Consider the following 57,671-nt stretch of genomic DNA (forward strand, 5'->3'; position numbering starts at 1 on the left):
CGCCGAAAGCATCTAACAGGGAGATACCACGACCCAGAACTTTCAACAGCTTATCGTTCGGGATAGTGATCAGGGAGTCCACGTGCTTGGACAGTTCAGCGATACCCTGCTCTGCAAACGCCATGCGCTTTTTGCCTTCAAAGTTGAAAGGCTTAGTCACCACGGCAACAGTCAGAATACCTAAATCTTTGGCTACTTCAGCCACAACTGGCGCAGCACCCGTACCCGTACCACCGCCCATACCGGCCGCGATGAATACCATGTCAGCGCCTTCCAATGCAGCGCGCAGACCTTCACGGTCTTCTTCTGCAGAGTTACGGCCGACTTCTGGGTTTGCACCCGCCCCCAAACCTTTAGTGATACCACTACCGATCTGAATGGTTTGGCCGACAGCTGTTTTACGCAACGCCTGAGCATCCGTGTTAACGGCGAAGAACTCTACGCCCTCGATACGCTCACGCACCATGTGCTCTACGGCATTGCCACCGCCGCCGCCGACGCCGATGACTTTAATCACCGCGTCATTGGTTAATTCCATTGGTTCAAACATAGTTTCTCTCCGTTTTGTGCCTGTCGCTTCGAGATCATAACGCGTAAGGATGATCTCTTTTTTTAAACATTAAAACTCTTTTCTCAGCCAGCCGTTGATTTTCTTGAACCAATTGCCCACTGAAGCTCTTTTTTCTACTTCAGCCTCACCGCTAAGGTGCGACTCTTTTCCGTAATGCAGCAACCCAATCGCCGTTGAGTAGTAAGGTTCCTGCGCATAATCTGTCAGGCCAGTGATATTCAGAGGCTGTCCAATACGCACTTGCGTATGGAAAACCTGTTGCGCACACGCTGCCAATCCGTCGATCTGCGCGGCACCACCGGTCAACACGATCCCTGCTGCCAGATGATGTTTGACACCCTGCTGGCGAAGCTGTTCCTGCAACTGCAGAATTTCATCATTCACCAGATTTAACAGTTCGGTATAACGAGGCTCGATAACCTCAGCCAGCGTCTGACGCTGCAAGCTGCGTGGCGGACGTCCACCTACGCTAGGAACTTCAACGCTTTCGTCTTTGCTGACCAACGTCCCCATCGCGCAGCCGTAACGAACTTTAATCGCTTCGGCGTCGGTAGGAGGTGTGCCAAATGCATAGGCGATATCGCTCGTTACCACGTTACCTGCATACGGGATAACCTTGGTATGACGCAGTGCTCCACCGGTATAGACTGCCATATCCATGGTGCCACCGCCGATATCTACCACACAAACGCCCAGTTCACGCTCATCTTCGGTCAATACAGCATAACTCGCTGCAAGTCCTGCAAAGATCAGTTGATCAACCTTAAGCCCACAGCGCTCTACTGCTTTGACAATATTCTTTGCCATATCATTATGGCAGGTAATCAGATGAACCTTAGCTTGCATACGCACGCCAGATAGGCCAACCGGATTTTTGATGCCTTCTTGATAGTCGATGGCATATTCCTGCGGGATAACATGCAGAACACGGTGCTCATCACGCACACGAACAGACTTCGCGGTATGAACCACATTCTCTACATCTTCCAGTGTCACTTCTTCTTCGGAAATAGGAACCATCCCTATTTCGTTCTGGCAACTGATATGTTTGCCAGAAAGCGCCAAATAGACTGAAGAAATTTGGCAATCTGCCATCAGCTCGGCTTGATCAATAGCGCGTTGGACGCATTTAACGACGGATTCCAGATCGTTAACACCGCCCTTATCCATGCCACGGGATGGGCAACTGCCCACACCGATGATATTGACCATGCCATCGGGCAGAACTTCCCCTACCAGAGCGGCTACTTTCGCCGTTCCGATCTCCAGTCCAACTACCAGTTTTCTGTCCGTCGACTTGATCATTGTTGTTTAACCTGTGCCTGATTCTGTTGCTGATTAGCGTTTTGCTGTGTCTGCTGGTCAAGCGGCGCTGGAGCCCATCCAACGGCTGCGCCGGTGTCATAGCGCAGATCAACGTAGCTAATACGCTGATTGGTTGCCTGCGCTTGCTGCTGTAACGCGGGATAAAGTTCCTCAAACCGCGCCAGTCGTCCAGAAGGATCATCACGTCCCAGCTCAAGACGAATGTCGTTATCCAGACCTAGCTGCCATGAGTGACGTGCACTCATTGACACCATTTTCAGCTTAAAATTATTCTTCGCCAGTTCCTGACTCATCGAGTGGTAACCTTCCAGCACATCATTTTCGCTGCCTTCTGGGCCATACAGCAACGGCATTTTCTGCTGCACTGTACGCTCTGCTGGCACGCTGAACGATTTGCCTTCGGCATCGACCAAACGTAAGTCATTCCAACGCGCGACCGGAACGTACTCAACTAAATGGATCTTGAGTTCGTTAGGCCACTGCTTACGCACGCTGGCCTGCTTAATCCACGGTAAACGCTCAATCTGTTGCTGGATAACATCAACGTTTTGCGTCATAAACGTGCCCGGCGCACCCAGCGACAAAATCGCCTGACGAATATCGTCATTCTTCGTGAAATGACGCTCACCGGTCACTACCAGCTTGGAAAGCGGCATTCGGCTGGCATCTTTCATCCAGCTCACCACCATCCAACCACTAACCACTATTGAACCCAGTATGATCAGTAAAAAGATCATACCAAACAAACGAATACCATTACTGCGACGCAGACCTGCACCACTACGGCGTTGGCCAGAACCAGTTGGTTCACGGTCGCGAGTGTTCAGGGCTGCCTGCGACATATCAGTTAGCCAGCTCCAAGATGCGGGCAACTAGCTGAGAGAAGCTCAACCCATACTGGCGCGCCGCCATTGGAACCAGACTATGGCTGGTCATTCCCGGCGCCGTATTCACTTCCAGCAAATAGAACTCTCCGTCGGCATCCATCATAACGTCTACACGTCCCCAGCCACTGCAATCCAGCGATTTATAGGCTTTACGTGCCAGCTCGGCTAGTTCACGTTCGCGCTCTTCGCTCAAACCGCTTGGGCAGAAGTATTCAGTCTTATCCGACAAGTACTTAGCTTCATAATCATAGAAGACTCCCGGCGCTTGTATACGAATTGATGGTAAAATCTCTTCGCCCAAGAAAGCCACGGTGTATTCAGGACCGCTTAACCACTTCTCAACCAGCACGTCATCGTCATGGCGGAAAGCCTCAACCAGCGCATCGTCAAACTCGCTGGCATCGCTCACTTTACTCATACCGACGCTTGAACCTTCACGGCTGGGCTTAACGATCAGCGGTAAACCGAGCGCGTTCAGCTCAACCAACATTTCTTGAGTTAAGCCTTCATCAAACTGGTCGCGGCTGATTGCCACAAAAGGCGACACCGGTAAGCCAGACGCTTGCCAAACCAGCTTGGTACGCAGTTTGTCCATAGTCAGCGCCGAAGCCATTACGCCGCTGCCGGTATAAGGCAGCTGCAGGAACTCCAGAACCCCTTGCAACGTGCCATCTTCGCCACCACGGCCATGCAGAGCGATAAAGACTTTATCAAAGCCCGCGTCTTTTAATTGTGTCGCAGGGAAGTCTTTTATATCCACCGGATGTGCGTCAATCCCCGCCTCTTTCAGACCATTCAGAACCGCTTGGCCTGACTGTAAAGAGACTTCACGCTCTGCGGAGGTACCACCCAGTAATACAGCAACTTTCTCAGCCATGATGTTTTTCATCCGTACTTGTTCTGTCAACGTTAATCGGCTGCAATTTCTGCTCAGCCAAAGTCCGCGCCACTTTGCCAATATTTCCGGCGCCCTGAGTCAAAATCAGGTCGTCATTTTCTAAAAACTGAGCCAGCGTCGCTGGCAATGTTGCAGCGTCAGACACCAGTACCGGATCTAACTTGCCGCGGCCACGAATGGTGCGGCACAGAGAGCGGCTATCGGCTCCTGGAATTGGCGTTTCACCGGCGGAGTACACATCCAGCATCAATAAAACGTCAACCTGACACAGCACATTCGCAAAATCATCATACAGGTCGCGGGTACGCGTGAAACGATGCGGTTGGAATACCATCACTAGACGACGATCTGGCCATCCCGCACGAGCCGCTTTAATCGTGGCGTCCACTTCCGTCGGGTGATGACCATAGTCATCTACCAGCATGGCTTTACCTTCTTTGCCGTTCACATTCTCCAGCGAGTACTCGCCAAGGAAATCAAAGCGACGTCCGGTGCCTTGGAAGCCTTCTAGCGCACGTAGAATGTCTTCATCCGCAATCCCCTCTTCGGTGGCAACCGAAACGGCTGCTGCCGCGTTCAGGGCGTTGTGGCGGCCTGGCGCATTTAACGTTACCGCTAAACGAGGCTTATCCTGACGACAGATGAAGAAAGTGCCCTGTGCGCCATTTTGCTGATAGGACTCGATACGCACATCCGCATCTTCGCTAAAACCGTAAGTAGTGATATGACGTCCTACGCGCGGTAATAACTCACGCACCACAGGATCATCAATGCACATCACCGCGCGGCCATAGAACGGCAGGTTGTGCAGAAAATTAATAAACGTCTGCTTTAGATTCTCGAAGTCGCCATGATAGGTATCCATATGATCGGCTTCGATATTAGTGACCACGGCAACCATCGGCTGTAAGTGGAGGAAAGAGGCATCACTTTCGTCTGCTTCAGCAATCAGATAGCGGCTTGAGCCTAAACGCGCATGCGTGCCTGCGGCTTTCACCAAACCACCGTTAACAAACGTTGGATCCAGACCGGCTTCCGCATAAATACTGGAAACCATTGCCGTTGTCGTTGTTTTTCCGTGGGTGCCCGCAATCGCAATGCCATGACGAAAACGCATCAGTTCAGCCAGCATTTCAGCACGGCGTATCACGGGAATACGGGCTTCACGTGCAGCAACAATCTCTGGGTTATCCGCAGAAATCGCCGTCGACACCACAACCACGCTCGCGTCTTTGACGTTTTCAGGGCGATGGTTGAAATAAATCTGCGCACCCAGTTCGGTTAACTGCTGCGTAACGGGGTTCGGCGCTAAATCAGAACCGCTAATTTGATAGCCTTCATTAGCCAACACTTCGGCAATACCGCCCATGCCAGCACCGCCGATGCCGACAAAGTGAATGTGCCGGACGCGACGCATCTCAGGCACCATGGTACGCAGTTTCGCGAGTTGTTGAGTATTTACGTTCTTATTCACTGTTTCTCAGTTCTGTCATTTTGGCCGGTGCTAACAATTAGCGACCCGCTCAGCGGTAAATTATTTCGCAACTTCACAAATCACGGCGGCGACACGTTCAGTCGCATCGGGAATTGCAGCAGCGCGAGCTTTCTCTGCCATTTCTAATAGGGTTTGGCGATCCCATCCTGCTAACGTCGCCGTCACTGACTCCACGGTCAACTGTGGTTGTTCAATGATTTTTGCAGCGCCTGCTTTTTCTAGCGGCAACGCATTCCAATACTGTTGGCGATCTTTATGCATGAACGGTACGAACAATGCAGGCAGCCCAGCGGCCGCGATTTCGCTCACCGTCAGAGCACCTGAGCGACATACTACGACGTCTGCCCAGTCATAGGCCGCCGCCATGTCATCGATAAACTCGGTCACTTTGTGCTGCGTCTGTCCGACTTTTTCATAGTCGGCTAATACCGTTGGCAAAGCGCCCTTCCCTACCTGATGCCACAGCGTAATTCTGCTACCTAGTTGTTCAGCAACTTTTGGCATGGTTTGGTTCAGGATGCGAGCGCCTTGGCTTCCGCCAACCACCAGCACGCGAATCGGCCCCATACGGCCAGCTAAACGCTGTTGTGGGGCCGGTAGCGCCAGAACGTCTCCACGCACCGGGTTACCCACCACGGGCGCATTCGGGAATGCGCCCGGAAAAGCCTGCAATACGCGCTTAGCAATCTTAGACAGCCAGCGGTTGGTTAAACCGGCAATCCCATTCTGTTCATGCAGCACAACCGGAACACCACACAGCCACGCAGCCAAACCACCAGGGCCAGAAACATATCCGCCCATGCCTAAAACAGCGTCTGGCTTATAGGCTTTCATAATGGCTTTAGCTTGGCGAACCGCGCGGAAAATGCGGATTGGCGCACCTAACTGGGCCTTCAATCCTTTACCACGCAGGCCAGAAATCTGAATAAAATCAATTTCTATGCCGTGCTGTGGAACCAACTGGGCTTCCATTCGATCGGCGGTGCCTAACCAACGCACCTGCCATCCTTGAGCCTGCAAATAATGCGCAACGGCTAAACCAGGGAACACATGCCCACCGGTGCCACCCGCCATTACCATCAGGCGTTTATTCTGTTGATGATCAGCGTTGCTACTCATCGGGAACCCCTTACTACCGCCTGTGCTTTTTCCAGACGAGTTTCATAATCAATGCGTAACAGTAATACCAATGCGGTCGACATAATCAGCAAGCTGGAACCACCGTAACTAATTAGCGGCAACGTCAGACCTTTCGTCGGTAACATCCCTGCGGCAGCCCCAACGTTAACCAGTGCCTGAAAACTAAACCAAATACCGATGGCGCAGGCTAAAAAACCGGAAAAGCGCTGATCTGCCTCTAACGCGCGACGTCCGATGGACATAGCACGAAAAGCGACGAAGAATACCATTAACAAAGCAAGAACCACACCGAAATACCCAAGTTCCTCGCCTAAAATTGAGAAAATAAAGTCGGTGTGCGCTTCAGGTAAATACTCCAGTTTTTGCACCGAGTTACCCAAGCCCTGTCCCCAGAATTCACCGCGGCCAAAGGCCATCAGCGATTGCGTCAGCTGGTAACCACTGCCGAAAGGATCGGCCCATGGATTCCAGAACGACGTCACGCGGCGCATACGATACGGTTCTGCAATAATCAGTAACACAACGGCAAAAATACCGGAGCCGATAATGGCTAAGAATTGCCACATTTTGGCACCCGCCAAGAACAGCAAACCGAGCGTGGTAACGAACAACACCACCACGGTACCTAAGTCAGGCTGAGCCAGCAGCAGCACCGCTAATACCACCATCACGCCCATCGGTTTACAGAAGCCCCAGAAGTTAGAGCGAACCTCTTCAACTTTGCGCACCAGATAGCTGGAGAGATAGCAAAACAGCGCCAGCTTAGAGATCTCTGCGGGCTGAATACGTAGCGGACCAAACGCAATCCAACGCGAAGCACCGTTCACCGAGCTACCGACCACGAGAACAATCAGCAGCATAGCAACGGCCATTAGCAATAATGCGTTGCTATAGCGCTGCCAGATTTCCATCGGCACACGCAGCGTCACCATCGCCAATCCAAACGCCAATGCCAGATACAGCGCATCACGTTTCGCAAACAGGAAAGGATCGTCTGCCAAACGTTGACCAATTGGCATGGATGCTGATGTCACCATCACAAAGCCAATTGCCGCCAAACCAAAGGTCAGCCAGAGCAAGGTGCGATCGTATAGCACCACCATCGCAGCATCGCTCTCGCCCGCCCCCATCACCCACTCACGCAAACGCGTGATTAAGCCAAAATGTGGCAACGAGAATTTAGGGCGCGGTAACCGCGGGAGTCGCAGACGCATCAGCCAAGCTCCTTGGCTAAACGGCTGAATTCGTCGCCGCGTTGTTCAAAGTTTTTAAACTGGTCAAGGCTCGCGCAGGCCGGAGATAACAGAACCATATCGCCGGTTTTCACTTTGGCAGCAATCATTCGCATCGCTTGTTCCATGGTCTCTGTCTGCTCGGCAATCTCAGGACGCAAAGCAGCCAGCTGCGCGCCATCGCGACCAAAGCAGTACAAACGGACGTTATCGCCCTGCAGGTATGGCGCCAATGCGCTGAAGTCTGCTGATTTACCATCGCCGCCGAGCAACAGATGCAAAGTGCCATCAACGTGTAAACCATTGAGCGCAGCTTCAGTGCTGCCAACGTTGGTAGCTTTGGAATCATTAATCCAACGCACGCCGTTATGTTCCAATGACAGCTGGAAGCGATGTGCCAAACCGGTGAAGGTCGTTAGTGCTTTTAAGCTTGAAGCTCGTGGAATACCAACAGCATCCGCCAGCGCTAACGCAGCCAATGCGTTAGTGAAGTTATGTTTGCCGGTGACTTTCATTTCACGCGTATTGAGAACTTTTTCACCACGCACGCGCAGCCAAATCTCACCCTGCTGGCGATTCAAATGATAATCGCCCACGTCAGCACCAAAACTCACGCAGCGGGAATCTGCACCGCGAATCGGCATCGTGAGTGCGTCGTCGGAGTTAACCACGCAAACTTTGGCATTCTCATACACGCGCAGCTTGGCAGCGCGATATTGCTGCAATCCAAGCGGGTAGCGATCCATGTGATCTTCGGTAACATTCAGGATCGTGGCCGCAGCCGCTCGCAGGCTATTGGTGGTTTCTAACTGGAAGCTAGAGAGTTCAAGCACGTAAAGATCGCACTCTTGCTTAAGCAGCATTAACGCAGGCAAACCGATATTGCCGCCCACGCCAACGTTCCAGCCCGCAGATTTAGCCATTTCGCCCACTAACGTTGTCACGGTACTTTTACCGTTAGACCCCGTAATGGCCACAATGGGTGCCTGCGCTTCGCGACAAAACAGCTCGATATCCCCCACGATCTCAACACCCGCCTCTGCCGCCACGCTGAGCGCAGGAGAGGCAAGTGCAATTCCGGGACTTGCAACGATGAGGTCGGCATCCAGCAGCCACTCTTGGTTCATATCACCCAAGTGACGCTCAACGTTTTCCGGCAGCTTATCCAGCCCCGGTGGAGAAATACGGGTATCGATAACACGCGGCGTTACGCCACGTGCCAAGAAGAAATCAACGCATGACAGGCCCGTAAGCCCGAGGCCAATGATGACGACTTTCTTACCCTGATAGTCCACCATATTAACGCACCTTCAAGGTTGCCAGGCCAATCAGCACCAGCATCAGAGAGATAATCCAGAAGCGCACGATAACGCGAGGTTCTGGCCAGCCTTTCAGTTCATAGTGGTGATGGATTGGCGCCATACGGAAAATTCGCTGACCGCGTAGTTTGAAGCTGCCCACCTGCAAAATAACCGAGAGGGTTTCCATCACAAATACGCCGCCCATAATTACCAGTAGGAATTCCTGACGCAGCAGCACAGCAATCGTACCCAGCGCACCACCCAAAGCCAGCGAGCCGACATCGCCCATAAAGACCTGAGCCGGATAAGTGTTAAACCATAAGAATCCAAGCCCTGCACCGACAATGGCCGTGCAGACAATCACCAGTTCACCTGCGTGACGCAAATAAGGAATATGCAGGTAAGCAGCAAAGTTCACGTTACCGGTCGCCCAAGCCACCAGCCCCATCCCTGCCGCTACGAAAACGGTAGGCATAATAGCCAATCCGTCTAAACCATCGGTGAGGTTAACGGCGTTACTAGTACCCACAATCACAAAGTAGCTCAGCAGGATATACAGCAGACCCAGCTGCGGCATGACATCCTTGAAGAAGGGAACCACCAGCTCGGTTGCCGGAGTCCCTTTACCGATAGAGTACATGGCAAAAGAAACTACCAGCGCGATCACCGACTGCCAGAAGTACTTCCAGCGCGCAATCAGGCCCTTGGTATTTTTACGTACCACTTTGCGATAATCATCAACAAAACCAACAACGCCGTAGCCGAGCAATACAAACAGCACGCACCAGACGTAAGGGTTAGACGGGTATGCCCACATCAAGACAGAAATGGTGATGGAGGTCAGGATCATCAGACCGCCCATCGTTGGCGTACCGCGTTTGCTGAAATGTGACTCAGGACCGTCGTTACGAACAACTTGACCGAAAGACATCTTTTGCAGGCGAGCAATCATTCGCGGCCCAATCCACAGCGACAGGAACAGCGCCGTCAACAAACTGACAATGGCGCGGAACGTCAGATAGGAAAAGACGTTGAAGCCGGAATAGTATTTGACCAAGTGTTCGGCCAGCCAGACTAACATGATTGATTCTCCTGCATTTCCTGCACAGATAAGCCTCGTACTACCTGCTCCATAGCGGCACTACGTGAACCTTTAACTAAAATGGTGATCGCCGCATGTTCGCATAACAGGTTTTTTAGGCGCTCAATCAGAGCCGTTTTGTCCGTGAAATGTTCACCACAACCACTGGTCTCGCTGATGAGATGGCTTAAACGCCCAACGCTCAGCACTTTATCAATCCCCGCCTCGCGAGCCGCAATGCCCACCTGACGATGACAATCTTCTTCTTCAGCACCCAACTCGCCCATATCACCCACTACCATGACGCGATAGCCAGGCATTGAGCCCAACACCTGCGCTGCCGCGGTCATAGAGCCCACGTTGGCGTTATAGGTATCATCGAGAATCAGCTGTTCTGAATTCAAACGGATCGGGAATAAACGCCCGGGAACCGCTTTGAGTTCGCTTAACCCGTTGCGCACATTCTCAAGCGTTGCACCTACCGACATCGTCAGCGCAGCCGCCGCAAGCGCATTCGCGATATTGTGGCGGCCCGGCAAAGGCAGAACCACCGGCGCAGTACCAAACGGCGTGTGCAGATTAAATTCGGTGCCTTGATGTGTCACGCGGACATCGCTGGCAAAGAAATCCACTGACTCGGCGGCCTGCGGAGAAAAACGCCATACACGCTGGTTGGCGATCTTTTCCTGCCAATGCGGCCAGTCGTTATTATCGGCATTGATAATGGCAGTGCCGTTTGCGGCCAAACCATCAAAAATCTCACCTTTAGCTTTGGCAACACCGGCTAAGGAGCCGAAACCTTCCAAATGCGCCGCCGCCAGATTATTGACTAAGGCGCTTTCAGGCTTAACTAAATTTACCGTGTAGGCAATTTCGCCCACGTGGTTGGCGCCCAGCTCGATCACCGCATATTCATGCTGTGGCTCAAGGCGTAATAACGTCAGCGGCACGCCGATGTCATTATTAAAATTGCCGGAGGTATACAGCACGTTGCCACATTGGCGCAGAATCTCCGCGCTCATCTCTTTCACCGACGTTTTACCCGATGAACCGGTAAGCGCGATAACGCGAGCGGGCATTTGCTGACGAATCCATGCGCCAAGTAACCCCAGCGCAATACGCGTATCGGCAACCACAATCTGCGGAGCATCAATCGGTAAGTGTTTACTTACTAGTAAAGCACCAGCGCCCTGACTCACAGCATCGGCCGCAAAATCATGAGCATCAAACTTTTCGCCTTTCAACGCGATAAATAAGCAGCCGTCGGTTAACTTGCGCGTATCGGTCACAACATCAGTAATTTGTGTATCAGCACCAATCAACTGACCGTTAACTGCCTCGGCGATGGCCTGCAAAGAAACAGGGATCATGCTATCACCCCCAGCAGACGTGCTACGGTCACGCGATCTGAATAATCTAAACGGCGATTGCCGACCAGTTGATAATCTTCATGGCCTTTGCCTGCCACGAGAATCACATCATCAGGCTTAGCCTGCATGATGGCTCCGGTAACGGCTTCAGCACGGCCAGAAACGGCCTGTGCGCGGCCTGCATCAAGCATACCGTTCAGAATATCGGCCATGATGGCACGAGGCTCTTCACTACGCGGGTTGTCGTCCGTGACAACAACGCGATCGGCATATTGTTCGGCAATCGCACCCATAAGTGGGCGCTTACCTTTATCGCGATCGCCGCCGCAGCCAAATACGCACCACAGCTGGCCTTTGCAGTGCAAACGCGCTGCTTCAAGCGCTTTCTCTAGTGCATCCGGCGTGTGCGCATAGTCAACAACAACGGTTGGCTTGTCAGGAGCTGCGAACACTTCCATGCGGCCACATACGGGTTGCAGCTGAGCGGAGCTTTTGCACAGTGCTTCTAATGGATAACCAATAGCTAACATAGTAGCGGCAGCAACCAGCAAATTGCTGACGTTAAAGGCTCCCATCAAGCGGCTTTCCAGCAAGCCTTTACCCCATGAAGAGTCAAAGCTGATACTTGCGCCACCATCGTGGTAATCAACGTCGGTCGCTGAAACCCAGCGCCCAGACCAATTTTCTGGCAAGCGCTGTTCCATGGTTACGGCAACGGCATCTGGAGACTTAGCCAACCAGCGCTGACCGACTTCGTCGTCAGCGTTAATAATTTTTTCACCGCTGTGGTGAGTGGAGAACAGCAGCCATTTGGCCTGTTCGTAATGCGCCATATCACCATGGTAATCCAGATGATCGCGGCTCAGGTTGGTGAATACCGATGCGGCAAACGGCAGAGCGGCAACGCGGTCTTGCACCAAACCATGGGAAGAGACTTCCATCGCAGCCAGCGTGGCGCCTTGAGACACCAAGCTGCGCAGTAAATGCTGCACATCAACCGCTGAACCAGTGGTGTTTTCACTTGGATGAACTTGCCCCAACAGGCCGTTGCCGACCGTTCCCATTACCGCACTGGTTTCGCCTAATAGCTGGCCCCACTGTGCCAACAATTGGGTAATGGTCGTTTTGCCGTTGGTTCCTGTTACGCCGATTAAGCGCAAATCAGCACCCGGCTGATGGTAAAAGCGTCCTGCCAACGCGGATAAGCGCTGGTTTAACTGACTCAGGTAGATAACGGGAACGCCGTGGCTCTCGCGAACGGTGCCATCTTCTGCTTCCCCATCTGCCTCAGCGATGACTGCAGCAACGCCTTGCGCTATCGCTTGCGGAATATAACGGCGACCATCTGCCGCGTGGCCAACGATCGCCACAAACAGATCACCCGCAGCCGCAACGCGGCTGTCTAATGTCATCTCTCGCAAAACGCGCTCCGGAGCATCTGCTACCCAAGGAGCCAAAAGCGCGCGCAAATTACGATCTGCCACCTGAACCCTCTTTTTTATTGTTCACTAATTCGTTTTTATCACCCGTGGGCAACGCATCCGGCTCAACGTTCATGGTGCGCAGAACGCCGCCCATGATAGCGCCAAAGATCGGAGCGGATACCGCACCACCGTAATACTTCCCTGCCTGCGGATCGTTAATGACCACAACCAGAGCAAATCGAGGATTACTTGCTGGCGCAACGCCAGCGGTATAAGCAATGTATTTGTCTACATAACGGCCATCTGGACCGACTTTTTTCGCGGTCCCGGTTTTAATCGCGATGCGATAGCCTTTGATTGCTGCTTTCGTCCCACCGCCGCCCGGCAGCGCAACGCTTTCCATCATGTGCACAACCGTACGAACGATAGGCTCAGGGAATACGCGTTCACCCGGAACGGGGGGATCGACTTTAGTAATCGACAGCGGACGATAAATCCCGAGGCTGCCAATCGTTGCATAGACACGTGCTAGCTGTAACGGCGTTACCATTAGCCCATATCCGAAAGAAAAGGTGGCCCTCTCTATGTCAGACCACCGTTGTTTTTTTGGGTACATGCCACTGCTTTCTCCGACCAGCCCCAAATTGGTCGCCTTACCCAATCCAAAGTGCGAGTAGGTTTCTACCAGCGCAGAGGACGGCATCGCTAACGCCAGCTTTGACACACCGACGTTACTCGACTTCTGTAGAATCCCCGTAATGGAGAGTTCTGAGTAACGGGCCACGTCTTTAATCTGGTGGCCGTTAACAAAATAAGGGAGCGTATTCAGTACGCTATTCTCTTTCACCACGTTGTGCTGTAACGCGGTCATCACCACCATCGGCTTCACCGTGGAACCCGGTTCGAAGATGTCGGTAATAGCGCGGTTACGCATGGTTTCTTTTGGCGTATCGGTCAAGTTATTTGGGTTATACGACGGGCTATTGGCCATCGCCAACACTTCACCGGTATTCACATCGACCAGCACAGCAGTACCGGATTCCGCTTTGTTAAATGCCACCGCGTTATTCAACTCACGGTAAACCAGCGCCTGTAGGCGTTCATCGATGCTAAGCGCCAAGTTATGTGCGGCTTGGCTATCCACTGAGGAAATATCTTCAATCACGCGGCCAAAACGGTCTTTACGCACGGTACGTTCACCCGGCTGGCCGGTTAGCCAGCGGTCAAAGCTCTTTTCAACGCCTTCAATCCCCTGACCGTCAATGTTGGTCACCCCAATGATGTGAGCGGTTACTTGCCCTGCAGGATAATAACGGCGGGACTCTTGCTTGAGGAAAATACCCGGCAGCTTCAGCTTATGGATGTAATCAGCCATCGCCGGATTCACCTGACGAGCGAGGTAGACAAATCGCCCTTTCGGGTTGGCATTGATACGCGCGGCCATTTTATCCAGCGGCATTTCTAATGCATCGGCCAACGCTTTCCAACGCGAGTCCAACGTGATGCCACCACGCTCATTCACTTCCTTCGGATCGGCCCAGATGGCATTAACAGGCACGCTCACCGCCAACGGGCGGCCAGCGCGATCGCTAATCATCCCGCGCGAAGTCAGAATAGGCTGCGTACGCAAAGAGCGTGCATCGCCTTCACGCACTAAGCGGTCGGGATTAATCACCTGCAAATAAGCCACGCGGCCTAACAAACCCATCAAGGCAATAAATATGCACCCACAGAGCAACGCAAAACGCCAGCTGACAAAGCTGGCCTGATCTTCCTGACGCTTTAACTTTCCGGGTCGCACTGCTTTCATTGATTACACATTTACCTACGTCGGAGGTGGTCTGTTGAAAACATCGTTAAATCATTGCTTAACAACAATGTTTTCTTGAGATGGATCTACGTGCTGCATCTGCAGCTTCTCGGTGGCGATACGCTCGACACGGCTGTGATCACCTAACGCATTCTCTTCCAAAATCAGGTTGCGCCACTCGATATCCAGAGCATCGCGTTCGAGTACCAACTGCTCACGCTGCGCGGTTAGCAAGCGTGTTTTGTGCGTGGTCGTCACCACAAGCACTGCCGATACCAAAACACCGATAAACAGAATCAGAGGCAGTTTACCGTGGCGGAGAATATCTCCGCCGATAACGGCAACTAGCGTATGGCGCTCATTGCCGATCATTCTGTCGTCCTTTCCGCAAAGCGCAGCACCGAGCTACGAGCACGTGGGTTAGCATTAACTTCCTCACCGCTCGGTTTCATTTTGCCCAACGCTTTCAGCTTACGTCCGCCCTGACTGCGCAGCTGCGCCTCTGTCAGAGGAATACCCGCAGGAACCTGTGGTCCACGGCTATGATGACGAATAAACTGTTTTACGATACGGTCTTCCAGCGAATGGAAACTGATAATCGACAGGCGACCTTCCGGAGCGAGAATCTCCAGCGCACCGTTGAGCGCGCGCTCGATCTCTTCCAGTTCGCTATTGATATAAATACGAATCGCTTGGAAGCTGCGCGTTGCCGGATGCTTGTGTTTTTCACGGAATGGGCTGGCATTTGCAATCAGCGTAGCCAGTTCATGCGTGCGGGTCATTGGCTCCAGGCGATTACGTTCCACGATAGCGCGCGCAATACGCTTGGCAAAGCGCTCTTCGCCAAAGGTCTTCAACACCCAAGCAATATCTTCTTCTTCCGCTTTCATCAGCCATTCAGCCGCGGATAAACCACGCGTTGGGTCCATACGCATGTCCAACGGCCCATCTCGCATGAAAGAGAAGCCGCGTTCAGCATCATCGAGCTGCGGGGAGGAAACGCCCAAATCGAGAAGAACGCCGTTGATTTGGCCTTCTAGGCCGAGTTCGCGTACATAGCTCGCCATATCGGAAAACGGGCCATGAACAATAGAGAAACGTGGATCGGTGATTTCTGCTGCGGCGGCAATAGCCTGCGGGTCACGATCGATAGCCACTAAGCGTCCTTCTGGCCCAAGCTGGGACAAAATAAGACGTGAGTGACCACCGCGACCAAAAGTGCCATCAATGTAAATGCCGTTACTGCGCAGATTAAGGCCGTTCACAGCCTCATCCAGCAACACGGTCTTGTGTTGGTAATTTTCTTCTGACATGACTATAACGACAAATCCTGTAGCCGCTCGGATAAAGGCTCCGTTGCGGTCTGTTGTGCGTCAATATCTTCCTTGACTTGTTGATACCAGTTTTCTTCATCCCACAGTTCAAACTTATTGAACTGCCCAACTAGCATCACTTGTTTTGTAAGCCCAGCATGCTGACGCAACGTACTTGCAATCAGCAATCGACCGGCGCTATCCATCTGGCATTCGCTGGCATGACCTAGCAGCAGACGCTGAATGCGACGCTCGACAGGATTCATACTCGAAAGACGCGATAGTTTTTGTTCAATCACTTCCCACTGCGGAAGTGTGTAGAGCAACAGGCATGGCTGGTGGAGATCGATGGTGCAAACCATTTGACCTTGCGATTCCTCAAGCAGTAATTCGCGATAGCGCATTGGAACCGCTAAGCGTCCTTTACCGTCAAGGTTGATGGTTGTTGCGCCACGAAACATACCTAAATTACCCCTCGTTGCCCCATCTCACCACTTTACACCACAAATTCCCACATAAGGAAGTTTACGGAGGGTAGGAAAACCTTGTCAAGCCAGAGCGGATGCGGTTTGGGATTATTTTTACCTGAAGTGAAATTAAAACCATTCACTACGAAAACTCTGAAAGAGAAATAATAAAATTAACATCATGATAAATTAAGGGAAATTCTTGGAAGGGAGTGTTACTAACGAGAAACACAAAATTTTTACCAAAAATTAAAATTTAACCAGACTTTGCAATATAGCTCTCATTTTGAACATGTCTTGTATAATTTACATACGCTTTACAGTAGTAAATAGAAAGCTAATTCGACCTAAGCTAATCGCCGTCAGGAAATTAAAAATACCTTTAAAAATCAATAAAATAATTTAATTACAATTCAATATAGTTTTTCTGATAACCATTTTATCTCACTTTATCCCGAGATAATAATCGGTTTGAAGATTAATTATCTAACGGCCTTTTTTCAAAAGTAATTAAGTGTTTCGTTCTCTCAATCCTTTCCACCTCAGATAGTTCTCAAATATTCATTTTTATTTTATTCAGGCCATTATTAGAACAACACAAACCATTCATTATCCTTCCCTGTACAATTTCCATCCAACAAATTGAATAAGAACATAAAAATTAACAGCATGGTGAGAAATCATGCATTTTGCCCATTCTTGTCATTTGCGCAGATTTTTGTAGCAAATCCGCCTTTAAATAATAATTTTTCACTAGTTAAAAAACACACAGCAAACATGTATGCTATTCATACAAAAATAAGCAGTTCATAAAACCATTAAGAACGATAAACCACAGTATTAATGACTAGTTTCAACATGGAGTTAGCCGTTATGTTTTCATCCGATTCCCGTGCTCGTAGTGCAGCCGCCGATATTTTTTCACTGGTGGTTTATTCTTTCATTGTCGGTATGGCGATTGAAGTCTTTCTCTCTGGAATGAGCTTTAGCCAATCACTGTCATCTCGCCTACTTTCCATTCCGGTCAACATTCTTATCGCTTGGCCGTATGGCATATATCGTGATTGGTTTATTCGTCAGTCACAGCGTTGCAGCCCAACTGGTACGGCAAAAATCGTGGCCGATCTGCTTGCCTATGTCTCTTTTCAGTCGCCGGTATACGCCATTATTTTGTGGTCTGTGGGTGCCGACAGTGCGCAAATTATCGCGGCGGTCACCAGTAACGCCGTGGTATCGATGGCAATGGGCGTCGCCTACGGCTATTTTTTAGATTATTGCCGCAGGTTGTTTAAAGTGTCTGCCCATGCCAATAAAGTTCAGGTCAATAAAGTACAGGCGTAAAAAAAGCGCCGGTTGCCACCGGCGCCTTCTCACTTCATCGTTTTACTTAATTCTTTCGACATTACATCCGGTTAAGGCGACCACGCTTGAGCAGTACACGGCGCATTCGGCTTAAACCCGCTTTCGGCTTCTTCGGCTCATCTAAACTCGCCAACACTAATTCCAGCACGCGTTCGGCAATATCACGATGACGCTGCCCTACCGATAAAACAGGGCAATCGAGGAAATCCAATAGCTCATTGTCGCCAAAGGTTGCGATCGCAAGATCGGTTGGCAAATGACCATGATGCTTCAGCGTAACATCCAGCACCCCCTGCAAAAGCGGGAATGACGTGGTGAACAAAGCCTGCGGCATTTCATTATCTTTAAGCCAATTAGAGAACGCCACGCCTGCAGCATCGCGTTCGTAGCTATTGGTGTAAAGATATTGTACTTCTCGCGGATCGTCACGCCATGCGTCTCTGAATCCCTGCTCGCGTAAGAAGCTCACCGATAGCTCAGGCAAAGCGCCGAGATACAGAACCGATTTAGCAGGGAATTTGCGTAATTCCTCCGCCAACATCTCGGAATCCTCACGATCGGCCCCCACAACGCTAATAAAGTTTTCAGGATCTAACGCGCGATCCAGCGCAATGATCGGCAAAGGATCGTTGACCCAACGCTGATAGAACGGGTGTTCTGGCGGCAGTGCGGTAGAAACAATGATCGCATCAACCTGACGCTGTAACAGGTGCTCAATGCACCGCATTTCGTTGTCTGGCTGATCTTCTGAACAGGCAATCAATAGCTGATAGCCTCTTTGGCGTGCCTGACGCTCCAGATAGTTTGCAATGCGGGTGTAGCTGGTGTTTTCCAAATCAGGAATCACCAGCCCAATAGAACGGGTGCGGCCAGCACGTAAACCTGCAGCCACGGCGTTTGGATGATAGTTATGCTCACGTACCACAGCCATCACTTTTTCAACCGTTTTATCACTCACACGGTACTGTTTGGCCTTACCGTTAATGACATAACTGGCCGTCGTCCGCGAAACTCCAGCAAGACGCGCGATTTCATCCAACTTCACGTTATCCCCTTACGCATCAAATTAATTAAGAAGACCGAATGGTCGTCAATACAAATGATCTAACCGCATAAAGAAGAAAGGAGCAACCGCTTTTGCTGAATGGCATCAGCAAATAAGAAAAAGTAAGAGGCCCAGCACAAAGCTGAGCCTCTAAATAGCACTATTACACAGAAAATTGACCTGTGTTAACGCATTATTTTGTCACCACGAGATACCCCGACAACACCTGAACGAGCTACTTCAACAATTTCAGCAACCTCTCGTACGGCGCTTAGGAAGGCATCGAGCTTGTCACTGGTGCCAACTAGCTGAACTGTGTAAAGCGCCGCGGTGACATCCACGATCTGCCCACGGAAAATATCGGTGCTACGCTTTACTTCTTCACGCCCATAACCTGTTGCTTGCAGCTTCACTAACATAATCTCACGCTCAACGTGCGAGCCCTGCACCAACTCGCTCACGCGTAGGACATCTACCAGTTTGTGGAGCTGTTTTTCAATTTGCTCAAGCACTTTCGCATCACCAACGGTTTGGATCGTCATACGCGAAAGCGTGGGATCGTCCGTTGGAGCAACGGTCAGGCTTTCAATGTTATAGCCACGCTGAGAGAACAGGCCGACCACGCGGGACAGTGCGCCTGATTCGTTTTCCAGTAGTACAGATAAAATCCGGCGCATTATTAAGTCCTCTCCGTTTTGCTTAACCACATTTCGTCCATTGATCCGCCGCGGATTTGCATCGGATAAACGTGCTCAGTTTCATCAATGGTAACGTCGACAAACACTAAACGATTCTTCACCGCCAGCGCCTGCTCCAGCTTGCTTTCTAGCTCATCAGGCGTGCGGATTGAGATCCCAACATGCCCGTAAGCCTCAGCCAGCTTCACAAAATCCGGCAATGACTCCATGTAAGACTGTGAATGACGACCTGCATAGATCATGTCTTGCCACTGCTTCACCATGCCAAGGAACCGGTTGTTCAGATTCACCACCACCACAGGCAAATCATATTGCAGTGCCGTAGACAGCTCTTGAATATTCATCTGAATACTGCCGTCACCGGTGACACAAATCACGGTTTCTTCCGGCAATGCTAATTTGATCCCCAGTGCCGCAGGTAAGCCAAAGCCCATGGTGCCGAGGCCTCCCGAATTCACCCAGCGGCGCGGTTTATCAAAACCGTAGTACAAGGCGGCAAACATCTGATGTTGACCCACGTCCGAAGCAACGTACGCCTCACCGTGGGTTAATCGGTGGAGAGTTTCAATAACCTGCTGCGGTTTAATGCGACCGCTGTTCGTGTCATAGCTCAGGCATTTACGGGCACGCCATTGAGCGATGTTTTGCCACCAATCACGCAGGCCATCAAAATCTTGCTTGGCTTCTTTCTGCCCCAGCAGCTCCAAGAAAGTCGCTAATGCCTCTTTAGCATCACCAACGATCGGAATATCGGCATCAACGGTTTTGGAGATTGAGGTAGGATCGATATCGATATGTAGCACTGTCGCATTGGGACAGTACTTTGCCAGATTGTTGGTGGTACGATCGTCGAAACGCACACCGACGGCAAAAATAACGTCGGCGTTGTGCATCGCCATATTGGCTTCGTAAGTACCGTGCATACCTAACATGCCTAGGCTTTGAGCGTGAGATGCGGGGAAGCCTCCCAAGCCCATCAGCGACGTTGTCACTGGAATATTCAAGCGTTCGGCTAACTGACGCAGTTCCTCGTGACAACCAGAGCTAATCACGCCGCCACCGGCATAAATAATCGGCTGTTTTGCCGCCAGCAGCGTTTGCAGCGCGCGCTTAATCTGGCCACGATGCCCTTGTAAAGTTGGGCTATACGAACGCATTTTGACGTTTTCAGGATAGGAATACGGCAGCTTAATCGCCGGATTCATGATGTCTTTAGGCAAATCAACGACCACGGGCCCCGGCCGTCCTGTAGAAGCCAAATAGAATGCTTTTTTGATAATGGTTGGAATATCTTCAGTGTGCTTCACTAAAAAGCTGTGCTTCACCACGGGTCGTGAAATCCCGACCATATCGCACTCCTGAAAGGCATCATTACCAATCAGAGACGTGGCGACCTGACCTGAAATAACCACCATCGGAACCGAGTCCATATAAGCGGTCGCAATACCGGTAATGGCATTTGTTGCTCCTGGGCCTGAAGTCACCAGCACCACGCCCACTTCTCCGGTTGCACGCGCAAAACCGTCGGCCATGTGCACTGCGCCTTGCTCGTGGCGTACGAGGACGTGTTCAATTCCTCCAACCGTGTGCAGGGCGTCGTAAATATCAAGAACGGCCCCGCCCGGATAACCGAATACATGCTTCACGCCCTGATCGATTAACGATCGAACGACCATCTCGGCTCCTGACAACATCTCCATGGGTTTGCCTCCAGGCTGACTTTGCGTAGGTATCATATTCAGGGTGGATCCCTGTTTTTTTGTGTGTTGTGTTTGATTCATTACCTTAACGTGGGAATAACAAGTGCGCAAACGGCAAACGGATGGAGAAAAGAGAGGAAGTTACAACCTTACTGCATTCAGCCATTTTTTAGGAATAAAACGCTGAAGGTCACGGAATTAGCTCCGCGCTTATCGCTGCGGTCAGCCAAATTACAGAACTAAATCATTCTCTCACGACAAAATATGCGAGTGCCGTTTGAGAAAAGAAAACGGCCAGTAAAACTACTGGCCGTTGAGCAAAATCCGTTTACCGCTATCGTTCCAAATACATGGATTCAATTTCCAGCTGGTAACGAGAGTTAATGATCTTGCGACGCAGCTTGAGCGTTGGTGTTAGCTCGCCCTGCTCCATGGAGAAGGCCTCTGGCAGCAGAGTAAACCGTTTAACCTGCTCAAACTTGGCTAAGCCTTTCTGCATTTCACGCAGGCGTAAATCAAACATCTCAACGATATGACTATGACGCAGCAGATCTAAGCGATCGTGATATTTCAGGTTGATCGACTTAGCGTACTCTTCCAAAGATTCAAAACACGGAACGATCAGCGCAGACACAAATTTACGCGCATCGGCGATAACCGCAACCTGCTCGATAAAACGATCCTGCGCTAAGGTGCCTTCAACCATCTGTGGCGCAATGTATTTACCGTTAGAGGTCTTCATCAAGTCTTTCAGACGCTCGGTAATAAACAAATTGCCGTTCTCATCTAATGCCCCTGCATCACCGGTTTTTAACCAGCCATCTTCAGTAAAGGTCGCGGCGGTTTCCAATGGTTTATTAAAGTAGCCGCACATGACGATAGGACCCCGTACCTGAATTTCATTTTCATGACCGATACGGACTTCAACGTCAGGTAATGGTTTACCAATAGAACCAAAGCGAAAATCGTTCTCTTCCCAACAAGACACCGTGGCGCAGGTTTCTGTCATGCCATAACCGTATTTAATGTTGGCACCCAGCGCTTGGAAAAACAGGATGACATTATCATCCAGCTTTGCACCAGCGGCTGGCAGAAAACGCACTCGCCCACCTAAAATTCCACGCAGTTTGCTGAGAACGAGCTTGTCGGCCAGCTTATGCATTGCGGCTAGCGCAGGGCTTGGTTTGCGGCCAGTACGCTCGGTCAGGAAACATTTTTCCCCCACCCAAATAGCCCACTTAAACATGGCACGCTTATGCCACTTCGCCTGAGCCACTTTTTCATGGATGGCACTGAAGATTTTCTCGTAAAAACGCGGAACGGCACACATAACGGTAGGCTTCACCGATTGCATCGCCTCGCGCACCTGATTGGTATCGCCAAGGTAAACATTCTGTGCGCCAGAGTGCATCACATAGAAGCTCCACGCACGTTCAAATACGTGAGAAAGTGGCAGGAAGCAGAGAGAAACATCATCGGCAGTAACGGTTAAACGCTCATCATGCAGGCGGAGTTGCGCCCCCATATTGGTGTAATTCAGCATCACACCTTTTGGCTCGCCGGTGGTACCGGAGGTATAAATTAGCGTGAACAAATCGCTCATATCAGCCTGAGCAATACGTTCGGCCAACTGCGGCAAATAAGATTCTTGCGCGCTAGCGGCAAAATCGTCCAGCGTGCAGGCGATTTCACAGCCCTGCATGTCAATGTTGTCCGACATAACAATAATGCGTTCTAGCTGCGGGCAAACACCGCGCAGCGCTAGTGCCGCATTATATTGAGATTGACCGTCAACAAATAGGATGCGCACGTCAGCATCATTAAGCACAAAGGCGGTCTGTCCGGCGGTATTTGTGGAGTACACCGGAACGGTGATCGCGCGCAGATGTAAAATAGCCAGATCGACCAAGGTCCAAGAAACTGAGTTGTGAGCAAAGATAGCCACACGATCCTGCACATCAACGCCTAAAGCGCACAATGCTAGCGCGAGTTTCTCAACCCGACGCCCTACTTGTTGCCAAGTAAATGAAGTTTCGCCTTGAGCAGACCACTCACGTAGCGCAACACGCTGCGGTATGGTTTTGATCTGCTGCTGAATTCGTTCAACTAGATGGTATTTATTTAACTCATTGATCATAGAAGAAGTTCATTGAATTTATCGGAATGGATGTCGCAGTAAGATATGAGTGAAAAATCTTATTCAGCTTACAGCTGTGCGCTCTTTTCGCCGAAGTCTACCTGTTCTAGCTGAAGGGTCAACGATTATTAAACGCAAAAATGTGAGTAAAGATGGTTTTTTTGAATAATTTCCCATCAAGCTATGGCGAAGGATAATGTAAATATTGAGCTCCTTCGCCACGAATGAAAAGAATTTAAAATAATATAAAAAACCAATAAAACAGCCGATAGCCTCTATAAAACACTAATACAGCAACTAATCCCAGATAACCCTAGATATAAAAAAGAGAGCTTAATGCTCTCTCTTTATTAACTTAGTTTTTTAAGCGTGCAGTTTAAAACTTACTGCCGAAATCGCTCAGTACAGCTTTCATCCATTGATGACCGCTATCACGCTCTGCGGCATGGTGCCAGCTTAGGTAACAGGTACGTTCTCTTTCCAAATCACTGAGTAACACAACAGAAAGGTTTAAGTGTTCTGCATAGTCCTCAACCAGCCAGCGCGGGGCAATAGCCACCATTTCAGTTTTAGATACCACGCTTAATACGCTGTTCATATCAGTACCTTGATATGCAACACAACGGGCTAACTCGCTCGCTTCATAATAACTACGGCTCAGCGATGAGAATAAATTCAAACCAACAACAGCATGTTGCTCAACCAAGAGTTGCTGATAGCTGACCATATTATTAATTCTTGGATGGTCCTTGGATACGGCTAAAACGAATTCATCTTTAAATAGAGGTTCGCAAGAGTATTCTTCACTTTCAAAATGACTGTAGCTGATCAAGAAATCTTTTTCTTGGTAGCGTAATTTGCGCTCAATATTTTCATTTACTGATGAGTTTAAATGTAACTGAACGTGAGATGCGCTCTCTTTAATTTGATTAAACAGTTTTGCTGTTAGTCGAATATCTAATGGGCTACAAATCGCCACATTAAATACGCGCTCACTTACCAGCGGGTTAAAGCCAGCGCCAGGGAGTTCATTCTGAACAATCTGCAATGCTTGACGGATCGAACCAAACAACTGATATGCCCGATGCGTTGGCTGGATACCACGGCCATAGCGCATGAAGAGTTCGTCGTTAAACATAATTTTCAGTCGAGCAACGGCATTACTTACCGCAGGCTGAGACATACCTAAAGCATGGGCCGCACGCGTGATATTTTGCACTTGCATAACCGCATCAAAGACAGTCAGCAAATTAAGGTCAACGTTTCTGAGTTGAACCAGTTCTGTACTTCCATTTTCGGCCAAAGACATAACCTCGTTTTGTACTGACATACATCACCTAATATAATTTATATTTCAGCATCGCGATTAGAAAATATAAGCGCGAATTAATTAAGATATGAACACAGCCGAAAATTTAAATACCAATCAGCCGTCCAGTCTGGGAGTTTTTAAACGCTATCCCTAGCTATAGAAATAAATTCAGTAATAAATAAACGATAAAAATAAATTGTTTTATTTAGAATTAGAATGACACAGAAGGCTGCCAATCACTCATTAACCTGTCATTCATTCAACACCAATGCATTCTAGTGATTAATGATTTAGTTGTACTTAAAATTCAAGGAAGCAATAGTTAACTAACAAAGAATAATAAGTATGTATATTTTAAAAAATAAGCTTCCTATCCAATTAGTTACCGTCAAAACAAACCAAGTTATAGAACAACCCCATCGTAATTAGCGCGCTAATGTTTGATTAAAATTTCAGAGACACTTCACAATCCTGTTTTACTTGATAAGCAGAACATTTATCACTACGTCCATCTGATATGAGTTTTTTTCACCTACTGAAATTCCCGTTGACAAGACTTTGGCTATCCAGTATCACTTTAAGCATTGAAATTATTCATCCAGATTAAGAGCGGAATCACATGATCCAGACTACTCGTCTCCTCAGCCTCCTCCTTCTCGCATCCAGCATGCGCGGTGAGCCTGTGGGCGGTAATCAAAACTGATTCCAACCAAACACAAGAAAGCCCGCGCAAATGCGCGGGCTTTTTTTTACACCAAAAGCAGCGCAACGCGACAAATAAGAACGATTGAGGAGCAACCTGCATGAGCCAACAAGTGATTATTTTCGACACCACGCTGCGCGATGGTGAACAAGCATTACAGGCCAGTCTGAGCGTCAAAGAAAAAATGCAAATCGCCATGGCATTAGAGCGCATGGGCGTTGACGTAATGGAAGTTGGCTTCCCAGTCTCTTCCCCTGGTGATTTTGAATCAGTTCAAACCATTGCGCGTAATATCAAAAACAGCCGAGTCTGTGGTTTGGCACGCTGTGTAGATAAAGATATCGACGTCGCCGCTGAAGCACTGCGTGTCGCTGAAGCTTTCCGTATTCATGTCTTTTTAGCCACTTCAACGCTGCATGTGGAATCAAAGTTGAAAAAATCCTTTGAGGATGTCGTGGCAATGGCGGTGCATTCCGTGAAACGTGCACGTAACTATACGGATGACGTTGAGTTTTCCTGTGAAGATGCGGGCCGTACCCCGTTAGACAATCTGTGCCGCATCGTTGAAGCCGCCATCAAGGCCGGTGCCACCACCATTAATATTCCCGACACCGTCGGTTACACCACGCCTTATCAATTTGGTGGCATCATCACCAATCTGTACGAACGCGTGCCTAACATCGATAAAGCCATTATTTCCGTGCACTGTCATGACGATTTGGGCATGTCGGTCGCCAACTCCATTACCGCGGTGCAGGCCGGTGCACGTCAGGTCGAAGGAACCATCAACGGCATTGGCGAACGAGCGGGCAACTGCGCATTGGAAGAAGTGATCATGGCCATCCGTACGCGTTCCGAAATGCTGGGTGTGCATACCAATATTCGCCACCAAGAAATTTACCGTACCAGCCAGTTCATCAGCCAAATGTGCAATATGCCAATCCCAAGTAATAAAGCCATTGTCGGCTCCAATGCTTTTGCGCACTCTTCTGGCATCCACCAAGACGGCGTGCTGAAAAATCGCGAAAACTACGAAATCATGACCCCTGAATCGATTGGTTTGAATCAGATACAGTTGAATCTGACCTCTCGCTCTGGCCGCGCTGCCGTGAAGCATCACATGGAAGAGATGGGTTATCAGGAAGGTACCGACTTTAATCTGGACACCTTATACGATGCCTTCCTGAAGCTGGCTGACAAAAAAGGACAGGTATTCGACTACGACTTAGAAGCGCTGGCGTTTATTAATAAACAACAGGAAGAGCCTGAACACTTCAGTTTGGATTACTTCAGCGTGCAGTCGGGTACCAGCGTGATGGCAACCGCATCAGTTAAATTAAACATCGGTGGAGAAATCAGCGCAGAAGCCGCCACCGGTAATGGCCCTGTCGACGCCGTGTATCAAGCGATTAACCGCATCGCTGGTTACGACATCGATATTGTTAAATATCAGCTGTCAGCGAAAGGCCAAGGCAAAGACGCACTGGGTCAGGTTGATATTGTCGCGAACTACAACGGCCGCCGCTTCCACGGCGTCGGCATTACTACCGATATCGTGGAATCTTCCGCTCAGGCGTTGATTAACGTTCTGAATAACATCTGGCGTGCGCAGCAGGTCGAAAAAGAAAAACAGCGCATCCATCAAACACAAACATCACCTTCTCATTCTAATCAGGAAGCGATCTAATTATGAGCCAAACACATCACATTGCCGTTTTACCCGGAGACGGCATCGGTCCAGAAATTATGGCGCAGGCATACAAAGTCATCGACGCCGTGCGCCAGCGCTTTGGCCTGAGAATTTCTACCAGCGAATATGACGTCGGTGGCGCAGCTATCGACAAGCACGGCACGCCTTTGCCCGCAGCAACCATTGCAGGCTGCGAACAAGCCAGCGCAATTCTGTTTGGCTCCGTCGGTGGCCCAAAATGGGAAAACCTGCCGCCCGCACAGCAGCCTGAACGCGGCGCATTATTGCCATTGCGTAAACACTTCAAACTGTTTAGCAATCTGCGCCCAGCGCGGTTATATGAAGGATTAGAAGAATTTTGCCCACTGCGCAGCGATATCGCGGCGCGCGGCTTCGATATTCTGTGCGTACGTGAATTAACCGGCGGGATCTACTTCGGCCAGCCGAAAGGCCGCGAAGGCCAAGGCATGCATGAGCGTGCTTTTGACACCGAGGTTTATCACCGTTTTGAAATCGAGCGTATCGCGCGCATCGCCTTCGAAGCCGCACGCAAACGTCGTGGCAAAGTCACCTCTATTGATAAAGCGAACGTGCTGCAAAGCTCGATTTTGTGGCGCGAAATTGCTAGCGAGATCGGTAAAGACTATCCAGACGTCGCGCTGAATCACATGTATATCGACAACGCGACCATGCAGCTGATTAAAGATCCGTCGCAGTTTGACGTCATGCTGTGCTCCAACATCTTCGGCGATATTTTGTCTGACGAGTGCGCCATGATCACTGGCTCGATGGGCATGCTGCCTTCTGCCAGCCTGAATGAACAAGGTTTCGGTCTGTATGAACCTGCGGGTGGCTCTGCGCCAGATATCGCAGGAAAAAACATTGCCAACCCTATTGCTCAAATCCTGTCATTTGCCCTGCTGCTGCGCTACAGCCTGAATGCAGACGATGCGGCTAATGCCGTTGAGCAGGCCGTTAATAAAGCATTAGAGCAAGGCTCCCGCACCAGCGATTTAGCAGGTGATGGTAAAGCGATTTCAACCTCAGAGATGGGCGATGCGATTGCCCGCTTTATCGCACAGGAGGCCTGATCATGGCGAAAACCTTATATCAAAAATTGTTTGATGCTCACGTCGTTTACGAAGCTGAAAACGAAACACCGCTGCTGTATATCGACCGCCACTTGGTGCATGAAGTCACTTCACCACAGGCGTTTGATGGGCTGCGTGCCATGGGCCGTCCTGTTCGCCAAACCAGCAAAACCTTTGCCACGATGGATCACAACGTTTCTACGCAGACTAAAGATATTAACGCCTGCGGCGATATGGCGCGTATCCAGATGCAAGAGCTGATGAAAAACTGCAAAGAATTTGGCGTGCAGTTGTACGATCTGAATCATCCCTTCCAAGGCATCGTTCACGTCATCGGCCCAGAACAAGGCATGACATTACCGGGTAACACCATTGTTTGCGGCGACTCTCACACCGCAACCCATGGCGCATTCGGCGCATTGGCCTTCGGTATCGGCACTTCCGAAGTCGAACATGTTTTAGCGACCCAAACGCTGAAACAAGGCCGTGCAAAAACCATGAAAATTGAAATTGCTGGCGACGCCGCCGAAGGCATCACGGCCAAAGATATTGTGCTGGCCGTGATTGGCAAAATCGGTCACGCCGGTGGTACCGGACACGTGGTGGAATTCTGCGGCAAAGCCGTAGAAGCCCTGTCGATGGAAGGCCGTATGACGCTGTGCAATATGGCCATCGAAATGGGCGCAAAAGCAGGTTTAGTGGCACCAGACGAAACTACTTTTGCCTATCTGAAAGGTCGTCAGTTTGCGCCAAAAGGCGAAAACTGGACCAAAGCCGTAGAATACTGGCGCACGCTGAAGTCTGATGAGGGCGCACAGTTTGACGCCACCGTCACGCTGAACGCTAGCGACATCGCCCCGCAGGTCACCTGGGGAACCAACCCAGGTCAGGTGATTGCCATCAACCAACCAATTCCAGCGCCTGAATCGTTTAGCGATCCAATGGAACGCGCCTCGGCAGAAAAAGCGCTGGCGTATATGAATTTGGCAGCCGGCGTTAAGCTGACCGATGTTGCTATCGACAAAGTCTTTATCGGCTCATGCACCAACTCACGCATCGAAGATTTACGTGCCGCGGCGGCTATCGCCAAAGGGCGTAAAGTTGCTAACGGCGTACAGGCCATTGTGGTTCCGGGCTCGGGTCCAGTGAAAGCACAGGCTGAATCTGAAGGTCTGGATAAAATTTTCATCGAGGCCGGTTTTGAATGGCGTTTACCGGGTTGCTCAATGTGCTTGGCGATGAACAACGATCGCCTGAATCCCGGCGAGCGCTGCGCATCCACCAGCAACCGTAACTTTGAAGGCCGTCAAGGCCGCGGTGGCCGTACGCATTTGGTCAGCCCTGCAATGGCCGCCGCAGCCGCCGTGAGCGGGCATTTTGCCGACATTCGTGAATTAGCGACCGCAGCGGTCTGATAAGGAGCACTACCCATGGCTAAATTTATTCAGCACAGCGGCATCGTTGTTCCGTTAGACGCCGCGAACGTCGACACCGATGCAATCATCCCTAAGCAGTTTTTACAGAAAGTCACCCGCACCGGTTTTGGTCAGCACCTGTTTAACGACTGGCGTTTTTTAGACGATGCAGGTCAGCAACCTAACCCTGACTTCATCCTGAACCAGCCCGCCTTCAAAGGCGCAAGCATCTTACTGACGCGCGAAAACTTCGGCTGTGGCTCATCGCGCGAACACGCCCCGTGGGCATTAACCGATTATGGCTTTAAAGTGGTGATTGCGCCAAGCTTCGCAGACATTTTCTACGGCAACTCATTTAACAATCAGCTGTTGCCCGTCACATTAAGCGAATCCGAAGTCGATGAATTGTTTGAACAGGTCAAAGCTAACCCCGGAATATCGTTCACCGTCGATCTGGAAACGCAAACCGTTCATGCGGGAGACAAAACCTATAAGTTTGAGCTAGACAGTTTCCGTCGCCACTGCATGATGAATGGCTTGGATAGCATTGGTCTGACGCTACAACACGAAGCGGCTATATCCGCTTATGAGGAAAAATTGCCGGAGTTTTTGCGCTAATTCAATCCTCTTACTTACCCCACCAAGCGCCCCCTTACCAGAGGGAGGATTAGATCGAGATAACATCACGAAACGGTTCCCTCCCCTGCGAAGGGGAGGGTTAGGGTGGGTACTGGGAGGGGGAACTAAAATTCACACCTCACCAATATCCCAACCATTTCCACCACAAACTCCCGATCACAATCCAAATCAGCAGGTTCACTACGCTGAGAATAAATCCGGTTTTCCACCACTCTCCCAAAGTTACGTAGCCCGAACCGAAGATAATCGGCGCAGTACCCGTCCCATAGTGCGTCAATGACATCATCAGTGATGAAGAGAACGCCAGTACTAAGCCTAACAAGGCAGGCGGTGCACCCAGCGCCAGACCCGCGGCGAAGAATGCGGCGAACATTGCGGTGATATGCGCCGTGGTGCTAGCAAAAAAGTAGTGCGAATAAACATAAACCAGCGTCAGCAGGATCATCCCGCCCACCCATCCCATACCGAGATGAGAAATCGCGTTACCCACGCTCTGTGAAAGCCAACTGATCAAGCCCAGCTTGCCTAAATAGGTCGCCATCATCACCAGCGCGGCAAACCACACCACCGTGTCCCAAGCGCCTTTGTGTTTTAGCACGTCGTCCCAGCTCAAAACGCCGGTCGCCAAGAGGATCGCCAGCCCGATAAACGCCGCCGTCGTTGGGTTAACCGCCCACGCGCTGCCGAAAAGGAATGCAGGGATCCCCGCCCAAAGGCACAGCAATAACGCGAATACCCCCAAGGTGATTTTTTCCGCCAACGAAATATTCCCAAGCTCAGCTAACTTATCTTTGGCAAAGCGTGGCGCATTGGGCGTTCTTTTGATGGTTGGCGGATAGAGCCAGTAAACAATCAACGGCATTACCAACAGAGAAATGATCCCCGGCACCAACGCGGCAATCGCCCACATTGACCACGTGAGCTCAAACGTTGAGCCAGTGCCTTTCAGCAATAAGTTCACAATCAATGGGTTTGGCGCCGTGGCGGTAATAAACATCGCCGATGTAACCGGGTTAATGTTGTAGTTCACCAAAGCCAGATATCGACCAATCTTCTGCGTGGAGCCCGGTTCTGGCTTCGAGCCAAAACTGTCGGCAATAGACTTCATGATAGGGTGAATAATGCCGCCGCCGCGCGCGGTGTTACTTGGCGTCACCGGCGCTAAAGTGGTTTCGGCCAATGCCAACGCGTAGGCAATTCCTAGGGTTTTCTTACCAAACAACGAAATGAAATAGTAACCGATTCGCGCCCCAAGCCCGGTTTTATTCAGGCTGAGCGATATCATGATGGAAATCCCGATGAGCCAGATCAGCTGATTGGAAAAACCACTCAGCGCGTCATCCAACGCTGCGGTAGGTTTGCCCGGATTGGTCACCTGCGTCAGTGCAACTAAGGCAATAGCAATTATCGATACCGCGCCGATCGGCATCGCTTTACCGATAATAGCGGCGATAGTACCCACGAATAGCGCGAGCAGATGCCAAGCATGGGGGCTCACGCCTTCAGGCACGGGAATGACAAACCAAATAATCAGGGCGATTGCGATGGAAATTAGAGAAGGTATAGGCTTAAGCGGTGTTAGTTTACCCATATTATTATCAACTCTTCCTAGGTGAGTCGGCATCTCCGTACCGTTGGAGATAAATAAAAAGCAGAGGAGTTTAGTGCGCAGGTAAGGTGAATTGAAATATTTTGTTTGCAGGTAATACCTATGCACTTGCATTAACGCTATATGAATAGCTCAGCTAAGGCGTTGCGCGGTATCAAAAAACGACAAATTGGTTATTTTCTTAGCAGTTAAATGGGATCGCAATGTCTAGACGATCCCACCGGTCTCACACTAAGCCTCTCGAACACGAGAACACAGAATTAAGGCCACAATCGCCAGCGCCGCCGCCAGCCAATAAACCGCATGATGCCCCAAGGTTTCAGCTAATGCGCCTTGCAGAACGCCTGCCATAATCACGCCGGTTGAAATACTGTTGGTAAATAACGTGGTCGCGCTGCCCGCCCTACCCGGCATCAAATCCTGAAAATAGAGCATGCCAATACCGGCAATAATGCCAATGAAAACGGCGTTAAACAGTTGTAATACCATCAGCGCCAGCTTAAATTTAAACAGCACCAAACCCGCATAAAACAAGACACCGGCCGCCACCGCAAACAGCATCATGTTACGTTTGCCAAAGCGTTTTACGTAGTAGCCCGCCAGAATCATGGCCGGAATTTCTAGACCCGCTGCGGTGCCCATTAACAGTCCAGCCAAATTCTCCGGCAGGCCGAGATTTTGGGTGATATACAGCGGCATATCAATAATATACATGGTGTTGCAGGTCCACATCAGCATCGAGGATATGAACAGCAGAACCACATTCTTGTCACCAAACGCATTAGTTGGAATGACAACCGCTTCGCCCACGCTTTCGGTGCGCGGCATTGAGGGCAACATCAACGCCACCAGCACGATCGCCAACACGAATACACCTGCGGCAATCAGATACATAAACGTAAAGCCGTAGTTCAGCGCCAGCATAAACGACAACGGCGGGCCGATAACCCATGCTAAAGAAAGCTGCGCACGCATCACCGAACTAAACATCACCACTTCACTCGCCGAGCGATCGGCATATTCACGTGCCAAAGCAAAAATCTGCGGCATTCCCGTATTCGCTAGCGCGGCTAAAAAAACTCCAGCAGAAATCAGCAGCAAATAACTGCGACAAAAAGCGAATAGCAGACAGTTTCCAACCGCCATAGCACAGCAAAACATAATCAGTTTACGGCGATCGCCCTGACGATCGGATCGTTTCGCCAGCAGGAAGCTCACCGCGATCCCCACGATCGCATTGACGGTATAAAACAGCCCAACCCACAGCGGGCGAACCTTAACCTCGGTCGTCAAAAATAGGCTAAGCGTGGGAGCCTGAAGCGCGCCCGCAATCCCCGTCAGAAAGGCAACAATAAGAAACGCGGCATAGATAGGGTTAATTCGGCGGCGGGCAGTCAACAAAGAGGTCATCCTGATTTCCTAAGCTGGCATGAGCAAATACGGCGTGTCGTACGATAACAGAACACGGATATAAAAAAACCAGCAGGTAAACCTGCTGGTCGGTGAAAAGCACCATTACTCAGAAACACTCTTTGATGTCGGAGAGACAAATGATTACTCACCTCTTTCTCTTTCATCTGCTGAAATTATCTGCGTAATATAGGGAAAGAAAAATTGATAGCTTTACCTAAAAAGGTTCCTCTTTTATGGCGACATCGCGCTTACAACATCAGTTCATACGTTTATGGCAAAGCTTTAAGGGCCAGTCTGCGGAAACCACGCTGGGCGACCTTGCAGAAACGCTGAGCTGTTCACGTCGTCATGTCAGAACCTTATTAAACGCGATGCAACAACAGGGTTGGCTGCATTGGCAGGCCGAGTCGGGCCGAGGAAAGCGCTCAACGCTCACGTTCCAGTCAACGGGCCTTCAGGTACAGCAGCTGCGCGCAGAGGAGTTGCTGGAACAGGATCATATTGAGCAACTGGTTCAACTGGTGGGCGACCGCAGTTCAGTACGCCAAATGCTACTCTCCCAGCTAGGCCGCAGCTTCCGTCAGGGTAAGCATATTCTGCGTATTCTTTACTATCGCCCGTTGTTTAATCTGCTCCCGGGCACGCCAATGCGCCGCTCTGAAACCCATTTAGCGCGACAGATCTTCAGCGGGCTGACCCAGCTAAATGAGGAAAATGGGGAACTAGAATCCGATTTAGCTCATCACTGGCAGGCGATTACGCCTCTGCACTGGCGTTTCTATCTACGTCCCGCGATCCGTTTTCACCATGGGCGCGAACTCGAAATGATCGACGTGATCCAATCGCTCGAGCGTTTACGCGATCAGCCGTTATTTTCACATCTTAAAACGATCACTTCACCCAATCCTTACGTCATCGATATCCACTTAAGCACGCCCGATGCATGGCTACCTTGGCTGCTGGGCAGCGTCAGCGCCATGATCCTGCCACACGAGTGGCAATCATTACCAAACTTCACGCGCTCGCCTATCGGCACCGGTCCTTATCAGGTGGTACGCAACACGCAGACGCAGCTGAAAATCCGAGCTTACGACGACTACTTTGGTTTCCGCGCGCTGATTGACGAAGTTAACATCTGGGTTTTGCCTGAAATTTCGGAGGAATTGGTTCACGCAGGCGTGCAGCTACAATCCGATGATACGGGAAAAGATGAGTTGGAAAGCCGCTTGGAAGAAGGCTGCTACTTTATGCTGTTTGACCAACGTTCACCGCTGACCTCCGATCCCGCAGTGCGCGAATGGCTCTGTCAGGTCATGACGCCAATTGCCCTGCTCAATAAAGCAGGAAAAATTCATCAGCGTTACTGGTCTCCGGCCTACGGCATCCTGCCGCGCTGGCACCATAATTTATTGATCAGTGAAAATAAAAAACCAGAGCATCTGACTCATCTAACGTTAACGGTCTACACCAAACATTCCGAATTCCACGCCATCTATTTAGCGCTTAAGCCGCTGCTGGCCGAATATGGCGTTGAGCTCACCATGCAGGAGATCAGCTACAGCCGCTGGCACGAAGGCGATGCGCAAAGCGATCTCTGGGTCGGCAGTGCTAATTTCTATTTGCCGTTAGAGTTTTCTGTTTTTTCAATGCTCTACGAGCTCCCCTTGCTCCAACACTGCCTCAGCGGTGATTTACAGCAAGACGCCAGCCGATGGCGCAACAATGCCCTGCCCATGGCCGAATGGTGCCAACGCTTGGTGCAAGAACATCAGCTTCATCCCCTGTTCCATCATTGGCTAAAACTCCACGGACAGCACAGCATGCGCGGCGTGCGCATGAATACGCTCGGCTGGTTCGATTTCAAATCCGCGTGGTTCTCCCCGCCGGAGCTTCCCTCCGACAGTCATGTGCATGAATTAACCGTTTCAACCGGTTGTGAAAAACCTCGGTAACGTTATTAATCCTTTCTAATAACAGATGCTCTCTTTACAATAGCGCCCTGTTCTCAACGGGGTGCAAAAAAATAGACCGGTAATTTCCATCGCCGATCTAAAAACGTCGCGAGCTGCGTTCAGTTGGTGTCGGACAGCGCGGAAGAACCGGAGCATACACAAAGTATGTGAGGATCCTGAGCACTGCCCGACATCAGATCAACGCCTGCGCAGCACGTTTTTGCTGAGAGAAACCCGTCGAACCTGATCCGGCTAACACCGGCGGAGGGATTTGAGAGTGTACCCACGCTTGCTCAAAGACCTTTGCGACCTGACTTAACTCACGGAGTGCAAAGTGTTGAAACGATTGATTCCTGCCTTAATGCTGATCGCCGCACCTATGCTGGCTCACAGCGCTGATAAACCTGTTCTCACTGTTTATACCTACGATTCTTTTGCCGCTGAATGGGGCCCTGGCCCAAAGGTGAAAGCGGCGTTTGAAAAAGAGTGTGGCTGCGAGCTGAAGTTTGTGGCGCTAGAAGACGGCGTTTCGGTGCTTAACCGAGTCCGCATGGAAGGCAAAAAAAGCAGCGCCGATGTGGTGTTGGGATTGGACAACAATTTGGTGCAGGCTGCCGAGAAAACCGGCCTGTTTGTGCCTAGCGAAGTCGATACTCAGTCGCTCACCGTTCCCGGTGGTTGGCAGAATAAAACCTTTGTGCCTTATGACTACGGCTACTTCGCTTTCGTTTACAACAAAAACACGCTGAAAAACCCACCCACCAGTTTGAAACAGTTGGTCGATGGCCCTGAAAAATGGAAAGTGATCTATCAAGATCCGCGCACCAGCACGCCGGGGTTAGGTTTAATGCTTTGGATGCAAAAGGTTTACGGCAATGACGCTCCGCAGGCGTGGCAAAAACTGGCGAAGAAAACCGTGACGGTGACCAAAGGCTGGAGTGAAGCCTACGGCCTGTTCTTGAAAGGCGAAGCGGATTTGGTACTGAGCTACACCACGTCACCGGCGTATCACATTATCGAAGAGAAAAAAGATAACTACGCAGCCGCCGAATTTAGCGAAGGTCACTATTTACAGGTGGAAGTTGCAGCTCAGCTCGCCGGTAGCAAGCAGCCACAGCTGGCACAGAAATTTATGCAGTTTATTACCACTCCGGCTTTCCAGAACGAAATGCCAACCGGCAACTGGATGTATCCGGTGATTAAAACCACGCTGCCTGCGGGGTTTGAACAGCTTAACGTTCCAGCAAAAGCCTTAGAATTTACGCCTGCCGAAGTGGCTCAAAACCGCGCAACATGGATCCGCTCATGGCAAGCCGCCGTCAGCCGTTAATTCCTTTCTGGTTAATCCCTGGATTGTTCGCAGCGGTAGCAATTATTGCCATCGCTGCGGCGTCTTTCGGTTCACTCTGGCGTCATGCGCCAGCGTCGGATTGGCGTAGCCTGTGGCAAGACGATTATCTGTGGCACGTTATTCGTTTTACCTTCTGGCAGGCATTTCTCTCTGCCGTTTGCTCGGTTATTCCCGCTATTTTGCTGGCTCGGGCGCTGTTTCGCCGCCGCTTTTTAGGCCGCCAGCTATTGCTGCGTCTGTGCGCTATGACGCTGGTATTGCCTGTGCTGGTCGCGGTCTTTGGGATCCTCAGCGTGTACGGCAGACAGGGCTGGCTGGCACAAATTTGTCAGTTCCTCGGCCTTGAGTACACTTTTTCACCCTATGGCTTACAGGGCATTTTGCTGGCGCATATTTTCTTTAATCTACCGCTCGCAGCGCGTTTGTTGCTTCAGGCCTTAGAAAATATCCCGACCGAACAGCGCCAACTGGCTGCCCAGCTTGGTATGAACAGCTGGCAGCAGTTTCGTTTTGTCGAATGGCCTTATCTACGCCGCCAAATTCTGCCCGCCGGTGCGCTGATATTTATGTTGTGCTTTGCCAGCTTTGCCACCGTGCTTTCTCTCGGCGGCGGCCCGCAGGCAACCACTATCGAGCTGGCGATCTATCAAGCCTTAAGCTACGACTACGATCTCAGCCGCGCCGCACTGCTGGCCATACTACAATTGCTATGCTGTTTAGGCTTAGTTTTGCTGAGTCAAAAACTTAGCGGCATTCTGCCTGTTGGCCATACGCGAGCATTAAAATGGCGTAATCCAGTCGATAACGTGGCGGCGCGATTGCTGGATAGCTGCGTGATTTTCTGCGCGCTGTTGCTTATCCTTCCTCCGTTGCTCGCGGTGATTGCAGACGGCGCGAATCATGCTTTTGCCAGCGTCCTGACTCAGCCAGTGTTATGGCAGGCAACATTTACATCGCTCAAAATTGCGTTAGGCGCAGGCCTGCTGGCCGTAACGCTGACGATGATGTTGCTATGGAGCAGCCGTGAACTTCTGCTACGCCAGCACCGCTGGCTAGGACAAGGCATGGAGCTGACCGGAATGCTGATATTAGCCATGCCCGGTATTGTGCTCGCAACAGGCTTCTTTTTACTGCTCACCGATACCATTGGCATTCCACAATCGGCCTACGGACTGGTGATTTTAACCAACGCGCTAATGGCCATTCCTTACGCGCTTAAAGTGTTAGAAAACCCCATGCGCGATTTGGCCGAGCGCTACAATCCTCTCTGCCTGTCGCTGCGAATTCAGGGGCTTAACCGATTAAGGCTGATAGAACTGCGCGCGCTTAAACGCCCGCTCTCTCAAGCTATGGCCTTTGCCTGCGTGCTGTCATTGGGCGATTTTGGCGTAGTTGCGCTGTTTGGCAACGAGCAATTCCGTACGCTGCCGTTCTACCTGTATCAGCAAATCGGGGCCTACCGTAGCCAAGACGGCGCGGTCACCGCGCTATTATTACTGATCCTGTGTTTCTTACTTTTCACTCTGCTGGAACGTCTTCCGGGGCGAGATAAATCATGATTACGCTGAACGATCTCACTTATATCTATGAGCATCAGCCGATGCGTTTTTCACTTAACATCTCTGACGGAGAACGCGTGGCTATTTTGGGCCCGAGCGGTGCGGGAAAAAGTACGCTGCTTGCCTTGATTGCTGGGTTTTTAATGGCCGATCAAGGCGTCGTCACGTTAGATGGCGTGAATCATACCCATACGCCACCGTCCAAACGTCCGGTATCGATGCTGTTCCAAGAGAACAATTTGTTCTCTCATCTGAGCATTGAGCAAAATCTAGGGTTGGGGTTAGATGCGGGATTACGCCTAAATGGCGCGCAGAAAAAGCGCTTGAATGAGATTGCCCAGCAGGTGGGAATTCTTGATTGCCTACCGCGATTGCCGTCGCAGCTTTCCGGTGGTCAGCGACAACGCGCCGCGCTGGCTCGCTGTTTGCTACGCGACCAGCCCATTTTATTGCTCGACGAGCCTTTTTCCGCGCTCGATCCCGCGCTGCGAGGAGAAATGCTACAGCTGTTAGATCAGGTTTGTTCAGAGCAAAATCTCACCCTGCTGATGGTGTCACATAATCTCGATGACGCCGCACGCATCGCTACGCGTACTTTGTTGGTTGCCGATGGACGCATTGCCTATGACGGCACCACTCAAGATCTGTTAGATGGAAAAGATCCGGCGGCTGCAGCGTTGCTTGGGCGGTAGCGCCGTTTTAAAACTGAATCACCTTCCACAGCAGTGAACGATAGATTGGCATCAGCGGATGGTTATGCATCAGCACAAAGCTCACGACAGCGGCTATCCACATAGCGACGGTTGCAATACGCAGGCGTAACGGTGTAAGCCACTGAGACAGTTTATCCGCCGAGCGTTTGCCCTCTCGCCACCAGCGCCAACTCAGCCATGCCGCAACCCAAATCGAAACCACCACCAGCGCCAATAACACTTTAAATAACGTGCTGCCGCTGCCTGCCGGTATATCAATCGCGACACCGGCTAAAATCCCCGGTAGGAAATAAATCGGCGGCCACGTGATACAGCCAATAATATTAGGTGGAATAAATTTGCGCGGAGGTAGCGCCAGCATGCCCGCAACCATAGGTACAACCGGCCGCGTTGGACCAACAAAACGACCAATCAGCACTGTCATCATGCTATGGCGATGAAGAGCATGTTCGGTTCTATCGAGCAGCGCTTTGTTCTTCTTGATAAATGACCATCGATGGAGCGGCTCTTTGAAAGCGCGGCCAATAAAATAGGAAATCCAATCGCCGGCAAAACACGCCAGAATCCCCACGCCCCACGCATAGTAGAAATTCACCTGTCCGCTGCCAATTAATGCGCCCAGCGTTGCCATCATTACCGTACCTGGTAAAAGCAGCCCGACCAATGCTAAAGACTCTAAAAACGCCACTAAAAACACGGCGATCAGAGAGTAGGTTACCGATTGGGTCACCAAGTGTTGCAGGTACGCTTCCATAATTCTTCCACCGGAAATAATGAGCCAGCGATTTTGCGGAGCCGACCGTTTGCCGTCAACCTATCATTGCGGGGATAAACGTTTATTTACAAATGAGTAACTTAATGAGTATAGGTAATGGTGGGGGTTTTGGGGGCAGCGACTTTATAGGTGCGGTGCGGTGTTACGTACGCAGCTCATCTATTTAATTACTGTGTAAGGTTTCGTCCGCCGATCAATACCGAACTCCATTGATACATCAATGAAGGCGTCCGATGAGGGGCGCCAGCGCGCGCCCCTTCAATCCTCGCGCTTTTATCCGAGATGCCATCTCCGCTACGGTTTGGTATCGCCCATCCAGGGCGCCCCAAACTCCGCCGGTACATCCCTGTACCGGCGGCTCTCTCTACCAAAACTTAAACTAAAAACCCGAGGCAATCTTTGTTTTTGACGTTGACCTTCTCCGGCACGTTGTTCTTCGGCCGAGTGAAGGAATGGAGGTTAGGATTCGCCGACAAGGATGTCGGCGAAAGAACGGAGGAGCCAGGATGGCGATTGCCGTTCGTTCCGCCAAAACCGAAATGACAAAACGAGGGAACCTGCGAAGCAGGCCAAAGAACGGTGCCAAGCCGAGGCGTCGGAGGGCGGCGATTGAGCCCTCCGACACGGACGCCTGCACGGTGTAAATGTGGAATTCAATGTTTTAGGCGGACGTAACTTACACCAAACTAAAAAAGCCCATAAAATGCATCACCCACCATCATAGACAACCACTGTATAAATACTCATACTAGCTATGTTCCCAACAACCTAATCGGTAAAAATCACCGCGATGGCAAATACCCCACAGCAAGGCTTCGTCCTCACCCGTCATTGGCGGGATACACCGACTGGCGTGTCGGTGGAGCTGTGGTTGGCAACCGATAATGGCCCGCAGAAAGTCTCTATTGCGCCGCAGCAGGCCGTCGCGTTTTTACCTGCGGAACAGCTGCCGCAGGCCGAAACAGTGCTGAAAAACGAGCGTAACGTTGAAATAAAACCTCTGCCGATGAAGGATTTTCATCAGCGCCCCGTCGTGGGGATTTATTGCCGTAGCTATCGTCAATTGATGAACCTTGAGAAAACCCTCAAGGAACAAGGCATGACGCTGTATGAAGCGGATATCCGTCCGCCAGATCGCTATTTGATGGAGCGTTTTATCTGCGCGCCAGTGTGGTTTTCAGGTCAGCAGGATACACAAGGCGTTTGGCGCAATACGCAGCTAAAACCGAATCCCAACTATCGCCCAACGCTTAAGCTGGTATCGCTGGATATCGAAACCACCATGCACGGCGAGCTTTACTCTATCGGTCTGCATGGCTGCGGCCAGCGCGTGGTGTATATGTTAGGTCCTGAAAATGGGGATGCTAGCCAGCTCGATTTTGATCTAGTTTACGTAAACAGTCGGCCACTGTTGCTCGAAGCCTTAAACCAGTGGATGGCGTGCCACGATCCTGATGCGATTATCGGCTGGAATCTGATCCAGTTTGATCTGCGCGTGCTGCAAAAACACGCTGAGCGTTATGGCGTTCCCTTGCGTTTAGGCCGCGGCGGCGATGCGCTAGAGTGGCGTGAACATGGCTTTAAACAAGGGCACTTTTTCGCTGCGGCCACCGGACGCCTGATTATCGACGGCATCGAAGCCCTAAAAAGCGCGTTCTGGAATTTTCCCTCTTTCAGCTTGGAAAATGTGTCTCAAACGCTGCTGGGCGAAGGTAAGGCGATGGACGATCCCTACAGCCGAATGTCTGAGATCGATCGTCGATTCCGCGAAGATAAACCTGCGCTGGCGCACTATAACCTGAAAGACTGCGAACTCGTCACCCGCATATTTGAGCATACCCATCTGATGACGTTTCTGCTCGAACGCGCCACGGTAACGGGCTTAAATGCCGATCGCAACGGCGGCTCGGTTGCCGCGTTCACCCATCTTTATCTACCACGCATGCACCGCGTCGGTTTTGTCGCACCGAATCAAGGCGATTTACCGGAAGAAGCTAGCCCTGGCGGCTTCGTGATGGATTCACGTCCCGGCCTGTATGATTCTGTACTGGTGCTGGATTATAAAAGCCTGTATCCCTCGATTATTCGTACTTTCTTAATTGATCCCGTTGGGCTTATCGAAGGCCTACGCCAGCCTGACGATGAACACTCCGTCGCCGGTTTTCGCGGTGCGCGTTTTGCCCGCGAACAGCACTGCTTGCCGGATATCGTGAGCCAAATATGGCAAGGCCGCGAGGCCGCTAAGCGCGAAAAAAACGCCCCGCTTTCCCAAGCGCTCAAGATTATTATGAATGCGTTTTACGGCGTACTAGGTTCAAGCGGATGCCGCTTTTTCGATCCACGCCTCGCCTCATCCATAACGATGCGTGGCCATGAGATTATGCGCCGCACGCGAGAATTGATTGAAGCAGAAGGCTATCCGGTGATCTACGGCGATACGGATTCAACCTTTGTGTGGCTCAATCATGCGCACGATGAAAAACAGGCTGAAGCTATCGGACAACGCCTTATCGGCCTGATAAACCAATGGTGGAAAAATCATCTTCAAACGGAGTACGGCTTAGACAGCGCGCTAGAATTGGAATATGAATGCCACTATCGGCGTTTTTTAATGCCGACCATTCGCGGTGCCGAACTTGGCAGTAAAAAGCGCTATGCCGGTTTGAAAGGCGACGAAATGGTGTACAAAGGCATGGAAACCGTGCGTAGCGACTGGACGCCGCTGGCGCAGCAATTTCAGCAGGAGCTGTATGCGCGCATATTTAAAAATCAGCCTTACCAAGAGTTTATCCGCGATTACACCCAACGCTTGTTAGCGGGCGAATTTGATGACCGCTTGGTTTACCGCAAACGGCTAAGACGCAAACTGAGTGAATATCAGCGTAATGTTCCCCCCCATGCTCGCGCGGCGAAAATTGCCGATGACTATAATCGTGAGCTTAATCGACCGTTGCAGTATCAAAATGGCGGTTGGATTAGCTATGTGATTACCACTGCGGGTCCTGAGCCGTTAGAGCGCCAACGTGCGCCTATCGACTACGATCATTACCTTTCGCGTCAGCTACAACCGGTTGCCGATGCCATTTTGCCATTCATGCAGGATGACTTCACTACGTTGGTCGCAGGCCAACTCGGGTTATTTTAGTTAAGACAATTCCATGTTTGGGGGGTGACGAAAGCGCCGTCATCCTTTAACATAGCGCCCTTCCCTCAGTTAAAACATTTACTTCATTGCTTGATTCAAGCAACGAAGCGGCCCGCTATCGCTAATAATGTAGGCCAAGTGAAAATCACTTACCCACGGCAGCGCCTGCTGCCCATGCAGTAGTTGTTCAATCATCAGTGTTCAATACATAAAAGTTGAGTCGATAATCTATGCCATTTACCTTAGGTCAACGCTGGATCAGCGATACGGAAAGCGAATTAGGATTAGGAACCGTTGTGGCGATCGATGCCCGCATGGTGACATTGCTTTTCCCTGCGACCGGCGAAAACCGCCTTTACTCACGTAATGACTCCCCAATTACCCGCGTCATGTTTAATCCGGGTGACACTATCACCAGCCACGATGGCTGGCAGCTAAAGATAGATGAAGTCAAAGAGGAAAATGGTCTGCTGACGTATATCGGCACCCGATTGGATACTGAAGAAGCTAACGTTGTGATGCGCGAAGTATTGCTCGATAGCAAACTGACCTTCAGCAAACCTCAAGACCGCTTGTTTGCCGGGCAAATCGACCGTATGGATCGCTTTGCGCTGCGTTTTCGTGCGCGTAAATATCAGAGCGAACAGTTCCGTCTTCCGTGGAGCGGCCTGCGCGGTATGCGCGCCAGCCTGATCCCGCATCAGTTACACATTGCTTATGAAGTGGGTCAGCGCCACGCGCCTCGCGTTCTGCTCGCCGATGAAGTGGGCTTGGGTAAAACCATTGAAGCAGGGATGATCATCCATCAGCAACTGCTGGCGGGTCGCGCTGAGCGTATCCTGATTGTGGTTCCAGAAACCCTGCAACATCAGTGGCTGGTGGAAATGCTGCGCCGCTTTAATCTGCGTTTCTCGCTGTTTGACGATGCCCGCTACGCTGAAGCCATGCAGGATGCAACCAACCCGTTCGAAACCGAACAGATGGTGATTTGCTCGCTGGACTTTGTGCGCCGCAACCGCCAGCGCTTAGAACAGATGGCGGATGCCGCGTGGGATCTGTTAGTGGTCGATGAAGCACACCATTTGGCGTGGAGCGAAAATGCCCCAAGCCGCGAATACCAAGTGATCGAGCAACTGGCCGAGCATATTCCTGGCGTGCTGCTGTTAACCGCTACCCCTGAGCAATTAGGTCAAGAGAGCCATTTCGCTCGTCTGCGCCTGCTCGATCCAAACCGTTTTCATGACTATCAAGAGTTTGTCAGCGAACAGCAGAAATATCGTCCGGTCGCCGACGCGGTCACGCTGTTGCTCAACGATGGTCATCTGACCAACGAAGAACTCAATATGCTGAGCGAAATGATCGCCGAGCAAGATATTGAGCCATTGCTAAAAGCCGCTAACGCAGGCGGCACCGGCAGCGTTGACGCCCGTAACGAGCTGGTGAAAATGCTGATGGATCGCCACGGCACCAGCCGCGTGCTGTTCCGTAACACCCGTCAGGGAGTGAAAGGCTTCCCGCAGCGCGAACTGCATCAGATTACGTTGCCATTGCCTTCGCAGTATCAAACCGCCATTAAAGTGTCCGGCATTATGGGCAGCAAAAAAACGGTTGAAGCGCGCGCCAACGATATGCTGTATCCAGAGCGTATTTATCAAGAATTCGAAGGCGAAAATGCCACGTGGTGGAACTTCGATCCACGCGTTGAATGGCTGATGAATTTCTTAACCTCGCATCGCGATGAGAAAGTGCTGGTGATTTGCGCTCAGGCAGCGTCAGCGGTCAATCTGGAACAGGTGCTGCGCGAGCGCGAAGCGATTCGCGGTGCGGTATTCCACGAAGGCATGACCATTATTGAACGTGACCGTGCGGCGGCCTATTTTGCTTCTCAGGAAGATGGCGCGCAGGTATTGCTGTGTTCTGAAATCGGCTCTGAAGGGCGTAACTTCCAGTTCGCTCATCATCTGGTGATGTTCGATCTGCCGTTCAACCCTGATCTGCTGGAACAGCGTATTGGCCGTCTGGATCGTATTGGCCAGAACCACGACATCAAGATTTTCGTTCCTTGCCTAGAAAACACCGCGCAGTCGGTTTTGGTTCGCTGGTATCACGAAGGTCTGGATGCCTTTGAGCATACCTGCCCAACCGGACGCACCATCTATGACAGCAGCTATCAAACGCTGTTGGGCTATTTGGCTGCACCGTCTCAGTTGGAAGGCTTTGATGATTTCATCAAAGAGTGCCGCACTCAGCACGATGCCCTGAAAGCCCAACTAGAACAGGGGCGCGACCGTCTGTTAGAAATGCATTCTAACGGTGGCCAAGCGGCGCAAGAGCTGGCTGAGGCTATTGCCGATCAGGATAACGACGTTGGCTTGGTTAACTTTGCGCTCAACCTGTTTGATATCGTAGGCATCAATCAGGACGATCAGAGCGACAACATGATCATCCTGACGCCGTCAGAACACATGCTGGTGCCTGATTTCCCTGGCCTGCCGCAGGATGGCTGTACCGTCACCTTCGACCGTGAACAGGCGCTATCACGCGAAGATGCACAGTTTATTAGCTGGGAACATCCGATTATTCGCAACGGCTTGGATCTGATCCTGTCTGGCGATACCGGTAGCTGCGCAGTTTCTTTGCTGAAAAACAAGGCATTGCCGGTTGGTACGCTGCTGTTAGAAGCCATTTACGTGGTGGAAGCTCAGGCACCGAAACACCTGCAACTGACCCGTTTCTTGCCGCCAACGCCGGTACGTATGCTGTTGGATGCGAAAGGCACCAACTTAGCCGCTCAGGTTGAGTTTGAGAGCTTTAACCGCCAGTTGAACTCCATCAACCGCCATACCTCAAGCAAGCTGGTGAACGCCGTTCAGCCGAACGTTCACGCCATGCTGCAAGCAGGCGAAGCGCTGATTGGCGAACAGGCAACCGCGCTCATCAACGAAGCAAAACGTGAAGCCGATGAAAAGCTCAGCGCCGAACTGGCACGCTTGGAATCCTTGAAAGCCGTTAACCCAAACATTCGTGATGACGAGCTGGAAACGCTGGAATTCAACCGTCGTCAGGTGCTTGAGAACTTGGATCAAGCGGGCTGGCGTTTGGATGCGATTCGCCTCATCGTGGTGTCTCATCAATAATGACGACTCCCGTGCTCCATAATATCCTGATCAATCCGGTCGCTGGCGGCGTAGATCCTGCGCTGTCGAGGGGAACGCCGCCGCTGGGGGATTACCATCCCCCACGCGAACCTTGGCTGCATGTTCTATATCAAGATGAGCATATCATCGTGGTTAACAAGCCAAGTGGATTGCTGTCTGTTCCGGGACGTGCTGAAGAGCACCGAGACAGCGTGATGACTCGAGTTCAGGCTGATTTCCCTGTAGCAGAATCGGTGCATCGGTTAGATATGGCGACCAGCGGCGTTATTGTCGTTGCGTTAACAAAAGCTGCCGAGCGCGAGCTTAAGCGTCAGTTCCGCGAGCGCGAGCCGAAGAAAAGCTATATTGCCCGTATTTGGGGTCATATGGAGCATGATGAAGGCCTGATTGATTTGCCTTTGATCTGCGATTGGCCAAATCGACCTAAGCAGAAAGTCTGCTTTGAGCACGGAAAATCAGCGCAAACCGGCTATCTGGTGCTGAGCCGCGATGCCGATGGTTCCACGCGAGTGAAACTCACGCCCATCACCGGTCGCTCACACCAGCTACGCGTGCACATGTTGGCACTGGGGCATCCTATTCTCGGCGATAAGTTTTACGCACATCCCGAGGCCAAAGCGATGGCTCCGCGCCTTCAACTACACGCTCAAGAGCTGCGTATCACCCATCCTGAGTTTGGCACCGCGATGCATTTTAGCTGCGAGCCTGATTTCTAACATCTTTCCCAATAAGGTGGCTCTGTGAGCCACCTCCTATAACCATTATCTTCTTAAGGTTATAGTCCCCTGCGATCGTTTAGTTTTTCTACGGTACACCGTGACCGTAAGTTTTCTATCTAAACCCAAATAATCGTTCGCCCGGGTCCGGGGAAGGAATAGCCATGTCACTCATCAATGAATTACCCGCCATTTTCGATAGTTTTTCCGACGCACGCCGTCAGGGATTCCTCACCGTTTTAGAGCTCAAAGAACAAAACATCCCGCTGGTAGGGACCTACTGCACCTTTATGCCGCAAGAAATTGCCTTGGCCGCGGGCGCGGTGGTGGTGTCACTTTGCTCAACCAGCGATGAAACCATTGAAGAAGCGGAGAAAGATCTGCCACGCAACCTTTGCCCACTTATCAAGAGCAGCTACGGATTTGGCAAAACGGATAAATGTCCCTATTTCTATTTTTCAGATCTGGTTGTGGGGGAAACTACCTGCGACGGAAAGAAAAAAATGTATGAGTACATGGCCGAGTTCAAACCAGTCCATGTCATGCAGTTACCAAACAGCGCCAGCGATGACGCTTCGCGTGCGCTATGGCGCGCTGAGATTTTGCGGTTGCAGACCACGCTCGAACAGCAGTTTGGCCGAAAAATTAGCGAGCACGATCTGCGTGCGGCCATTGCGCTAAAAAACCAAGAGCGTGAAGCCTTATCCTCTTTTTATCGTTTGGGCCAACTAAACCCTCCCGCCCTATCCGGGGTGGAAATCCTTAAAGTCGTGTACGGCGCCACCTTCAAATTCGATAAAAATGCGCTGATCGACGAACTCAATGCCTTAACGGCAAAAGTGCGGCAAGAATACGAGCAAGGCAAACGTCTTGAGCCACGCCCTCGCATTTTGATTACCGGCTGTCCAATCGGCGGTGCGGCGGAAAAAGTGGTTCGTGCCATCGAAGAAAACGGTGGTTGGGTGGTAGGCTATGAAAACTGCACCGGTGCGAAAGCCACTGAGATGCAGGTTAACGAAGAAGGCGACGTGTACGACGCATTAACCGACAAGTATCTGGCGATTGGCTGCTCCTGCATTTCCCCCAATACCCAGCGCCTGAATCTGCTGAGCCAGATGATTGACGAGTATCAGGCCGACGGCGTTATCGACGTTATCCTTCAGGCCTGCCATACCTACGCGGTGGAGTCTCTCGCCATCAAACGGCATGTGCGCCAGCAGCATGATATTCCTTATATGGCGATCGAAACGGACTACTCCAACTCCGATATCGGCCAGTTGAATACCCGCGTGAGTGCGTTTATCGAAATGATGTAAGGAGCAGCGCGTGAGTTTAAGTATTGGCATAGACTCTGGATCTACGGCCACCAAAGGGATTTTAATGAGTGCCGCTAACGGCGGTGAGATCCTGCGCCGTTTTCTCGGACCCACGTCGTTTCGCCCGCAGGACACCATTGATGAGGCGTGGTCACAGCTGAGTGCAAATCTAAGTGAGCGTCCCATGCTCACGCTCACCGGCTATGGACGTGCCTTGGTAGACTACGCCGATAAGCAGGTAACAGAAATTACCTGCCACGGCATAGGCGCACGGTTTTTGTGCCCTACCGCTCATACGGTTATCGACATTGGTGGGCAAGACAGCAAAGTGATTCATCTGGATAGGGATGGAAGCCTCACTGACTTTCTGATGAACGATAAGTGTGCCGCAGGAACTGGGCGCTTTCTCGAAGTGATATCTCGCACGCTAGGCACCGAGGTCAGCCTGTTGGATAAACTGGTTGCTGGCGTAGCTCCGCATCCAATTTCCAGCATGTGTACGGTTTTCGCCGAGTCAGAAGTTATCAGCCTGCGTTCTGCTGGCGTGGAGCCTGAGGCTATTTTATCCGGCATCGTTTATGCCATGGCGCGCCGCAGCGCCAATTTTATTGGCCGACTCGGCGTGCGTCCGACGATCTTATTTACCGGCGGCGTAAGCCATTGTGACGCGTTTCGTCAGCATCTTAGTGAAGCACTGGGCACCGAGGTAAAAACGCATCCTGATGCTCAGTTTGCGGGAGCATTAGGCGCTGCGCTAGTCGGTGGCCGCCAGAAAAAGAGAGGCATGCATGGAGGATGAATACCTTTTTTTGTTCCACAGCACGCTAGGGGTGGTGCGTTTGAAAAAACGGCTTCAGGCACAAAACGTGGCGTTTAAGGTCGCAGATATTCCACGCCAGCTAAGCAGCGGCTGCGGATTGAGTATCCGGCTATGCTGTCCCAAGCCTGAATTGTCACAATGGTGGGTTGATGGGGAAACATCGGCGATTTTTCGCTGCGAGGGTAAGACGTACCACGCGGTCTCACTAGACGCGTAAATCGACATAAAAAAGCCCGCAATAAACTATTGCGGGCTTTTTTTCGGCTAAAGGATTACTTGAACCCTTTTTCCTTCTTAATTAAATCGTAAGCAGCCTGAATTTCTTGCGCTTTCTGTTTAGCCATTTCCATCATTTCCGGCGGCAAACCTTTCGCCACCAGCTTATCGGGATGGTGCTCGCTCATCAGCTTGCGGTACGCACGTTTGATCGTCGTAGCATCATCGTTTGGCTTAACACCTAGCACTTTGCAAGCATCCGCCAACGTCGGCCCACTTTGGCGCTGATAACCACCACCGTATCCGCCTTGCTGCTGATACTGCCCTTGCTGCTGGTAGCCGCCGCCAAACTGGCGTCCGCCCTCCATCATGCTTAGGAACTGATCAAACTGAATGCGCGAGAAGCCAAGCTCTTCGGCGATGACATACAGCACCGCGCGCTCATTGGGATGCAAAGAACCATCGGCAAACGCGGCCTGTAGCTGGATCTCCAAGAACATACGGATGAGATCGACACGCCCAAAGCAGATGCTGCGCAATTCCCGCAGCTTTTCACGCAGGGGAAAATCGGCCTGCTTGCCTTCGCGAAACGCCTGCTGCGCCGCCGTTCTTGCCGCACCATGCAACTGCATTCTTTCCATCAGCGCACTGGCAACATGAATATCGGCTTCGGTTACACGCCCTTTCGACTTGGTTAAATGCCCCATTACCTGAAACGTCGTGCTAAAAAATAGAGCCTGTCGCTGCGCTTGGTTAGAAAAGTAGCCACTACTTCTCACCTGACGCGACTTATCTATCATATGGCCAATAAGTAGCCCTAACACGACGCCCCAAAAGCCCGTTCCTGACATTAGACCAAGAACTAATCCGATTAATTTACCCCAATACTGCATATCGTCCTCAATTCATCATGCCGAGGGACATAATTTGCTTTATCATACCTGTCATTTATTCTGACGCCTAACGACAGCAACCAAGAATGCGTCAATTTAACACTAGCGCAACGCTAAGGGGTGATATAGTCTCTGAGCGTTCGCTGCTCGACGCCTCTGATGACGGAACTTCTGAAACCGCGTATGAAAAAAAGTATTCCAACACTGGTTGCCACCTTGGTTTGGTCGGCACTCTATAGCCAGAACGCTCTGGCCGATCTTGCTGAGCAATGCTTGCTCGGCGTGCCTATGTATAACAAACCACTGGTATCCGGCAATCCAAATGATTTACCGGTGCATATTCAAGCCGATAAAAGCGACGCAAATTATCCCGATAATGCGGTGTTCAGCGGAAACGTGAACATTGAGCAGGGTAATAGCACGCTGACAGCCGATCAGGTTCAGCTCGATCAGAAGTTTCTTAAAGATAAACCCGATCCGCTGCGCACAGTCACTGCAACCGGCAACGTTAACTATTCAGATAATCAGGTCAAACTGAAAGGCCCGAACGCGTGGTCAAATCTGAATAACAAAGACACTAACGTATGGCAGGGTGATTATCAGTTCGTGGGTCGCCAAGGTCGAGGCACCGCGGATTTAATGAAAACCCGCGCCGAGAACCGTTACACCATTTTAGAAAACGGGACCTTTACGTCCTGTTTACCTGGCGATAATAGCTGGAGCGTTGCAGGTTCTGAAATCATTCAGGATCGGCAGGAAGAAGTGGCAGAGATTTGGAACGCGCGCTTTAAAATTGGCGGAGTTCCGGTTTTCTATAGCCCTTACCTGCAGCTCCCTATCGGTGACAAACGTCGCTCCGGCTTCTTACTCCCTGATTTTAAATATTCCAGCAGCGATGGCGTTGAGTTTAGCCTGCCATGGTATTGGAACATCGCCCCTCAGGTCGATGCCACCATTACGCCACACTACATGGAAAACCGCGGTCTGCAATTGCAGAACGAGTTCCGCTATCTGACCGTAGCGGGTGCAGGTTTGATGGAGCTGGACTGGTTAAACAAAGATAAACAGTACGCTGACGATCGTCTGGATAAAAATAATATCTCTGACGCGGAAAAAGATAAAAAACGCTGGTTGTTCTACTGGCAACACAGCGGCGTGATGGACAAGGTGTGGCGATTCAACGTCGACTACACCAAAGTGAGCGATCCTTACTACTTTAACGATTTGGATTCGACTCACGGCTCCAGCACCGATGGCTATGCGACGCAGAAATTCAGCGTGGGCTACGCCGAGCAAAACTGGAACGCAACGCTATCCACCACGCAGTTCCAGGTGTTTGCTGATGCCGGTAATACAAACGCATACCGTGCTGAGCCACAGCTAGATTTGAACTACTACAAAAACGATATCGGGCCGTTTGACCTGCATTTGTATGGTCAAGCCGTTAAATTTACCAACGAAAGCGATACTCAGCCTGAAGCCGATCGTTATCACTTTGAACCGACTCTTGACCTTCCTTGGTCAAACGGCTGGGCCAGTGTGAATACCGAAACTAAGCTGTTGGCAACGCATTATCAGCAGACACTGCCGGATAACAACAGCAACTTTAGCGATCTTAAAGACTCGGTAAACCGCGTCATGCCAGAGTTGAAAGTCGACGGAAAAATCACCTTCGACCGGGATATGGACTGGGCTGAGGGCTACACCCAAACGCTGGAACCTCGTGCTCAGTACCTGTATATCCCATACCGCGATCAAAGCGATATTGGCGTTTATGACTCAACGCTGTTGCAGATGGACTATACCGGTCTGTTCCGTGACCGTATCTATAGTGGTCTAGACCGTATTGCCTCCGCCAACCAGATGTCTACCGGCTTAACCACGCGTATCTATGATGATGCGTTGGTAGAACGCTTTAACGCCTCTCTGGGGCAGATCTACTACTTCGAACGCTCACGTACCGGTGATGAAACGCTATCTACCGATAAAGATAAAGACACCGGTAGCCTCGTTTGGGCGGGGGATTCTTATTGGAAAATTACCGATCATTGGGGTATCCGTGGCGGCTTGCAGTATGACACCCGTCTAAACAGCGTCGCGCTGGGCGATGCGGTCATGGAATATCGTAAAGATGCCGAAACGATGGTTCAGTTGAACTATCGTTACGCTAGCCCTGAATATGTCACCGCGATGATCCCACGTTATGCCAATAACGATCTGTATAACCAAGGGATTAGCCAAGTGGGCGCAACGGGGAGTATTCCTGTCGCCGATCGTTGGGCATTGGTGGCTGCGTACTACTACGATACCAACGCGAATCAAACCGCGGATTCTCTGGTTGGTCTTCAGTACAACACCTGTTGCTGGTCTGTTGGTGTAAACTACGAGCGTAAAATCACCTCTTGGGATTCTACCGCCTCTCAGCCAAACAGTAAGTACGACAACAAGTTCTCGTTCACCTTCGCACTGCGTGGATTGGGCACGAATTACAGCTTGGGTACGGCAGACATGCTGCAAAAAGGTATCTTGCCTTACCAGCGTGCTTTCTAACATTTTGCGATTTTTGTGGTCTAATCACTACCTAGTTGTAGCTTGATTAGTAAAAGCAGAGTTTTGACATTAACCCGCAGCAATGCGGATTGGACAAATGGAAAAGGTATGAAGAACTGGAGAACGCTGATCCTCGGTGTGGCATTCTGTGCCAACACTGCGTTTGCAGCCCCTCAAGTCGTTGATAAAGTAGCCGCTGTGGTTGATAACGGTGTGGTGCTGGAAAGTGACGTCGATGGTCTGATGCAATCCGTAAAACTGAACGCGCGTGAAGCCGGTCAGCAACTGCCTGATGATGCCACATTACGTCACCAGATCCTCGAGCGTCTGATCATGGATAACATTCAGTTGCAGATGGCGAAAAAGATGGGCATCAATATGACCGATGCCGACGTCGATCGTGCGATTGGTAACATTGCTCAGCAAAACAACATGTCGATGGATCAGATGCGTAGCCGTTTGGCCGCCGATGGGATTAACTATAAAACCTATCGCGAGCAGATCCGTAAAGAGATGCTGATTTCTGAAGTGCGTAACAATGAAGTTCGCCGCCGCGTGACGATTCTTCCGCAGGAAGTTGAAGCGTTAGCTAAACAAGTTGGATCGCAGAACGGCGCTGATACCGAGCTTAACCTCAGCCACATCCTGATTGCTCTGCCGGAAAATCCATCTCAGCAGCAGGTTGACGACGCAGAACAACAGGCTCGTCAGCTGACTGACCAACTGAACAAAGGTGCTGATTTTGGCAAGATGGCAGTAAGTTATTCCGCAGACTCTCAGGCGCTGAAAGGCGGCCAAATGGGCTGGGGAAAAATTCAGGAACTGCCTTCACTGTTTGCAGCTGCACTGCAAACGGCTAAAAAAGGTGACATCATTGGCCCAATCCGCTCCGGCGTTGGTTTCCATATCCTAAAAGTAAATGACGTTCGTGGCGGTCAGGCTAATGTGTCTGTTACCGAAGTTCATGCTCGTCATATTTTGCTGCGCCCTTCTCCGGTGATGACCGACGATCAGGCTCGTGCAAAACTGCAGGAAGTTGCCCAGCAGATTAAGAACAAGCAGATCACCTTTGATGAAGCCGCGCGTGCTATTTCTCAGGATCCAGGATCAGCACTGAAAGGTGGCGATCTCGGTTGGGCAGTTCCGACCATGTATGACCCTGCTTTCCGCGATGCGTTAATGAAGCTGCAAAAAGGCGAATTAAGCGCACCGGTTCACTCTTCATTTGGCTGGCATTTGATTCAACTGATGGATACGCGCCAAGTTGACCGCACCGATGATGCACAGAAAGATCGCGCATATCGCATGCTGTTCAACCGCAAGTTTGCGGAAGAAGCACAGACTTGGATGCAGGAAGAGCGTGCCAGCGCTTATGTAAAAATTATTGATGGTAGCAATGCCCAGTAATCATACACATGACACGTTTCGTGTCGTTATAACCCCCGGTGAACCTGCCGGGGTGGGGCCGGATTTGGTAATCGCTCTTGCTCAACAGGCTTGGCCTGCTGAGTTGGTAGTGTGCGCCGATCCGGCTTTGTTGCTTGAACGCGCCGCATTATTGCAACTGCCGCTGACGTTGCGAGAATATCAGCCTGATGTCTCCGCTCAGCCGCAAGCAGAAAAAACGCTGACCATTCTGCCCATCAAGCTACACAGCAAAGCTTTGCCTGGGCAACTTGATGTTAATAATGGTGCCTACGTGGTGGAAACGCTGGCGCGAGCGTGCGAGGGCTGCCTGAGCGGTGAATTCGCGGCGCTCATCACAGGCCCCGTGCATAAAGGCATTATTAATGACGCGGGTGTGCCTTTCACTGGCCACACCGAGTTCTTCGCCGAACGTAGCCATCGCGATCGCGTGGTGATGATGCTGGCGACGGAAGAGTTGCGTGTGGCATTAGCCACCACCCATCTTCCACTACTTGATGTGCCTGCGGCGATTACGCCACAAACGCTCACTGAAGTTATCACGATCCTAGATCATGATTTACGTACCAAATTTGGTATCGATGAACCGCAAATTTACGTCTGTGGCCTCAACCCCCACGCGGGTGAAGGCGGTCATATGGGACGTGAAGAAATTGATGTGATTATTCCGACGCTTGAGTCACTGCGTCAACAGGGTATTCACCTGATTGGGCCCTTGCCCGCTGATACACTATTCCAGCCTAAATATCTGGAGCACGCCGATGCCGTTTTGGCGATGTATCACGATCAAGGCCTGCCGGTGTTAAAATACCAAGGCTTCGGCCGCGCTGTGAATATTACGTTGGGGCTGCCGTTTATCCGCACCTCCGTCGATCACGGCACCGCGCTGGATCTGGCTGCTACTGGCATCGCTGATGTGGGTAGTTTCAGAACAGCATTAAATCTCGCTATTAAAATGATAAATAACAGTAATGAATAACAGAGTTCACCAAGGCCATCTGGCTCGTAAACGTTTTGGACAAAACTTCCTGACCGATCAGTATGTGATCGACAGCATTGTGTCCGCTATTCACCCAATGCCAGGCCAAGCCGTGGTTGAAATCGGCCCCGGTTTGGGCGCACTGACCGAGCCTGTTGCCGACCGCATGGACAAAATGACGGTTATCGAACTCGACCGCGATTTAGCCGCGCGACTAGCAACGCATCCGTTTATCAGCAGCAAACTTAACATTCGCCAGCAAGATGCGATGACCGTTGATTTTGGCGAACTGTCACGCGAGTTGGGCCAACCGATACGCGTATTTGGTAATCTGCCTTACAACATTTCAACGCCGTTGATGTTCCACCTGTTCACCTATACTGGAGCTATCAGCGACATGCATTTCATGTTGCAAAAAGAAGTGGTGAACCGTTTGGTTGCCGGGCCGAACAGTAAAGCCTATGGCCGTTTGACCGTTATGGCGCAATACTACTGTCAGGTTATTCCTGTACTGGAAGTTCCGCCAACGGCGTTTCGTCCAGCACCAAAGGTTGACTCAGCCGTGGTTCGTTTGATCCCACATGCGACTATTCCGCATCCGGTCAAAGACATCCGCGTGCTTAGCCGTATCACCACAGAAGCTTTTAATCAGCGTCGCAAAACCGTACGCAATAGCTTGGGCCATCTGTTCACGCCAGAACAATTGACCGAGCTGGGTATCGATCCTGCTCAGCGTGCAGAGAACATCTCTGTTGAGAACTATTGCAAACTCGCCAACTGGCTGTGTGAGAAATCAGCAGAATAGTTGTGCAATATACCCTCTCTGTTTATCGGTGAGGGTATAGATCTCGCTGACAACGTCATAACGGGAGCCGTACATCATGATTGATTCACCTCGTGTGTGTATTCAGGTACAAAGTGCCTATGCAGAAACCCAGTCTCTTCCCGATGAAGAGCGTTTTGTTTTCGCGTATACCATCACCATTAGGAATCTTGGGCGATTCAATGTACAGCTCCTACGACGTTACTGGCTGATTACCAACGGTAACGGGCGTCAGACTGAAGTTCAGGGCGAAGGCGTGATTGGCGAACAGCCGCTCATTCTGCCTAATAATGAGTTCCAATATACCAGCGGAGCCATTATTGAAACGCCTTGTGGCACCATGGAAGGACATTATGAAATGATCGATCATGCTGGTCAGGAGTTTCGTATTGCCATACCCGTATTTCGTTTAGCTATCCCGACACTCATTAACTGAGCAAAACTGACTCATCTATGTCTACATTATTGATTGGCGATGTCCACGGTTGCTATGAAGAGCTTCGTTCTTTATTGGCGCAGGTTGATTTTGATCCGGCTAAAGATACGCTGTGGCTAACCGGAGATCTGGTTGCTCGTGGCCCAGACTCGGTGGAAGTTCTACGCTATGTACAGTCGTTGGGCGATAGCGTTCGGATGGTGCTGGGTAATCACGATCTGCATCTTCTCGCCGTGTACGCAGGTATTAGCCGTAACAAGCCGAAAGATAAGATTACCCCACTGCTCGACGCCCCTGATGCAGATAGCCTGATTAACTGGCTACGTCGCCAACCCGTACTTCAGGTCGACAACGAGCTTAAGCTGGTAATGGCGCACGCGGGTATCAGCCCTCAGTGGGATATTGAGACTGCGCAGCTTTGTGCACGTGAAGTCGAAGCCGTGCTCAGCAGTGACAGCTATCCACTGTTTTTAAACGCGATGTATGGCGATATGCCAAACAGTTGGGTTGATGGCCTCACCGGATTACAGCGCCTGCGTTTTTCAACCAACGCCTTAACGCGCATGCGTTACTGTTTCCCTGGTGGCGAACTGGATATGATCTGCAAAGATGCACCGGGCGAAGCGCCTTCACCGCTAAAACCATGGTTTAATTTGCCTAGCAAAGTATTGGATGAAGGTTACTCAATCGCCTTCGGGCATTGGGCATCACTGGAAGGGAAAGGCACTCCGCCGCAGGTCTATGCGCTGGATACCGGATGCTGCTGGGGTGGTGATTTAACCCTGCTTCGCTGGGAAGACAAACAGTATTTCACCCAACCCTCTCTACGACCTAAATCGATAGAAGAGTCCGCGTAATTAGCGTTCAATGATTTCAAAACAAAAAAGCCCGCAGTCATATGCGGGCTTTTTTTTATCAGGCTGTCACTTAGCGCTTGTGCAAGATCTCAAAGCAATAGCCGTGAGAGTTTGCGCTATCCGCATCGTGAAACTCGCTAAATGAGGTTTCCCACTCATCGGGTTCATAGTCTGGGAAGTAGGTATCTCCGCCCACTTCAGCGTCAACGTGTGTTAAATACATCCGTTGAGCTAGCGGCAGGAACTGAGAATAAATACTGCCACCGCCGATAACCATCACCTCTTCAACATCACCGGCAGCGGCAATTGCGGCCTCGGGTGAAGCAACCCATGTCACGCGATCATCATTGCCCGGCTGGCTGCTTAATACGATATTGTGACGCCCTGGCAGAGGCCGGCCAATGGATTCAAACGTCTTGCGTCCCATGATAACGGGCTTATCTAAAGTATTACGCTTAAACCACGCGAGATCGGCCGGTAAATGCCACGGCATCGCGTTTTCCATACCAATAACACGATCTGCTGCAAGCGCAGCAATTAGGCTGATATACATGTTGGTCGATCCTATCAAGTAGAAAAATTGCGCACACTATAAGTAAAGGGTTAGCGGGTGTCGATAGCCAGATGGCCTCATTTACACCCACTTAAACTAACCCTCAGATAAAACAGCATTTCTACTTCAATTTTTCGCTTCTCAGACTCGCAAAAACTAAACGCTTGGACGTTTGCGGTATAACCACAGTCCCGGAAGAGATAGGCCGATGGAAAGCGCGCCCACAATAAACGACGCTTTTAGAAAATTGGTGACCATGGTTTCAAACAATGCATCGCTAAAGCCAAGGTGTGAAATTTTCACCA

The 57,671-nt window shown here is 50.8% G+C and carries 47 protein-coding genes and 1 other RNA gene (2 of these 48 cut by a window edge); 21 read left to right on the forward strand and 27 right to left on the reverse strand.

The genetic code is table 11. The features are described 5' to 3' along the window. The 15 genes from ftsZ to mraZ all read right to left on the reverse strand — a co-directional run. A protein-coding gene (gene ftsZ / locus CPY98_RS16640) for a cell division protein FtsZ (RefSeq protein WP_025800357.1) crosses the window boundary here: on the reverse strand, positions 1-550 show its start. 611 nt of this gene lie to the left of the window's left edge; only the first 550 of its 1,161 coding nucleotides appear in the window; it begins with the start codon at positions 548-550; its stop codon lies off the left edge, out of view. A gap of 69 nt (positions 551-619) precedes the next feature. Then, entirely contained in the window at positions 620-1,876 is a 1,257-nt protein-coding gene (ftsA, locus tag CPY98_RS16645) for a cell division protein FtsA (protein ID WP_025800358.1), read from the reverse strand. After that, positions 1,873-2,739 carry a cell division protein FtsQ gene (ftsQ, locus tag CPY98_RS16650; RefSeq protein ID WP_025800359.1) on the reverse strand — a complete coding sequence of 289 codons (867 nt, stop codon included), beginning with the start codon at positions 2,737-2,739 and terminating at the stop codon, positions 1,873-1,875. Before ftsQ ends, ftsA begins: the two co-directional genes overlap by 4 nt. A 1-nt stretch (position 2,740) precedes the next feature. Further along, on the reverse strand, positions 2,741-3,661 hold the full coding sequence (locus tag CPY98_RS16655) for a D-alanine--D-alanine ligase (RefSeq protein WP_025800360.1): 921 nt from the start codon (positions 3,659-3,661) through the stop codon (positions 2,741-2,743). Beyond that, complete coding sequence (gene murC, locus CPY98_RS16660) at positions 3,654-5,111, reverse strand: UDP-N-acetylmuramate--L-alanine ligase (RefSeq protein WP_040045448.1); 1,458 nt, start codon at positions 5,109-5,111, stop codon at positions 3,654-3,656. The genes CPY98_RS16655 and murC overlap by 8 nt, the downstream gene beginning before the upstream one ends. Positions 5,112-5,216: 105 nt before the next feature. After that, positions 5,217-6,296 (reverse strand): undecaprenyldiphospho-muramoylpentapeptide beta-N-acetylglucosaminyltransferase, encoded by a 1,080-nt coding sequence (murG, locus tag CPY98_RS16665; RefSeq protein WP_096388458.1) that lies wholly within the window; start codon positions 6,294-6,296, stop codon positions 5,217-5,219. Further along, on the reverse strand, positions 6,293-7,447 hold the full coding sequence (gene ftsW, locus CPY98_RS16670; protein WP_230676541.1) for a cell division protein FtsW: 1,155 nt from the start codon (positions 7,445-7,447) through the stop codon (positions 6,293-6,295). The genes murG and ftsW overlap by 4 nt, the downstream gene beginning before the upstream one ends. Positions 7,448-7,530: 83 nt before the next feature. Next, positions 7,531-8,847 (reverse strand): UDP-N-acetylmuramoyl-L-alanine--D-glutamate ligase, encoded by a 1,317-nt coding sequence (murD, locus tag CPY98_RS16675; RefSeq protein ID WP_046448727.1) that lies wholly within the window; start codon positions 8,845-8,847, stop codon positions 7,531-7,533. A gap of 1 nt (position 8,848) precedes the next feature. Further along, positions 8,849-9,931, reverse strand: a complete 1,083-nt coding sequence (mraY, locus tag CPY98_RS16680) for a phospho-N-acetylmuramoyl-pentapeptide-transferase (protein ID WP_025800365.1) — start codon at positions 9,929-9,931, stop codon at positions 8,849-8,851. Next, a complete protein-coding gene (gene murF, locus CPY98_RS16685) occupies positions 9,925-11,301 on the reverse strand; it encodes a UDP-N-acetylmuramoyl-tripeptide--D-alanyl-D-alanine ligase (RefSeq protein ID WP_043495387.1) in 1,377 nt (458 codons plus the stop codon). Before murF ends, mraY begins: the two co-directional genes overlap by 7 nt. Then, positions 11,298-12,785: a UDP-N-acetylmuramoyl-L-alanyl-D-glutamate--2,6-diaminopimelate ligase gene (gene murE / locus CPY98_RS16690; RefSeq protein ID WP_096388459.1), complete on the reverse strand. Its 1,488-nt coding sequence runs from the start codon at positions 12,783-12,785 to the stop codon at positions 11,298-11,300. The genes murF and murE overlap by 4 nt, the downstream gene beginning before the upstream one ends. Then, positions 12,772-14,535 (reverse strand): peptidoglycan glycosyltransferase FtsI, encoded by a 1,764-nt coding sequence (locus CPY98_RS16695; RefSeq protein WP_043495391.1) that lies wholly within the window; start codon positions 14,533-14,535, stop codon positions 12,772-12,774. Before CPY98_RS16695 ends, murE begins: the two co-directional genes overlap by 14 nt. 51 nt (positions 14,536-14,586) lie before the next feature. Then, on the reverse strand, positions 14,587-14,907 hold the full coding sequence (gene ftsL, locus CPY98_RS16700) for a cell division protein FtsL (protein WP_004094561.1): 321 nt from the start codon (positions 14,905-14,907) through the stop codon (positions 14,587-14,589). Next, complete coding sequence (gene rsmH, locus CPY98_RS16705; RefSeq protein WP_025800369.1) at positions 14,904-15,848, reverse strand: 16S rRNA (cytosine(1402)-N(4))-methyltransferase RsmH; 945 nt, start codon at positions 15,846-15,848, stop codon at positions 14,904-14,906. The genes ftsL and rsmH overlap by 4 nt, the downstream gene beginning before the upstream one ends. Positions 15,849-15,850: 2 nt before the next feature. Next, the gene (mraZ, locus tag CPY98_RS16710) at positions 15,851-16,309 is read right to left on the reverse strand and encodes a division/cell wall cluster transcriptional repressor MraZ (RefSeq protein ID WP_004094563.1); all 459 of its coding nucleotides are present in this window, start codon (positions 16,307-16,309) and stop codon (positions 15,851-15,853) included. A gap of 879 nt (positions 16,310-17,188) precedes the next feature. On the opposite strand from mraZ, the gene CPY98_RS16715 reads away from it, so the two are divergent. Then, positions 17,189-17,656, forward strand: a complete 468-nt coding sequence (locus CPY98_RS16715; RefSeq protein WP_096388460.1) for an L-alanine exporter AlaE — start codon at positions 17,189-17,191, stop codon at positions 17,654-17,656. A gap of 61 nt (positions 17,657-17,717) precedes the next feature. Here the strand turns inward: CPY98_RS16715 and cra are convergent, their stop codons facing one another. The 5 genes from cra to leuO form a co-directional block, all read right to left on the reverse strand. Then, positions 17,718-18,722, reverse strand: coding sequence for a catabolite repressor/activator (gene cra, locus CPY98_RS16720; protein WP_025800372.1), 1,005 nt, complete (start codon positions 18,720-18,722; stop codon positions 17,718-17,720). A 185-nt stretch (positions 18,723-18,907) separates the two neighbouring features. Further along, a complete protein-coding gene (ilvN, locus tag CPY98_RS16725; RefSeq protein ID WP_025800373.1) occupies positions 18,908-19,399 on the reverse strand; it encodes an acetolactate synthase small subunit in 492 nt (163 codons plus the stop codon). A 2-nt stretch (positions 19,400-19,401) separates the two neighbouring features. Next, complete coding sequence (gene ilvI, locus CPY98_RS16730) at positions 19,402-21,120, reverse strand: acetolactate synthase 3 large subunit (protein WP_025800374.1); 1,719 nt, start codon at positions 21,118-21,120, stop codon at positions 19,402-19,404. 334 nt (positions 21,121-21,454) lie between these two features. Continuing rightward, positions 21,455-23,257, reverse strand: a complete 1,803-nt coding sequence (locus CPY98_RS16735; RefSeq protein ID WP_025800375.1) for a long-chain fatty acid--CoA ligase — start codon at positions 23,255-23,257, stop codon at positions 21,455-21,457. A 376-nt stretch (positions 23,258-23,633) separates the two neighbouring features. Continuing rightward, the gene (gene leuO / locus CPY98_RS16740; protein WP_025800376.1) at positions 23,634-24,587 is read right to left on the reverse strand and encodes a transcriptional regulator LeuO; all 954 of its coding nucleotides are present in this window, start codon (positions 24,585-24,587) and stop codon (positions 23,634-23,636) included. Between the two features lie 785 nt (positions 24,588-25,372). Between leuO and leuA the strand changes: the two genes are divergently transcribed. From leuA to leuD, 4 genes are read left to right on the forward strand one after another with little or no spacing between them, the layout of a single operon-like run. Further along, entirely contained in the window at positions 25,373-26,959 is a 1,587-nt protein-coding gene (gene leuA / locus CPY98_RS16745) for a 2-isopropylmalate synthase (RefSeq protein ID WP_040045389.1), read from the forward strand. Between the two features lie 2 nt (positions 26,960-26,961). Further along, positions 26,962-28,053 (forward strand): 3-isopropylmalate dehydrogenase, encoded by a 1,092-nt coding sequence (leuB, locus tag CPY98_RS16750; RefSeq protein ID WP_096388461.1) that lies wholly within the window; start codon positions 26,962-26,964, stop codon positions 28,051-28,053. 2 nt (positions 28,054-28,055) lie between these two features. Beyond that, positions 28,056-29,468, forward strand: a complete 1,413-nt coding sequence (leuC, locus tag CPY98_RS16755) for a 3-isopropylmalate dehydratase large subunit (protein WP_046448723.1) — start codon at positions 28,056-28,058, stop codon at positions 29,466-29,468. A 15-nt stretch (positions 29,469-29,483) separates the two neighbouring features. Then, positions 29,484-30,086, forward strand: coding sequence for a 3-isopropylmalate dehydratase small subunit (gene leuD, locus CPY98_RS16760; protein ID WP_025800380.1), 603 nt, complete (start codon positions 29,484-29,486; stop codon positions 30,084-30,086). Positions 30,087-30,225: 139 nt separating this feature from the next. Here leuD and CPY98_RS16765 read toward each other — a convergent pair whose 3' ends face one another. Next, entirely contained in the window at positions 30,226-31,698 is a 1,473-nt protein-coding gene (locus CPY98_RS16765) for a DASS family sodium-coupled anion symporter (RefSeq protein ID WP_046359685.1), read from the reverse strand. Between the two features lie 249 nt (positions 31,699-31,947). Beyond that, a complete protein-coding gene (locus CPY98_RS16770) occupies positions 31,948-33,126 on the reverse strand; it encodes a sugar efflux transporter (protein ID WP_096388462.1) in 1,179 nt (392 codons plus the stop codon). Positions 33,127-33,362: 236 nt separating this feature from the next. Here CPY98_RS16770 and sgrR point away from each other — a divergent pair, with 236 nt between their 5' ends. Further along, positions 33,363-35,081 (forward strand): HTH-type transcriptional regulator SgrR, encoded by a 1,719-nt coding sequence (gene sgrR, locus CPY98_RS16775; protein WP_096388463.1) that lies wholly within the window; start codon positions 33,363-33,365, stop codon positions 35,079-35,081. 93 nt (positions 35,082-35,174) lie between these two features. Here sgrR and CPY98_RS16780 read toward each other — a convergent pair. Next, positions 35,175-35,250: non-coding RNA, sX9 sRNA (locus CPY98_RS16780), on the reverse strand. A gap of 192 nt (positions 35,251-35,442) precedes the next feature. Between CPY98_RS16780 and thiB the strand changes: the two genes are divergently transcribed. The 3 genes from thiB to thiQ are packed head-to-tail and all read left to right on the forward strand — an operon-like array spanning position 35,443 to position 38,683. Continuing rightward, on the forward strand, positions 35,443-36,411 hold the full coding sequence (thiB, locus tag CPY98_RS16785) for a thiamine ABC transporter substrate binding subunit (protein WP_226929847.1): 969 nt from the start codon (positions 35,443-35,445) through the stop codon (positions 36,409-36,411). After that, positions 36,387-37,991 (forward strand): thiamine/thiamine pyrophosphate ABC transporter permease ThiP, encoded by a 1,605-nt coding sequence (gene thiP, locus CPY98_RS16790; RefSeq protein WP_096388464.1) that lies wholly within the window; start codon positions 36,387-36,389, stop codon positions 37,989-37,991. Before thiB ends, thiP begins: the two co-directional genes overlap by 25 nt. Continuing rightward, on the forward strand, positions 37,988-38,683 hold the full coding sequence (gene thiQ, locus CPY98_RS16795) for a thiamine ABC transporter ATP-binding protein ThiQ (RefSeq protein ID WP_096388465.1): 696 nt from the start codon (positions 37,988-37,990) through the stop codon (positions 38,681-38,683). Before thiP ends, thiQ begins: the two co-directional genes overlap by 4 nt. Before the next feature lie 7 nt (positions 38,684-38,690). On the opposite strand, the gene CPY98_RS16800 is transcribed toward thiQ, so the two are convergent. Next, positions 38,691-39,458, reverse strand: coding sequence for a DedA family protein (locus CPY98_RS16800; protein WP_046448718.1), 768 nt, complete (start codon positions 39,456-39,458; stop codon positions 38,691-38,693). Positions 39,459-40,269: 811 nt separating this feature from the next. Here CPY98_RS16800 and CPY98_RS16810 point away from each other — a divergent pair. The 6 genes from CPY98_RS16810 (at position 40,270) to CPY98_RS16835 (ending at position 48,851) form a co-directional block, all read left to right on the forward strand. Beyond that, positions 40,270-42,624, forward strand: a complete 2,355-nt coding sequence (locus CPY98_RS16810) for a DNA polymerase II (protein ID WP_096388467.1) — start codon at positions 40,270-40,272, stop codon at positions 42,622-42,624. Positions 42,625-42,854: 230 nt separating this feature from the next. Further along, positions 42,855-45,761: an RNA polymerase-associated protein RapA gene (gene rapA, locus CPY98_RS16815; RefSeq protein ID WP_025801445.1), complete on the forward strand. Its 2,907-nt coding sequence runs from the start codon at positions 42,855-42,857 to the stop codon at positions 45,759-45,761. An 83-nt stretch (positions 45,762-45,844) separates the two neighbouring features. Continuing rightward, the gene (rluA, locus tag CPY98_RS16820) at positions 45,845-46,498 is read left to right on the forward strand and encodes a bifunctional tRNA pseudouridine(32) synthase/23S rRNA pseudouridine(746) synthase RluA (protein ID WP_043495470.1); all 654 of its coding nucleotides are present in this window, start codon (positions 45,845-45,847) and stop codon (positions 46,496-46,498) included. A 164-nt stretch (positions 46,499-46,662) separates the two neighbouring features. Further along, positions 46,663-47,814, forward strand: a complete 1,152-nt coding sequence (locus CPY98_RS16825; protein WP_096388468.1) for a double-cubane-cluster-containing anaerobic reductase — start codon at positions 46,663-46,665, stop codon at positions 47,812-47,814. A 10-nt stretch (positions 47,815-47,824) separates the two neighbouring features. After that, positions 47,825-48,613 (forward strand): acyl-CoA dehydratase activase, encoded by a 789-nt coding sequence (locus tag CPY98_RS16830; RefSeq protein WP_096388469.1) that lies wholly within the window; start codon positions 47,825-47,827, stop codon positions 48,611-48,613. Next, entirely contained in the window at positions 48,603-48,851 is a 249-nt protein-coding gene (locus tag CPY98_RS16835) for a DUF3343 domain-containing protein (protein WP_096388470.1), read from the forward strand. The genes CPY98_RS16830 and CPY98_RS16835 overlap by 11 nt, the downstream gene beginning before the upstream one ends. 55 nt (positions 48,852-48,906) lie before the next feature. Here the strand turns inward: CPY98_RS16835 and djlA are convergent, their stop codons facing one another. After that, complete coding sequence (djlA, locus tag CPY98_RS16840; protein WP_025801440.1) at positions 48,907-49,743, reverse strand: co-chaperone DjlA; 837 nt, start codon at positions 49,741-49,743, stop codon at positions 48,907-48,909. A gap of 159 nt (positions 49,744-49,902) precedes the next feature. Here djlA and lptD point away from each other — a divergent pair, with 159 nt between their 5' ends. The 6 genes from lptD to apaH all read left to right on the forward strand — a co-directional run bounded on the left by lptD (position 49,903) and on the right by apaH (position 56,813). Continuing rightward, positions 49,903-52,293 (forward strand): LPS assembly protein LptD, encoded by a 2,391-nt coding sequence (gene lptD, locus CPY98_RS16845; protein WP_038502452.1) that lies wholly within the window; start codon positions 49,903-49,905, stop codon positions 52,291-52,293. A 108-nt stretch (positions 52,294-52,401) separates the two neighbouring features. Beyond that, positions 52,402-53,700: a peptidylprolyl isomerase SurA gene (surA, locus tag CPY98_RS16850; RefSeq protein ID WP_046359699.1), complete on the forward strand. Its 1,299-nt coding sequence runs from the start codon at positions 52,402-52,404 to the stop codon at positions 53,698-53,700. Further along, entirely contained in the window at positions 53,681-54,697 is a 1,017-nt protein-coding gene (pdxA, locus tag CPY98_RS16855; RefSeq protein ID WP_369828254.1) for a 4-hydroxythreonine-4-phosphate dehydrogenase PdxA, read from the forward strand. The genes surA and pdxA overlap by 20 nt, the downstream gene beginning before the upstream one ends. Continuing rightward, a complete protein-coding gene (rsmA, locus tag CPY98_RS16860; protein ID WP_025801436.1) occupies positions 54,690-55,502 on the forward strand; it encodes a 16S rRNA (adenine(1518)-N(6)/adenine(1519)-N(6))-dimethyltransferase RsmA in 813 nt (270 codons plus the stop codon). Before pdxA ends, rsmA begins: the two co-directional genes overlap by 8 nt. 76 nt (positions 55,503-55,578) lie before the next feature. Next, positions 55,579-55,956, forward strand: a complete 378-nt coding sequence (gene apaG / locus CPY98_RS16865; RefSeq protein WP_025801435.1) for a Co2+/Mg2+ efflux protein ApaG — start codon at positions 55,579-55,581, stop codon at positions 55,954-55,956. A 17-nt stretch (positions 55,957-55,973) separates the two neighbouring features. Next, on the forward strand, positions 55,974-56,813 hold the full coding sequence (gene apaH / locus CPY98_RS16870) for a bis(5'-nucleosyl)-tetraphosphatase (symmetrical) ApaH (RefSeq protein WP_043495417.1): 840 nt from the start codon (positions 55,974-55,976) through the stop codon (positions 56,811-56,813). 70 nt (positions 56,814-56,883) lie between these two features. On the opposite strand, the gene folA is transcribed toward apaH, so the two are convergent. Both folA and CPY98_RS16880 read right to left on the reverse strand, forming a co-directional pair. Next, positions 56,884-57,366 (reverse strand): type 3 dihydrofolate reductase, encoded by a 483-nt coding sequence (gene folA / locus CPY98_RS16875; RefSeq protein ID WP_040045409.1) that lies wholly within the window; start codon positions 57,364-57,366, stop codon positions 56,884-56,886. Positions 57,367-57,522: 156 nt separating this feature from the next. Then, positions 57,523-57,671: the 3' end of a threonine/serine exporter gene (locus CPY98_RS16880; protein WP_025801432.1), read on the reverse strand. Its footprint extends 316 nt past the window's final position; only the last 149 of its 465 coding nucleotides appear in the window; its start codon lies off the right edge, out of view — the gene reads right to left on this strand; the stop codon is at positions 57,523-57,525.

Origin of the sequence: Hafnia sp. CBA7124 (assembly GCF_002355555.1) — a bacterium.
GTDB classification, from domain to species: domain Bacteria; phylum Pseudomonadota; class Gammaproteobacteria; order Enterobacterales; family Enterobacteriaceae; genus Hafnia; species Hafnia alvei.

Bases quoted from the DNA above. Each gene is read 5' to 3' on its own strand.
- ftsA (WP_025800358.1), bottom strand. From the start codon at position 1,876: ATGATCAAGTCGACGGACAGAAAACTGGTAGTTGGACTGGAGATCGGA.
- ftsQ (WP_025800359.1), bottom strand. From the start codon at position 2,739: ATGTCGCAGGCAGCCCTGAACACTCGCGACCGTGAACCAACTGGTTCT.
- CPY98_RS16655 (WP_025800360.1), bottom strand. From the start codon at position 3,661: ATGGCTGAGAAAGTTGCTGTATTACTGGGTGGTACCTCCGCAGAGCGT.
- murC (WP_040045448.1), bottom strand. From the start codon at position 5,111: ATGGTGCCTGAGATGCGTCGCGTCCGGCACATTCACTTTGTCGGCATC.
- murG (WP_096388458.1), bottom strand. From the start codon at position 6,296: ATGAGTAGCAACGCTGATCATCAACAGAATAAACGCCTGATGGTAATG.
- ftsW (WP_230676541.1), bottom strand. From the start codon at position 7,447: ATGGGGGCGGGCGAGAGCGATGCTGCGATGGTGGTGCTATACGATCGC.
- murD (WP_046448727.1), bottom strand. From the start codon at position 8,847: ATGGTGGACTATCAGGGTAAGAAAGTCGTCATCATTGGCCTCGGGCTT.
- mraY (WP_025800365.1), bottom strand. From the start codon at position 9,931: ATGTTAGTCTGGCTGGCCGAACACTTGGTCAAATACTATTCCGGCTTC.
- murF (WP_043495387.1), bottom strand. From the start codon at position 11,301: ATGATCCCTGTTTCTTTGCAGGCCATCGCCGAGGCAGTTAACGGTCAG.
- CPY98_RS16695 (WP_043495391.1), bottom strand. From the start codon at position 14,535: ATGAAAGCAGTGCGACCCGGAAAGTTAAAGCGTCAGGAAGATCAGGCC.
- ftsL (WP_004094561.1), bottom strand. From the start codon at position 14,907: ATGATCGGCAATGAGCGCCATACGCTAGTTGCCGTTATCGGCGGAGAT.
- rsmH (WP_025800369.1), bottom strand. From the start codon at position 15,848: ATGTCAGAAGAAAATTACCAACACAAGACCGTGTTGCTGGATGAGGCT.
- mraZ (WP_004094563.1), bottom strand. From the start codon at position 16,309: ATGTTTCGTGGCGCAACAACCATCAACCTTGACGGTAAAGGACGCTTA.
- CPY98_RS16715 (WP_096388460.1), top strand. From the start codon at position 17,189: ATGTTTTCATCCGATTCCCGTGCTCGTAGTGCAGCCGCCGATATTTTT.
- ilvN (WP_025800373.1), bottom strand. From the start codon at position 19,399: ATGCGCCGGATTTTATCTGTACTACTGGAAAACGAATCAGGCGCACTG.
- ilvI (WP_025800374.1), bottom strand. From the start codon at position 21,120: ATGGAGATGTTGTCAGGAGCCGAGATGGTCGTTCGATCGTTAATCGAT.
- CPY98_RS16735 (WP_025800375.1), bottom strand. From the start codon at position 23,257: ATGATCAATGAGTTAAATAAATACCATCTAGTTGAACGAATTCAGCAG.
- leuO (WP_025800376.1), bottom strand. From the start codon at position 24,587: ATGTCAGTACAAAACGAGGTTATGTCTTTGGCCGAAAATGGAAGTACA.
- leuA (WP_040045389.1), top strand. From the start codon at position 25,373: ATGAGCCAACAAGTGATTATTTTCGACACCACGCTGCGCGATGGTGAA.
- leuB (WP_096388461.1), top strand. From the start codon at position 26,962: ATGAGCCAAACACATCACATTGCCGTTTTACCCGGAGACGGCATCGGT.
- leuC (WP_046448723.1), top strand. From the start codon at position 28,056: ATGGCGAAAACCTTATATCAAAAATTGTTTGATGCTCACGTCGTTTAC.
- leuD (WP_025800380.1), top strand. From the start codon at position 29,484: ATGGCTAAATTTATTCAGCACAGCGGCATCGTTGTTCCGTTAGACGCC.
- CPY98_RS16765 (WP_046359685.1), bottom strand. From the start codon at position 31,698: ATGGGTAAACTAACACCGCTTAAGCCTATACCTTCTCTAATTTCCATC.
- CPY98_RS16770 (WP_096388462.1), bottom strand. From the start codon at position 33,126: ATGACCTCTTTGTTGACTGCCCGCCGCCGAATTAACCCTATCTATGCC.
- sgrR (WP_096388463.1), top strand. From the start codon at position 33,363: ATGGCGACATCGCGCTTACAACATCAGTTCATACGTTTATGGCAAAGC.
- thiB (WP_226929847.1), top strand. From the start codon at position 35,443: ATGCTGATCGCCGCACCTATGCTGGCTCACAGCGCTGATAAACCTGTT.
- thiP (WP_096388464.1), top strand. From the start codon at position 36,387: ATGGCAAGCCGCCGTCAGCCGTTAATTCCTTTCTGGTTAATCCCTGGA.
- thiQ (WP_096388465.1), top strand. From the start codon at position 37,988: ATGATTACGCTGAACGATCTCACTTATATCTATGAGCATCAGCCGATG.
- CPY98_RS16800 (WP_046448718.1), bottom strand. From the start codon at position 39,458: ATGGAAGCGTACCTGCAACACTTGGTGACCCAATCGGTAACCTACTCT.
- CPY98_RS16810 (WP_096388467.1), top strand. From the start codon at position 40,270: ATGGCAAATACCCCACAGCAAGGCTTCGTCCTCACCCGTCATTGGCGG.
- rapA (WP_025801445.1), top strand. From the start codon at position 42,855: ATGCCATTTACCTTAGGTCAACGCTGGATCAGCGATACGGAAAGCGAA.
- CPY98_RS16825 (WP_096388468.1), top strand. From the start codon at position 46,663: ATGTCACTCATCAATGAATTACCCGCCATTTTCGATAGTTTTTCCGAC.
- CPY98_RS16835 (WP_096388470.1), top strand. From the start codon at position 48,603: ATGGAGGATGAATACCTTTTTTTGTTCCACAGCACGCTAGGGGTGGTG.
- djlA (WP_025801440.1), bottom strand. From the start codon at position 49,743: ATGCAGTATTGGGGTAAATTAATCGGATTAGTTCTTGGTCTAATGTCA.
- lptD (WP_038502452.1), top strand. From the start codon at position 49,903: ATGACGGAACTTCTGAAACCGCGTATGAAAAAAAGTATTCCAACACTG.
- surA (WP_046359699.1), top strand. From the start codon at position 52,402: ATGAAGAACTGGAGAACGCTGATCCTCGGTGTGGCATTCTGTGCCAAC.
- pdxA (WP_369828254.1), top strand. From the start codon at position 53,681: ATGGTAGCAATGCCCAGTAATCATACACATGACACGTTTCGTGTCGTT.
- rsmA (WP_025801436.1), top strand. From the start codon at position 54,690: ATGAATAACAGAGTTCACCAAGGCCATCTGGCTCGTAAACGTTTTGGA.
- apaG (WP_025801435.1), top strand. From the start codon at position 55,579: ATGATTGATTCACCTCGTGTGTGTATTCAGGTACAAAGTGCCTATGCA.
- apaH (WP_043495417.1), top strand. From the start codon at position 55,974: ATGTCTACATTATTGATTGGCGATGTCCACGGTTGCTATGAAGAGCTT.
- folA (WP_040045409.1), bottom strand. From the start codon at position 57,366: ATGTATATCAGCCTAATTGCTGCGCTTGCAGCAGATCGTGTTATTGGT.